General features: G+C 34.9%; 56 protein-coding genes, 2 tRNA genes and 1 pseudogene (2 of these 59 cut by a window edge). 39 read left to right on the plus strand and 20 right to left on the minus strand.

The genetic code is table 11. The features are described from left to right. Together H3T44_RS07745 and H3T44_RS07750 are read left to right on the plus strand one after the other, a co-directional pair. A protein-coding gene (locus H3T44_RS07745) for a GTP-binding protein (RefSeq protein ID WP_198185463.1) crosses the window boundary here: on the plus strand, positions 1–244 show its final stretch. It extends 821 nt beyond the left edge of the window; 244 of the gene's 1,065 nt are visible here — the last part of the coding sequence; its start codon lies beyond the left edge, outside the window; the stop codon is at positions 242–244. A gap of 25 nt (positions 245–269) precedes the next feature. Next, positions 270–1,334, plus strand: a complete 1,065-nt coding sequence (locus H3T44_RS07750; protein WP_198185462.1) for a WD40 repeat domain-containing protein — start codon at positions 270–272, stop codon at positions 1,332–1,334. Between the two features lie 102 nt (positions 1,335–1,436). Here H3T44_RS07750 and H3T44_RS07755 read toward each other — a convergent pair whose 3' ends face one another. The 3 genes from H3T44_RS07755 to H3T44_RS07765 all read right to left on the minus strand — a co-directional run bounded on the left by H3T44_RS07755 (position 1,437) and on the right by H3T44_RS07765 (position 3,690). After that, complete coding sequence (locus H3T44_RS07755) at positions 1,437–2,309, minus strand: cation diffusion facilitator family transporter (RefSeq protein WP_198185461.1); 873 nt, start codon at positions 2,307–2,309, stop codon at positions 1,437–1,439. A gap of 21 nt (positions 2,310–2,330) precedes the next feature. Next, positions 2,331–3,311, minus strand: a complete 981-nt coding sequence (locus H3T44_RS07760) for a cation diffusion facilitator family transporter (RefSeq protein WP_230873390.1) — start codon at positions 3,309–3,311, stop codon at positions 2,331–2,333. Positions 3,312–3,507: 196 nt separating this feature from the next. Then, entirely contained in the window at positions 3,508–3,690 is a 183-nt protein-coding gene (locus H3T44_RS07765) for a hypothetical protein (protein WP_198196814.1), read from the minus strand. A 2,423-nt stretch (positions 3,691–6,113) separates the two neighbouring features. Here H3T44_RS07765 and H3T44_RS07770 point away from each other — a divergent pair. The 17 genes from H3T44_RS07770 to H3T44_RS07860 all read left to right on the plus strand — a co-directional run bounded on the left by H3T44_RS07770 (position 6,114) and on the right by H3T44_RS07860 (position 21,642). Next, positions 6,114–7,739 carry an NAD(P)/FAD-dependent oxidoreductase gene (locus H3T44_RS07770; protein WP_198196815.1) on the plus strand — a complete coding sequence of 542 codons (1,626 nt, stop codon included), beginning with the start codon at positions 6,114–6,116 and terminating at the stop codon, positions 7,737–7,739. Positions 7,740–7,908: 169 nt separating this feature from the next. Continuing rightward, positions 7,909–8,421 (plus strand): GNAT family N-acetyltransferase, encoded by a 513-nt coding sequence (locus tag H3T44_RS07775; RefSeq protein ID WP_198196816.1) that lies wholly within the window; start codon positions 7,909–7,911, stop codon positions 8,419–8,421. Between the two features lie 9 nt (positions 8,422–8,430). Further along, positions 8,431–8,754, plus strand: coding sequence for a YnfA family protein (locus tag H3T44_RS07780; RefSeq protein ID WP_198196817.1), 324 nt, complete (start codon positions 8,431–8,433; stop codon positions 8,752–8,754). 1,393 nt (positions 8,755–10,147) lie between these two features. Then, positions 10,148–10,459 (plus strand): DUF3892 domain-containing protein, encoded by a 312-nt coding sequence (locus tag H3T44_RS07785; RefSeq protein WP_158523895.1) that lies wholly within the window; start codon positions 10,148–10,150, stop codon positions 10,457–10,459. 746 nt (positions 10,460–11,205) lie between these two features. Further along, positions 11,206–11,481 carry an Asp-tRNA(Asn)/Glu-tRNA(Gln) amidotransferase subunit GatC gene (gene gatC / locus H3T44_RS07790; protein WP_155567744.1) on the plus strand — a complete coding sequence of 92 codons (276 nt, stop codon included), beginning with the start codon at positions 11,206–11,208 and terminating at the stop codon, positions 11,479–11,481. Then, entirely contained in the window at positions 11,481–12,962 is a 1,482-nt protein-coding gene (gene gatA, locus H3T44_RS07795; RefSeq protein WP_198196818.1) for an Asp-tRNA(Asn)/Glu-tRNA(Gln) amidotransferase subunit GatA, read from the plus strand. The genes gatC and gatA overlap by 1 nt, the downstream gene beginning before the upstream one ends. Then, positions 12,959–14,410 (plus strand): Asp-tRNA(Asn)/Glu-tRNA(Gln) amidotransferase subunit GatB, encoded by a 1,452-nt coding sequence (gatB, locus tag H3T44_RS07800; RefSeq protein WP_198196819.1) that lies wholly within the window; start codon positions 12,959–12,961, stop codon positions 14,408–14,410. The genes gatA and gatB overlap by 4 nt, the downstream gene beginning before the upstream one ends. Positions 14,411–14,503: 93 nt before the next feature. Further along, positions 14,504–14,595: transfer RNA gene (locus H3T44_RS07805), tRNA-Ser, on the plus strand. 1,050 nt (positions 14,596–15,645) lie between these two features. Beyond that, positions 15,646–16,662: a tail fiber domain-containing protein gene (locus tag H3T44_RS07815; protein ID WP_198196821.1), complete on the plus strand. Its 1,017-nt coding sequence runs from the start codon at positions 15,646–15,648 to the stop codon at positions 16,660–16,662. Between the two features lie 101 nt (positions 16,663–16,763). Continuing rightward, positions 16,764–16,979: a hypothetical protein gene (locus H3T44_RS07820; RefSeq protein WP_122123107.1), complete on the plus strand. Its 216-nt coding sequence runs from the start codon at positions 16,764–16,766 to the stop codon at positions 16,977–16,979. Next, complete coding sequence (locus H3T44_RS07825; RefSeq protein WP_198196822.1) at positions 16,972–18,342, plus strand: CotH kinase family protein; 1,371 nt, start codon at positions 16,972–16,974, stop codon at positions 18,340–18,342. The genes H3T44_RS07820 and H3T44_RS07825 overlap by 8 nt, the downstream gene beginning before the upstream one ends. A gap of 151 nt (positions 18,343–18,493) precedes the next feature. Then, positions 18,494–19,144, plus strand: a complete 651-nt coding sequence (locus tag H3T44_RS07830; protein WP_198196823.1) for a hypothetical protein — start codon at positions 18,494–18,496, stop codon at positions 19,142–19,144. Beyond that, positions 19,116–20,222, plus strand: coding sequence for an ImmA/IrrE family metallo-endopeptidase (locus tag H3T44_RS07835; protein WP_198196824.1), 1,107 nt, complete (start codon positions 19,116–19,118; stop codon positions 20,220–20,222). Before H3T44_RS07830 ends, H3T44_RS07835 begins: the two co-directional genes overlap by 29 nt. A gap of 95 nt (positions 20,223–20,317) precedes the next feature. Continuing rightward, the gene (locus H3T44_RS07840; RefSeq protein ID WP_198196825.1) at positions 20,318–20,572 is read left to right on the plus strand and encodes a hypothetical protein; all 255 of its coding nucleotides are present in this window, start codon (positions 20,318–20,320) and stop codon (positions 20,570–20,572) included. Positions 20,573–20,851: 279 nt separating this feature from the next. After that, positions 20,852–21,124 carry a hypothetical protein gene (locus H3T44_RS07850; RefSeq protein ID WP_198196826.1) on the plus strand — a complete coding sequence of 91 codons (273 nt, stop codon included), beginning with the start codon at positions 20,852–20,854 and terminating at the stop codon, positions 21,122–21,124. Positions 21,125–21,259: 135 nt separating this feature from the next. Further along, positions 21,260–21,496, plus strand: a complete 237-nt coding sequence (locus tag H3T44_RS07855) for a hypothetical protein (RefSeq protein WP_198196827.1) — start codon at positions 21,260–21,262, stop codon at positions 21,494–21,496. Further along, entirely contained in the window at positions 21,493–21,642 is a 150-nt protein-coding gene (locus tag H3T44_RS07860; RefSeq protein WP_198196828.1) for a hypothetical protein, read from the plus strand. Before H3T44_RS07855 ends, H3T44_RS07860 begins: the two co-directional genes overlap by 4 nt. A 15-nt stretch (positions 21,643–21,657) precedes the next feature. Here H3T44_RS07860 and H3T44_RS07865 read toward each other — a convergent pair whose 3' ends face one another. From H3T44_RS07865 to H3T44_RS07880, 4 genes are all read right to left on the minus strand, one after another. Continuing rightward, positions 21,658–22,677 carry a hypothetical protein gene (locus H3T44_RS07865; protein ID WP_198196829.1) on the minus strand — a complete coding sequence of 340 codons (1,020 nt, stop codon included), beginning with the start codon at positions 22,675–22,677 and terminating at the stop codon, positions 21,658–21,660. Positions 22,678–22,871: 194 nt separating this feature from the next. Next, positions 22,872–23,009 carry a hypothetical protein gene (locus tag H3T44_RS07870; protein ID WP_198196830.1) on the minus strand — a complete coding sequence of 46 codons (138 nt, stop codon included), beginning with the start codon at positions 23,007–23,009 and terminating at the stop codon, positions 22,872–22,874. Positions 23,010–23,046: 37 nt separating this feature from the next. Further along, complete coding sequence (locus H3T44_RS07875; RefSeq protein WP_155566442.1) at positions 23,047–23,196, minus strand: hypothetical protein; 150 nt, start codon at positions 23,194–23,196, stop codon at positions 23,047–23,049. A 125-nt stretch (positions 23,197–23,321) separates the two neighbouring features. Further along, on the minus strand, positions 23,322–23,939 hold the full coding sequence (locus tag H3T44_RS07880; protein WP_198196831.1) for a LysE/ArgO family amino acid transporter: 618 nt from the start codon (positions 23,937–23,939) through the stop codon (positions 23,322–23,324). A gap of 447 nt (positions 23,940–24,386) precedes the next feature. Here H3T44_RS07880 and H3T44_RS07885 point away from each other — a divergent pair. The 3 genes and pseudogenes from H3T44_RS07885 to nrdG all read left to right on the plus strand — a co-directional run. Further along, positions 24,387–26,441: pseudogene (locus tag H3T44_RS07885) on the plus strand (anaerobic ribonucleoside triphosphate reductase); the annotation flags it as partial. 12 nt (positions 26,442–26,453) lie between these two features. Beyond that, positions 26,454–26,636, plus strand: coding sequence for an anaerobic ribonucleoside-triphosphate reductase (nrdD, locus tag H3T44_RS07890; protein WP_233335909.1), 183 nt, complete (start codon positions 26,454–26,456; stop codon positions 26,634–26,636). Continuing rightward, complete coding sequence (nrdG, locus tag H3T44_RS07895; protein ID WP_198196833.1) at positions 26,623–27,129, plus strand: anaerobic ribonucleoside-triphosphate reductase activating protein; 507 nt, start codon at positions 26,623–26,625, stop codon at positions 27,127–27,129. Before nrdD ends, nrdG begins: the two co-directional genes overlap by 14 nt. Positions 27,130–27,206: 77 nt before the next feature. Here nrdG and cynS read toward each other — a convergent pair whose 3' ends face one another. Continuing rightward, on the minus strand, positions 27,207–27,650 hold the full coding sequence (gene cynS, locus H3T44_RS07900; protein WP_110439450.1) for a cyanase: 444 nt from the start codon (positions 27,648–27,650) through the stop codon (positions 27,207–27,209). A 328-nt stretch (positions 27,651–27,978) separates the two neighbouring features. Between cynS and H3T44_RS07905 the strand changes: the two genes are divergently transcribed. From H3T44_RS07905 to H3T44_RS07925, 5 genes are read left to right on the plus strand one after another with little or no spacing between them, the layout of a single operon-like run. Then, entirely contained in the window at positions 27,979–28,899 is a 921-nt protein-coding gene (locus tag H3T44_RS07905) for an FAD-dependent oxidoreductase (RefSeq protein ID WP_198196834.1), read from the plus strand. Between the two features lie 5 nt (positions 28,900–28,904). Beyond that, positions 28,905–29,102, plus strand: a complete 198-nt coding sequence (thiS, locus tag H3T44_RS07910) for a sulfur carrier protein ThiS (protein WP_155565035.1) — start codon at positions 28,905–28,907, stop codon at positions 29,100–29,102. 2 nt (positions 29,103–29,104) lie between these two features. Beyond that, the gene (locus H3T44_RS07915; RefSeq protein WP_198195128.1) at positions 29,105–29,869 is read left to right on the plus strand and encodes a thiazole synthase; all 765 of its coding nucleotides are present in this window, start codon (positions 29,105–29,107) and stop codon (positions 29,867–29,869) included. Then, positions 29,869–30,471 carry a thiamine phosphate synthase gene (locus H3T44_RS07920; protein ID WP_231504052.1) on the plus strand — a complete coding sequence of 201 codons (603 nt, stop codon included), beginning with the start codon at positions 29,869–29,871 and terminating at the stop codon, positions 30,469–30,471. Before H3T44_RS07915 ends, H3T44_RS07920 begins: the two co-directional genes overlap by 1 nt. Then, complete coding sequence (locus H3T44_RS07925) at positions 30,471–31,436, plus strand: HesA/MoeB/ThiF family protein (protein ID WP_198196835.1); 966 nt, start codon at positions 30,471–30,473, stop codon at positions 31,434–31,436. The genes H3T44_RS07920 and H3T44_RS07925 overlap by 1 nt, the downstream gene beginning before the upstream one ends. A 349-nt stretch (positions 31,437–31,785) precedes the next feature. Here H3T44_RS07925 and H3T44_RS07930 read toward each other — a convergent pair whose 3' ends face one another. From H3T44_RS07930 to H3T44_RS07940, 3 genes are all read right to left on the minus strand, one after another. Beyond that, positions 31,786–32,097, minus strand: a complete 312-nt coding sequence (locus H3T44_RS07930; protein WP_110439455.1) for a MarR family winged helix-turn-helix transcriptional regulator — start codon at positions 32,095–32,097, stop codon at positions 31,786–31,788. A gap of 174 nt (positions 32,098–32,271) precedes the next feature. Beyond that, positions 32,272–33,012 carry a S24 family peptidase gene (locus H3T44_RS07935; RefSeq protein WP_198196836.1) on the minus strand — a complete coding sequence of 247 codons (741 nt, stop codon included), beginning with the start codon at positions 33,010–33,012 and terminating at the stop codon, positions 32,272–32,274. 254 nt (positions 33,013–33,266) lie between these two features. After that, positions 33,267–33,794 (minus strand): flavin reductase, encoded by a 528-nt coding sequence (locus tag H3T44_RS07940; RefSeq protein WP_198185496.1) that lies wholly within the window; start codon positions 33,792–33,794, stop codon positions 33,267–33,269. A 510-nt stretch (positions 33,795–34,304) separates the two neighbouring features. Between H3T44_RS07940 and ssb the strand changes: the two genes are divergently transcribed. The 3 genes from ssb (at position 34,305) to H3T44_RS07955 (ending at position 37,304) form a co-directional block, all read left to right on the plus strand. Beyond that, entirely contained in the window at positions 34,305–34,700 is a 396-nt protein-coding gene (gene ssb, locus H3T44_RS07945; protein WP_122123133.1) for a single-stranded DNA-binding protein, read from the plus strand. 16 nt (positions 34,701–34,716) lie between these two features. Next, positions 34,717–35,253 (plus strand): hypothetical protein, encoded by a 537-nt coding sequence (locus tag H3T44_RS07950; RefSeq protein ID WP_155567767.1) that lies wholly within the window; start codon positions 34,717–34,719, stop codon positions 35,251–35,253. Between the two features lie 611 nt (positions 35,254–35,864). Then, on the plus strand, positions 35,865–37,304 hold the full coding sequence (locus tag H3T44_RS07955) for a glycoside hydrolase family 32 protein (RefSeq protein WP_198196837.1): 1,440 nt from the start codon (positions 35,865–35,867) through the stop codon (positions 37,302–37,304). Between the two features lie 89 nt (positions 37,305–37,393). On the opposite strand, the gene H3T44_RS07960 is transcribed toward H3T44_RS07955, so the two are convergent. Beyond that, entirely contained in the window at positions 37,394–38,938 is a 1,545-nt protein-coding gene (locus tag H3T44_RS07960; protein WP_198196838.1) for a phosphoenolpyruvate carboxykinase, read from the minus strand. A gap of 483 nt (positions 38,939–39,421) precedes the next feature. On the opposite strand from H3T44_RS07960, the gene H3T44_RS07965 reads away from it, so the two are divergent. Next, positions 39,422–40,702 (plus strand): O-acetylhomoserine aminocarboxypropyltransferase, encoded by a 1,281-nt coding sequence (locus tag H3T44_RS07965; RefSeq protein ID WP_198196839.1) that lies wholly within the window; start codon positions 39,422–39,424, stop codon positions 40,700–40,702. A 52-nt stretch (positions 40,703–40,754) separates the two neighbouring features. Here the strand turns inward: H3T44_RS07965 and H3T44_RS07970 are convergent, their stop codons facing one another. Further along, complete coding sequence (locus H3T44_RS07970) at positions 40,755–41,141, minus strand: VOC family protein (RefSeq protein ID WP_110439462.1); 387 nt, start codon at positions 41,139–41,141, stop codon at positions 40,755–40,757. 216 nt (positions 41,142–41,357) lie between these two features. Further along, positions 41,358–41,443: transfer RNA gene (locus tag H3T44_RS07975), tRNA-Tyr, on the minus strand. Positions 41,444–41,576: 133 nt separating this feature from the next. Here H3T44_RS07975 and rlmB point away from each other — a divergent pair. Together rlmB and H3T44_RS07985 are read left to right on the plus strand one after the other, a co-directional pair. Beyond that, a complete protein-coding gene (gene rlmB / locus H3T44_RS07980) occupies positions 41,577–42,329 on the plus strand; it encodes a 23S rRNA (guanosine(2251)-2'-O)-methyltransferase RlmB (RefSeq protein WP_198196840.1) in 753 nt (250 codons plus the stop codon). A gap of 62 nt (positions 42,330–42,391) precedes the next feature. Further along, a complete protein-coding gene (locus tag H3T44_RS07985; RefSeq protein WP_155566457.1) occupies positions 42,392–43,537 on the plus strand; it encodes a DUF563 domain-containing protein in 1,146 nt (381 codons plus the stop codon). On the opposite strand, the gene cysE is transcribed toward H3T44_RS07985, so the two are convergent. Further along, entirely contained in the window at positions 43,530–44,366 is an 837-nt protein-coding gene (cysE, locus tag H3T44_RS07990; RefSeq protein WP_110439502.1) for a serine O-acetyltransferase, read from the minus strand. The two genes, H3T44_RS07985 and cysE, sit on opposite strands and share 8 nt — an antisense overlap. 387 nt (positions 44,367–44,753) lie before the next feature. Between cysE and H3T44_RS07995 the strand changes: the two genes are divergently transcribed. Next, on the plus strand, positions 44,754–46,076 hold the full coding sequence (locus H3T44_RS07995; protein ID WP_198196860.1) for an ammonium transporter: 1,323 nt from the start codon (positions 44,754–44,756) through the stop codon (positions 46,074–46,076). 99 nt (positions 46,077–46,175) lie between these two features. Further along, positions 46,176–46,697 (plus strand): hypothetical protein, encoded by a 522-nt coding sequence (locus H3T44_RS08000; protein WP_198196841.1) that lies wholly within the window; start codon positions 46,176–46,178, stop codon positions 46,695–46,697. A 241-nt stretch (positions 46,698–46,938) separates the two neighbouring features. On the opposite strand, the gene H3T44_RS08005 is transcribed toward H3T44_RS08000, so the two are convergent. The 4 genes from H3T44_RS08005 to H3T44_RS08020 all read right to left on the minus strand — a co-directional run bounded on the left by H3T44_RS08005 (position 46,939) and on the right by H3T44_RS08020 (position 51,952). Next, positions 46,939–49,134: a peptidase domain-containing ABC transporter gene (locus H3T44_RS08005; protein ID WP_110439465.1), complete on the minus strand. Its 2,196-nt coding sequence runs from the start codon at positions 49,132–49,134 to the stop codon at positions 46,939–46,941. Then, positions 49,131–50,441: an HlyD family efflux transporter periplasmic adaptor subunit gene (locus H3T44_RS08010; protein ID WP_198196842.1), complete on the minus strand. Its 1,311-nt coding sequence runs from the start codon at positions 50,439–50,441 to the stop codon at positions 49,131–49,133. Before H3T44_RS08010 ends, H3T44_RS08005 begins: the two co-directional genes overlap by 4 nt. 210 nt (positions 50,442–50,651) lie before the next feature. Continuing rightward, positions 50,652–51,011 (minus strand): hypothetical protein, encoded by a 360-nt coding sequence (locus H3T44_RS08015; RefSeq protein WP_122123148.1) that lies wholly within the window; start codon positions 51,009–51,011, stop codon positions 50,652–50,654. A gap of 152 nt (positions 51,012–51,163) precedes the next feature. Next, positions 51,164–51,952: a phosphatase PAP2 family protein gene (locus H3T44_RS08020; protein WP_198196843.1), complete on the minus strand. Its 789-nt coding sequence runs from the start codon at positions 51,950–51,952 to the stop codon at positions 51,164–51,166. A gap of 447 nt (positions 51,953–52,399) precedes the next feature. Between H3T44_RS08020 and H3T44_RS08025 the strand changes: the two genes are divergently transcribed. After that, positions 52,400–53,371: a GlxA family transcriptional regulator gene (locus H3T44_RS08025; protein ID WP_198196844.1), complete on the plus strand. Its 972-nt coding sequence runs from the start codon at positions 52,400–52,402 to the stop codon at positions 53,369–53,371. A gap of 498 nt (positions 53,372–53,869) precedes the next feature. Continuing rightward, entirely contained in the window at positions 53,870–54,049 is a 180-nt protein-coding gene (locus H3T44_RS08030; protein ID WP_155567777.1) for a hypothetical protein, read from the plus strand. Between the two features lie 76 nt (positions 54,050–54,125). Here H3T44_RS08030 and H3T44_RS08035 read toward each other — a convergent pair whose 3' ends face one another. Beyond that, on the minus strand, positions 54,126–54,395 hold the full coding sequence (locus tag H3T44_RS08035; RefSeq protein ID WP_155568931.1) for a hypothetical protein: 270 nt from the start codon (positions 54,393–54,395) through the stop codon (positions 54,126–54,128). Positions 54,396–54,541: 146 nt separating this feature from the next. Here H3T44_RS08035 and terL point away from each other — a divergent pair, with 146 nt between their 5' ends. Together terL and H3T44_RS08045 are read left to right on the plus strand one after the other, a co-directional pair. Then, positions 54,542–55,975 (plus strand): phage terminase large subunit, encoded by a 1,434-nt coding sequence (gene terL, locus H3T44_RS08040; protein ID WP_198196846.1) that lies wholly within the window; start codon positions 54,542–54,544, stop codon positions 55,973–55,975. Positions 55,976–56,342: 367 nt separating this feature from the next. Continuing rightward, positions 56,343–57,671 carry the 5' portion of a DUF1073 domain-containing protein gene (locus H3T44_RS08045; protein ID WP_198196847.1) on the plus strand. The gene runs 72 nt beyond the window's last position, so 1,329 of the gene's 1,401 nt are visible here — the first part of the coding sequence; its start codon is at positions 56,343–56,345; its stop codon lies off the right edge, out of view.

Genomic DNA, 57,671 nt, shown 5'->3' on the forward strand with positions numbered 1-57,671 from the left:
TTTTAATTTATGGATGTCCATGGTTCTTCAGAAATTTGGAAAGGATATATTGAGAACCAAAGGAATTATGAATTTTAAGCATGACGATCGATGTTTTGCATTTCAAGCTGTTCATATGATGGCAGAGGGAAATTTCATCCGTTCTTGGAAGACAAATGAGGATCGTTGTTCCAGATTGGTTTTTATTGGCCGGAATTTAGATGAGAAATCTCTACGTGAGGGATTTTTTAAATGTATAGATTAACAAATCTGTGACTGGAAAGTATGGAATGAATCAGCCGTTACAATTAATCGAAAGTCGGGGTTCTTTTAAAAAAGTGGAAGGCACGATTATCGCCTGTGCTACATCTTGGGATGAACAGTATAGTGCTTTTGCAACGGCAGATGGAGATTTGTGGATTATTCCTTTGATTCACAATAATGATCCAGATTATTGGTATAAAGTTCAACCTCATGATGGAGGGATTTTATCTTTATCACAAGATTTGACCTTTTCAGGTTTTGTTACTTCTGGTGATGATAATAAACTAATAAGAATCATTCCCGGGAAGGAACCTCAACAATTATTAAAATCCAGACGTTGGATTGATAAAATCGTTTCTTGGACTGATAAGGAAAGGAAACAAAATAAAATCGCTTTTATTACAGGAAAAGAAATTCATTTATATAAAGATAATTTTACAGAGCCATATAGAATTTTTGAACATTCTTCTGGAGTTAGTGATTTGGTTTTCAGTTTGGATGGTGCAAAAATAGCCAGTTCTTATTATAATGGTGCCACTTTATGGTCTGCTGATTATAAAAATCCTGTAAAAATTAAGGATTTTACATGGAAAGGTAGTCATACAGGGATCACTTTACATCCTAAAGAAGAGGCGTTGGTAACATCAATGCAAGATCATGATTTACATGGTTGGCGTATTTCAGACGGACACAATATGCGAATGAGTGGATACCCAACCAAAGTAAAATCTCTAAATTTTTCATCTGATGGAAAATGGTTGGCAACCAGTGGAGCTGAACCGGTGGTTTTATGGCAGTTTTTTGGAGGCGGTCCAATGGGAAAACCTCCTGTGGAATTGCCTGGTATTCCTGGAAGTTGTTGTATGGTAGTGGCATGTCATCCTACCTATGATATGGTTGCTGCTGGATTTTTGGATGGTAGTATATTATTAATCGGAATCAGCGACGAGAAAGTTGTTCCGGTAAATTTAGGATCTAAAAAACCCATTGGAGAAATTACGGCTTTACAATTTAATAAAGAAGGCAGTTTATTAAATATTGGCACTGATGATGGCTATATTATTCTAATTGATTTATCTGAAAAAAAATAGTTGTAAAAAATAATCATCCATATCCTTTTTTCTGTCCAGGATTTATTTATATGGATGAGATATCATGTTTCAGAACAAGTAGTTGATCAGAATTTAAAAAAATTATTCTGGTTCCACATGAATGTTTATTGAAACATTTCCAATTACTTTTTGTAAAGCGTGTTCAATACGATCACATATCTTATGGGCTTCTTTCACTCTCATGTCTCCAGACACAACCAAATGAAAATCAATAAAAATCAAATTGCCAACCTGACGAAAACGGACCATATGGAATTCTTTTGCTTCAGGGGCATTTGCTTGAATTATTTTATAAATACTGGAAATGGTTTGAGGGTCAGGAGCTTTATCCATCAAGCCATTAATAGAATTTTTTATGATGCCAAAGCCTATACGTAAAATATTAATAGCAATGAAAAAGCCCATGAGGGCATCAAGTGCAGCCCATTGAAACATTGGAATAAGTGTTAAACCTACAATTAATCCGATAGTTGTCCATACATCGGAAAGAACATGCTGTCCACCTGCTATAAGGACTGCAGAAAAATATTTTTTACCTACACGAATAAGTGTTATTGCCCAGAATAGATTAACAAGCCCAGCTGTTCCATTTAGAATAATTCCTTTTAAAGGCGCCATGGGAAATTGGGGATTTTTCCATCCTTGCCAGGCTTCGTAAAAAATTAAAATTGATGTTATTATTACTAATAAACCCTCGGCGGCGGCAGAAATATATTCGGCTTTATAGTGTCCATAAGTATGGTTTTTATCGGCTGGTTGGGTCGAAATGGTGATTGCGAATATTTCAAAAATAGCGGCTAACACATTGATTGTTGTTTCAAGCATGTCAGAATAAAAAGCAACACTGAGTGTTGTTTTCCATGCCAGATATTTAAGAAAAAAAACTACAAGACTAACCAGAAAACTCCCAAGACTAAATAGGATTTTCTTATTCTTTATTATTTTAAAGATCATAAAGTAATTATAAGTTTAAGGTTAAACAGTATTAATGTCCGCCAGATTGCAAAAACTGGCTTCATTTTTTTGTTCGATCTGGAAAGTTGAATGATTAATTCTAAATTTTTCCTTGAGGCGTTGTGCAACCATATTCAGAAACTGGTCAGAATGTTGATTGGTATTACTGACCAAATGAACGGTTAGGGCGGTTTCTGTTGTACTTAAAGCCCAGATGTGTAGATCATGTAAATCAATGATATTGGGAAGGGAGCGTAAATAGGTTTCCACGGCGAAAGCGTCAACATTGCTTGGGACACCGTCCATGGCAAGTGTAACTGAATCTTTCAATAAAGACCAAGTTCCCCAAATAATTATTGCAGCGACAATCAAGCTGGTAATGGGATCAAGCATATTCCAATGGGTGAAAAAAATAATAATCCCTGCCCCGGCAACACTCAACGATAAAAGGGCGTCATAGGCCATGTGCAAAAAGGCGCCCTTAATATTAAGATCCTCTTTTTGTCCGGAATGGAACATTAATGCGGTTATTCCATTTATAACAACACCGAGTAAGGCGACTAAAATTACTGTTTTACCTGTAACAGTTGCAGGTTTGTAAAAGCGTTCAATTGATTCCCAGATAATTCCTCCTGTAACAATAAGCAATAAAATTGCATTACTTAAAGAAGCCAAGATAGAGGTTCGACGATATCCGTAGGTAAAATTGGGAGAGGGTTTTTTTTTGCTTAAATATGAGGCCCCCCAAGCGGTGGCCAAGGCAAAAACATCTGATAGATTATGACCGGCATCAGCAATTAAGGCTAGGGAATTGGCAAAAATGCCCCATATGGTTTCGGCACAAATATAAATTAAGTTAAGGCTAATTCCTAGAGCAAAGGCCTTGCCAAAAGATTGTGGAACATGATGGTGATGACCGTGGATATGTTCATGTGCATGATCATGCAAGTGGGAATGATTGAATTGATGCATGTCATGCGTGGAATGATCCAAATTGCTCAAGATTAAATCCCTATAATTTTTTAGTTATAAAATAAGATTAACCATATTGTTAAACGCTTATTATAAAAAAATTAATTTGATTAGCCTAATTTTATTTTTAAAAATTTATCTAAATTATATCAAATCTGACAATCAAGTTTTAAATTGGTTTTATATGTAAATACTGTGTTTTGTTTATTATAAAAAAATCCAAATATTAATCGGGAATGAATGTTAAGAAAATTTGTGTTTCTTCGTTAACGTAACCACAATGATAGTATTCCTTATCACTATTATTTATAAAAGAATGAACAACGCAATTACCCGCCTCGATGTGAACAGGTAGTTGATTATTATCAGAAATTTGTTGAATGGCAGAATCTTTTCCATGAGCGGTCATCAAGGTCTGGGCTATTACTTGTGAGGTTGGTCATAGGGAACTTTATTAGGAATCTTGTCATTAAAAAATTTGACCATTATGATTAGGAAAAGCTATTGTACGACATTGTTGTTTATAAACTGCGATTATACTTCTCATAGACCAGTTTTTCATCTCAGGGAAAGAAAGATTTACAGTTGCAATATTTCCATAAACAGAAATTATCTTTCTCTTTGGTAGAATTATATAACTGTTACCATCAGGAAATTGGTTTGGTACAAAAAATGATAATAATATTTATAGGCTTAGATGCTCCCTTTGAATTTATTTTTGTGATTTTCAAATGGATGGGAAATATCTGAAAATCAGTGGAAGCATGGGTAGGTAAAGAAATTAGACTATAAGCGCCAAATAAAAAAAGAGTATAAAAATTATAAATAATTATTGAGGGAAGGTATATCTAGAATAATGTTATTAACGTTTTTGAAAGAAAGATATAAGATATGGTTCTAGCTTAAGAAAATGTTACTTGTAATAGGTTGCTTTTGAAATTATATGATGTTTTATCATTTAAGTTTTTGATACCTCTCCTTAAATGTTGTAAACTTCCTGAAAGACTAACTTTATTAAAGACTGAAAATAAATTATTTTCAGTCTTTTTTTAATAGTTTTATATTGAATAAATCATGTATATCAATTTTTTAGTGCCAATATATGGTTTATAGTAGCGAGGATAATTAAATAAAATAAAATATAATATTGAGCCTCACGAAAAGTTTTATAAAAATAACAAAATCACTGATTTTATATGGTTTACCAATTCATTAATTTGATTTAAAAAATACAGTTTGGTTTGTTTTTTCTAAATTAAAGACTTCGACAACGTTAATAATATGCAAGTTTAGAAAAAACAAACCGAAACAATATGAAAATAAATTAAAGAATGTTACTTTTCAGGCTTCCTTATTTCTAAAAATGCAGAAGCAAATTATAATTGATTAATATAAAATATTTTTTCTATTCTCCTTTTAAACTAAAATGTAAAACTGGACAGTCAAAATAAAATATTTAAAATGAAGTTAATAAAATATTTTACTATATAGAAGATTTATGTTGAATCAATTAAAAGATAAATGTTTTATATTACATTTTATTATCATGGTTAAATCACTACATTTACGAATTAACTGCCAAATAGCATTCAACAGATAAATGTTTCCACCCTTTGTACAAGTAATCATTACCAAAACAAAGCTGACTTTTTTCCACATGGTAATAAAAACCATAGTCTTATCATATAAAATATGATAAATATCACAGACAGTCATTGCAGAAATTCCTCTTCTGTTATGATTAGGTCGGGTCAGTATGTTGCAGCATCTGATCCGGCCGCTTCGACACTATCTGTCGAATGCTGATTACAAATATACAAAGAAAATTGGATTTATGAAACTTATTTTTTTTGTCCATGTAAAAATAAGATTATTAAATTTATTCAATGTTATTAACAATTTCATATATAAAATATTATATTTGAACAATATTCATTAAAATCAAGGTTTTTTAAAGTTGGTTTTTCCCAAGTTTATTATTCCTTTATTGAAATGTAATTTTTGCATAAAGAATTGGTAAAATAATATTCGATTCGAGATTTTGGTTTTATCTTATTTTTTTCTAACCTATATGCATAATTATTTATTATTTACATATATGTTACTTGATGATAGTGAATTTATTCTAGGGTATATTAAAAAAATGTACAAGAAATTTTAAATAACTGGAATGATAACGTGATTTTTATAAAAACTTCATGATTAATTTTCATAAAACAATAACTACATATTATGTATACTCAATTAAAGTCAAGAAATATTGCGAATTTTATTCCATAAATAAAATGGAAGTCTTTTTTATAAATAGATAAGAATTTTATTTTTTCATTTATCTATTTTATAGAAAAATTATAATTAAACTATAGTGATAATAAGATTTATTATTTGTAAAAATAAAGCATTACTATAATTTTTATTTTGTGTATTTGGTATGGAGAATTAACGGGGATTATAAAATTTCATTTTAAAAACTTTTTTATTATTATGTTTATATAGCTATTGACTTAATTACAATTTAATTAAGTCAATTAATCATTATTTATATGACAAGATTGTTGATATGTATAATGAATTATTATTATGGACAGCATAAATATTTCGATACATTATGACATAATGTTTGATGTAAAGTGTGGATGGAGGACTTTGTGTCTTTGATTGGTCATTTCCCTGTTTTGTCAATCTATGGAAATTGTATTGAATATGGGTATTTGAATCCTATTTTAATGATTGTCTTTTAGGGATTATTCAGGATATAAACAGCGACATCCTGCAATCGGGGATTTAAGAGGATAAGAACAATTAGGATGAAAAGAAAATCTGGTTTTAAAGATGATTAGAGTTACAGAAGTGAAACTGCCCTTGGATCATGATGAAGCAGATTTGAAACAGGCCTTGTATAATCGTCTAAAACAGTTTCCCAGCGAGTATCAGGTAATAAGGCGGGGATATGATGCACGCCGACGGGGGGACATTCAACTGGTGTATACCATTGACTGTTCCATTGATAATGAAGAGGAATTTTTACGCAATCATTCCTTGGATCGCAATTTATCAAAAACACCAGAGGTTCGGTATCAGTTCGTGATGTCCCGGCAGACTGGTGAAAAAATTGCTAGTCAGGCCAGCTATGTTCGTCCTATCGTTATTGGTGCGGGGCCTTGCGGGTTTATGGCGGGATTGTTACTGGCACAGATGGGTTTGCGTCCTTTGATTCTTGAACGTGGGAAAGCGGTCAGGGAAAGAACGGTCGATACTTTTGCATTTTGGCGTCAGTCAAAATTCAATCCTGACAGCAATGTCCAATATGGAGAGGGAGGTGCGGGAACCTTTTCCGATGGCAAACTTCATACGCAGATCAGTGATCCGTATCATTATGGTTACAAGGTCTTGACAGAATTTGTCAGGGCAGGTGCGCCAGAGGAAATTCTTTACGTATCCAAACCTCATATTGGTACGTTTCGGTTGGTCAGTATGGTTGAGAAAATTCGTCAGGAAATAGAATCTTTTGGTGGTCAGTACCGGTTTAATACTTATGTGCAAAAGATTTTGATGAATAAAAATCGCCAGATTGTCGGGGTTCGATTGGTGGATGGGCAGGAAATACAGACAAATCACATTATTCTTGCGACTGGACACAGTGCGCGGGAGATGATGTATACCCTTTATGAGGATGGCGTGGAGATTCAGGCAAAACCTTTTTCTGTTGGTGTCAGAATTGAGCATCCGCAAACCCTGATTGATAAGGCCCGTTTTGGTTCACAGGCGGGACATCAGCTGTTGGGGGCGGCCGATTATAAATTGGTGTATCATGATGCAGACAAACGGGGGGTTTATTCCTTTTGTATGTGTCCGGGGGGAACGGTGATTGCGGCGGCCTCGGAAGAGGGGGGAATAGTGACAAACGGAATGAGCCAGTATTCTAGGACGGAAAGAAATGCCAATGCTGCAATCGTGGTGGGTGTTAAGCCGGAACGGGATTATGCAGGCCATCCTCTGGCGGGTATTGCCTTCCAGAGAGATCTGGAGCGGAAAGCCTTTCAGCTGGGGGGTGCGAATTATAAAGCGCCGGTTCAGCGGGTGGAGGATTTTTTGCTTGGAAGGGCAACCCGGACATTAGGTTCGGTTGTTCCCTCTTATAAACCGGGGGTGGAACCCGATGATCTTGCGGAGATATTGCCTTCATTTGTTATCAATGGAATACGGGAGGCATTACCTGTATTTAATCGTAAATTGTCCGGATTCAATTTTGCTGATGCTGTAATGACTGGTGTGGAAACGCGAACATCCTCGCCAGTTCGTATTCCAAGAATGGATGATGGGCAAAGTGTCAATACTTCCGGACTTTATCCTGCGGGAGAGGGGGCTGGATATGCGGGCGGTATCATGTCTGCGGCCATTGACGGGATAAAGATTGCTGAAAAAGTTGCCCAGAATATCCACGACAATCATCAGTAGATCCGGGGATTACATCCCTACAGACAAACTGTTGGTTTGGGATGTGATCCGGATTCATCTTTGCAACCTTCATAATTAATGTTTCAATGTTCACTTTGATGATTTTTGAATATTGGGTTAAAGTCGGACGATGGAAATGATAAGACAATAAAGGAAAGAAATCTGCATAATGAAAATTCATGCCGCTCAATTGGCTGATCTTGATCAGATAATGGCCATTCAAATGTTATGTTATTATGCGATTGAGCCTGAATCACGGCTTTCTATGGCTTCAAAAATCATTGCCAGTCCTGATACCTGTTTTGTGGTGAAAGAGCGAGATATGGTCAGGGGGTATTTGCTGGCCATTCCCGTCATGTCGGGTGAAGCTCCCGCCCTGGATAGCGAAGCTTGCGATTTGGCAGGAGGGGCAGATTGCCTTTATCTGCATGATTTGGCCGTTCATCCAGAATCAAGAGGGCTGAAAGTTGGATGTATTTTGGTGCGGCAATTCATGAATATTGCTCATAAGAAAAAATTCCGTCATGTATCCCTTGTTTCCATTCAGGATTCCTTCCGTTTTTGGCAGAAACAGGGATTTGAGGCAATTGTTCCCCCCGAAAAGTTGCAGAGTAAATTGATGACCTATGGTCAGGATGCAATTTATATGGAAAAACTTCTGATTGGCATTCCTCAGGAGTAGGATAATTTTATGAAATCCCTGTTTTTTTATTGTATTGCGGCCTTTGCCGAGATTGCCGGTTGCTTTTCTTTTTGGGTATGGGCACGGTTGGGGAAGTCGCCCTTGTGGCTCGTACCCGGAATGGCCAGTTTGGCATTTTTTGCCCTGATGCTGACGTTGGTGGAGGTTGATCTGGCGGGGCGTGCCTATGCTGTATATGGTGGAATTTATATTTTATGTTCCCTGTTCTGGTTATGGATTGTTGAAAATACACGACCGGATCGGTGGGATATTCTGGGAATGCTGATTTGTTTGGCTGGAGTATTCATTATCTTGTTCATGCCCAGGGGATGATCAATCGCAGGGATCAATGGAATGTGGTTTTGGGACAAAGTGGGTTGAATATCGAAATTTAAAAAAATCCCAGGCAAATAATAATAAAATGCCTGGGTAAAAAAGTGCTTAAAATAAATATCAACGTAATAAAAGATATTTCACAAAAGGTTATTAATGAATTCAGTTATAAGAAATTTCTCGATGAAAAAATCAGCCTATAAATTTGAACTCAAACAATGAAATACCAACTACTATGAGCTAATATATGAAATCACATGACTTTTATACAATTTATGACCGGTTGCGTCAATATTGATACCCATGATTTTCCTATAAAATTTAGTAAAATAAAAGAGATAACGCTTGGAAAACAAAGGTTTTTTTTTATAAAATGGCAAAATTTCAAAAAAAATTGATCGTTTTTGAAACAATAATAAATATTTCGGAATCGAAAAATAACAGGGTCTTTTATACTACAAGATTTTATTGAAAAATGATGGGAACTGATATCCAGATTTTCAATTTTATCCAGTGACAGGATCATGTCGGATTTATCAAAAAAAATCTTGGAAAAAAAGATTTTATGAAATGAAAAGGGAAAAATCCGGAGACAAAATTCTGGTCAATACAACATTTGCATGAATGAAAATAACACTGTTTATAAAAATACGGAAATAACCTGAAAATTATTGAAATATCTCATATATTCCCCCGGTAGAAATTGGCTTTTTCAGGGTCATGAAACCGGGGGAAATAAAATTTTTGTATTTTAAAAACAATTAAGCAAGGGAACGGCCATTTACGTGAATCCTGATGGAAATGGTAAATATACGGGTAAATTCATTCGTTGGTTCTCCTTAACAATTTAATGGAAATTAAATAAATGCGGCATCCAGCGAACAAACGGACCTGTTCCCCAAATGTGCAGTAAACCGCAGAATGAGAGGGTTGGTTTCTGAATAAAATTTATTTTTGGTGATAGCGAAAGGGCTAACAGTGTGATATAAATTCAAATCAGTCATTGCAGATTCCGTTCAAAACTTGGTCTGTGATGATTAGGTTGGGTAAGATGTTGTAGCATCTTATTCAACCGCATCAAGGCGTTATTCGCCGGATGCTCCTGTTACTATACGTGTAAAATTCCCTTTTGCAAATAATTTTTTAAACGAATTAAAATTTGTCCCGTTCCCTTTATTGCGGATAAAAAGGTTATTCCTGTCGGAATAGATTCTATATCTGAAATTCGATTTAATGAGTTATTTCAAATATATATTAAAATCCGTTTATTATTGTCCATTCAGTTTAATGGCGCAAATGTTATTTCTCCTAACAAAAATTTGATAATTTCGTGATTTGATCGTTTCATGTAGTTAATATATTGTTAAAGATCGTTATATTTATGGAGTATTTTATGATGAATAAATGGGTGGATTACGTAATTACCGAAGTAAGATACAATAATGAACGTTCACATATCGTTGCATTCAAGTGCTGGCGACATATCGGGGCCGAACTGATCGGCCCGGATATACGGTCAAGGGCTGATATCATTAATGCCATTGACAATGAGAACCTGGTTTTTATCACCGAATACAAAGGTGAGGATGGGAAATGGGAAAAGGGTGGTGATGTCGGTATTGTAATGGTTGGAAATGAAAAATTCCTGCGAACCGATGCCAATCCGGAAACCCGTGACAATCTGGGAAATTTGCCCGAATTGTAATGTTCACGTAAATATGTCCAATACATCCAGTTTATCCATTATCGGTTATTTTCATTTAAGCAAATTTTATTAATTTTACCTAGTTATAATGTTAAACAGTTGTGATTAGATCGTTGCGGTGAAATAATGTATTATTTAATATCATTAATTTAAGGAGTATTTATCATGAGTAAATGCACAAACTAAATTTTTACAGCATTAAGTTACAATATTGATCATTCTCATATTGTCAAATTACAAATCTGGGAATGTGATAAAAACTTTGTAACTAAAAGATAATTTAGGTAATTTACCTGAATTTTGATTTGATTTTAATGTAATTGTAATTTATTACTTTAATTTCTTAGGTTATTTAACGTTAATTTTATATTTATAGATTCAATATTATCATTGATACAAGGGATTTGTACCTAGCATTAATGGAAATATTTTTATCAATAAATTTCAGGCTGGATGATTTTGCTTATTAGGTATTCCTGAATCAGATTCTGGAATATCGAGTGAAAAAATCATTCAGTTTTTTTTATCCTTTTTGCACGGTCTGGTTTCTGCAAACCGTTATTCTTTTCCCCCTTTAATATTGTAATCCCATCCGGCCAATTTAAATAGCTAATATGAATATTTGGGAAAAAGGTTTGTTTTGATCTTTTGATATAGATGGATTAAAATTGATTTTTTCATTTTGAAATTTTATTACTATTGTGAGGGAAGAATTGACTGATAAGCAAAAGGATGATTCCTTGGACATGAAGATTGTCCAACGGGTCGCTAAATTATCTGCACTTGCCGTCAAGGAAAAAGAACTGGCAACCTATGCCCGGGATTTGGGGGGTATAATACACTGGGTTGAGCAGTTGAACGAGCTGGATGTTTCCGCGGTTGAACCAATGGTTGGGGCAGAAAATGCACAATTGAGAATGCGTGAGGATGAGGTTACCGATGGCAATTGCCGTGAGGCTGTTTTATCCAATGCTCCAGAACGTATCGCCGATTTTTATGCTGTTCCGAAAGTGGTTGAATAATGCTGACAGAAATGACGATTACAGACGCGGTGGAGGGCCTGCGTCAAAAGAAATTCAGCGCGGAGGAATTGACACGGGATCATCTGAAAGCGGTTGGTCAGTTAAACAGCCGGATCAATGCCTATATCACGGTAACGGAAGAGGTCGCCCTTGGTCAGGCCAAGGTGGCAGATGAAAAACTGGCTTCGGGGGATGCGCCGGTACTGACCGGTATTCCTTTGGCGATCAAGGATCTTTTTTGTACAAGGGACATTCCAACAACCGCCGCCAGCCGTATCTTGGAAAATTTTGTTCCACCCTATGAAAGTACGGTGACCTCGAATTTATTGAGGGATGGAGCCGTTTTTTTGGGCAAGACCAATCTTGATGAATTCGCGATGGGATCCGGCAACCTGAATTCGGCATTCGGTGCCGTTGAAAATCCATGGAAACGCAAAAATGATGATGCGTTTCTGGTTCCTGGCGGCTCTTCTGGTGGTTCCGCGGCTGCCGTGGCGGCGCGGATGGCTCTGGGGGCAACCGGAACGGATACGGGTGGCTCCATTCGTCAGCCGGCAGCATATTGCGGTATCACCGGAATCAAGCCAACCTATGGGCGGTGCAGTCGTTGGGGTATTATTGCCTTTGCCAGCTCGCTTGATCAGGCTGGACCCATGGCAAAAACCGTTGAGGATTGTGCAATCTTGTTGCAATCAATGGCCGGTTTTGATCCAAAAGACAGCACAAGCGTGGACAAAGCGGTTCCGGATTATCGTGCGGCCTGTAACCGTTCATTGAAAGGGTTGCGTGTGGGTATTCCAGAAGAATATCGCGCTCCTGGCATGTCATCTGAAATAGAGGCAATCTGGCAGCAGGGAATTGACTGGTTGAAAGAGGCCGGTTGCGAGATCGTGGATGTTTCCCTGCCTCATACTAAATACGGATTGGCCACCTATTATATCATTGCCCCTGCTGAAGCCTCATCCAATCTGGCCCGTTATGACGGGGTGCGCTATGGTCGCCGTGTCAGTGGAAAAAGTCTTGAGGAACTCTATGCGAATACACGCGGAGAGGGTTTTGGTACAGAGGTGAAACGCCGTATTTTGATGGGTACTTATGTGTTGTCGGCCGGTTATTACGATGCCTATTATCTCCGGGCGCAGAAGGTTCGCAAACTTATCTATCAGGATTTCATGAATGCCTATGAAAAGGTGGATGTTCTCTTGACACCAACGGCACCATCAGCCGCTTTTGCCAAAGGTGAACATCAGGATGATCCCGTACAAATGTATCTGAATGATATTTTCACCGTTCCCGCCAGTATGGCCGGAGTGCCTGGTCTGGCCTTGCCGGCCGGGTTAAATGACCAGGGTCTTCCCCTGGGTTTGCAGTTGCTGGGTCGTCCATTTGATGAGGAGACCCTGATTGCTGTTGGGTCAGCAATGGAAAAAGCTGCCAATTTCACATATAAACCCGCCATTCGTTCTGGAGTTTCCCTATGAGTTATGTGATTGAAGGGTCAACAGGATCCTGGGAAGTTGTTATTGGTCTTGAAGTCCATGCCCAGGTTATCAGTAAGGCCAAATTGTTTTCAGGTGCCTCCACGCATTTTGGTGGTGAACCCAATACGCAGGTCAGTCTTGTTGATGCCGCTTTTCCCGGTATGTTGCCCGTCATCAATCGTGAATGTGTTGATCAGGCCATTCGTACAGGATTTGGGTTAAATGCCCAGATTAATCTGGTAAGCCGTTTTGACCGCAAGAATTATTTTTATGCCGATTTGCCACAGGGATACCAGATTTCTCAATTTACGCATCCTATTGTTGGCAAGGGTGAAATCGAGATCGAACTGGATGACGGTACGGTCAAGAAGATTGGTATTACCCGTTTGCATCTTGAACAGGATGCGGGAAAATCCATTCATGACCTTGCCCCAAAAGAGACCTGTATTGATTTAAATCGCTCTGGTGTGGCTTTGATGGAGATTGTCAGTGAGCCGGATATGCGCTCACCGGAAGAGGCAGGTGCCTACTTACGCAAAATCCGTGCGATTGTGCGCTATTTGGGTACTTGTGATGGAAATATGGAGGAGGGATCAATGCGTGCGGATGTGAATGTGTCTGTCCGTAAGCCCGGTGAGGAATATCGTACGCGTTGCGAATTGAAAAATATCAACTCCATTCGGTATGTCATGCAGGCAATTGAAATTGAAGCCAAAAGACATGTGGAAATTTATGAAAATGGGGGAGAGGTGGATCAGGAAACCCGTTTATTCGATGTTGCCAGAGGGGAAACCCGTACGATGCGCAGCAAGGAAGACGCCCATGATTACCGTTATTTCCCAGATCCGGACTTGCTGCCTCTGGTCGTTGAGCAATCCCACGTTGACCATCTCAAGGCAACCCTGACTGAATTGCCGGATGCAAAACGAGACCGTTTCCAGAATGAGTATGGATTGCCCCGTTATGATGCCAATGTTCTGGTAGCTGAAAAAGACATTGCCGATTTTTTTGAAATTGTTGCAAAGGGTCGGGATGGGCGTTTGGCCGCCAATTGGGTCACAGGCGAACTGTTTGCCGTACTGAATAAAAAGGGTCTGTCAATCCAAGAAAGTCCTGTAAAGGCTGAGGCAATTGGTGCTTTGCTGGACTTGATCGCTGATAAAACCATCAATGGTAAGATTGCCAAGGAGGTTTTTGAGGATATGGTTGAAACAGGTGATATGCCTGCGGATATCGTGGAACGCAAAGGTTTGAGACAGGTAACGGATACTACGGCAATTGACAAAGTGATTGCCGATATTCTGTCAGTCAATGCAGATAAGGTTGAACAATATAAATCAGGTAAAGACAAGCTTTTTGGTTTCTTTGTCGGACAGGTTATGAAGGAAATGAAGGGGAAAGCCAATCCCGCAATAGTCAATGAGCTTTTAAAAAAGCATTTATCTTGATAAAAATTGAAAAAGGAAATTGACAGTCCTCGAATAAATGATTAGAAACGGTAAAAGCAAACGTCGTGTTATAGATAGGCAGGCTCTTCTTGCGGAGGGGTGGCCGAGTGGCTGAAGGCGACGGTTTGCTAAACCGTTGTACGGTGTAAGCCGTACCGTGGGTTCGAATCCCATCCCCTCCGCCAGTTACATATGTTGAATATTGCCAATTCCTGACAAATACCTTGTTTTTCCTAAAAAAATCCATATTTACCTATCATATTCTTGCCAGTTCATGACAGATTATGCGATAAAAAGTGGGTACAAATTCAAGGAAAGTGGGTACAAATCGTGTTGACAGATTCAAAGGTTAATTCTGACAGTTAAAAAACATTATCCAATAGTACCTCATATTTTCCGCAGAAAACTAGCATTTTTAAGTAAATTTCCAAACATTATCCCACATTATAAAACATTTGAACGCATTTAATATTGGGGTATATTCTGGGGTATATCGATGTTAACGGATAAAGCCATAAAAACAGCCAAATATCGGGAAAAAGGTAGAAACAAGCTTTATGAACGTGGTTTATATCTGGTTATCATAAAAACCAATTCTTAAATATGGTGTTTAAAATATAATTTAATAAAAAAGATAAACTCTTTTGTTTAAAGATGTGGAAATCTTTTATTCATCGGAGTAATGAGAAATAAAATAGGATTCATTCATTACCTATAATAATTAAACATTTAAATGCATTTAATATTAAGGTATATTTTTTCTATCTTGGGGTATATCCATTTTAATGGATAAAGTTAAAAATATAGCTAGATATTGAGAAAAGCTTATATTTGAGATAAATCATTAAAAACACTTATGTGTTTTGGCGTTAAGAAGAAAGTAGCAAAAATTTCTTTAGAGGTTTTTCTATGAGATTATTTTAGAAATCTTGACCGTTAAATAAAAAATAGTGTCAAATACAATAACAACACCTTATTAAGTTGCTCAATCACTCGTGTTTTTATCTAAAGAAAAAGTTTAAATAAAGAACCTGATCTCATTTTATATAGTTGTATTTTAAGATACTTGATATGAACTGTAGTCATCCTGTGGGTAATGATGGTGGATATGACGTCAAGATTCCGACAGAAGACAGTTATTTGAGAAGCGCTGACGGTAAGAATTAATTTAAAAACAGCAGCTTGTTGTGAATCTGTAATTTATTGATCAAAATTTAATTTAATAGGATATTTGAATGGTTAATCATTCTCCAAAGGATCTGGATCTCTCCGCATGTACTGTTTGTACTGATGGAAAGAACACATCACAAAAGTTATCAACTTTGGCTAAATCTCTTGATGAAATAACTAGCCAGATTGTTGGAATTTCCAAAACATCTGTTGATACCAAGCATTCAGTTGAAGAGGTTGCCGAAAAAATAAAAGATATTGACACAGAAGTTTATTTTAATAAAAAAGATGCGTTTACGGCGGGTAATCCTACAATATTGGATAAAAATAAATCAAATATATTCGGTATTCAGGATGATGGTATCGTTAATCTGTTTTTTAGTCATAAAATTGACGAGAATGGCAATACATTTGTTGCACCAGTCAATTCAATTTATTTTAATTATGTTCTGAATAATACGATTATTGGGAGAGAAGCCATATGGACCACTGAAGATAAATTTTATAAAGCCTTTATGGGGCATGCATTTCATGCGGATAGTGATGGAAGTAGTGATCTTGGCATGAATGACCATGCCTGGAACAACATTTATTCAAAAACCGCGGTAAGTGTCACATCTGATGCGAGTGAAAAGAAGGTTCTTGCCAACCTTGGCGATGACAGGTATGCAGACAATCAAAAATTGCTGGATGCAATCTATAATCTGAATATCCATACCTACAAACTGAATGATTCCATCAATGAGAAAGGTGAGGACAAGGCGCGTCTGCATAACGGTTTTATTGCCCAGGATGTCGAAAGGGTTCTGACAGATGCGGGGCTGAACCCATCTGATTACGGTATGTGGATTCAGGACAGGGTTTTCAGGAACATTGAGGTCGATACCGGAAAAAAGGATGCCAGCGGGAAAGCTGTAACCAGAAGCGAGTACCAACCTGTTCTGGATGAGAATGGGAAACAGGCATATCGTCAATCCCTGCGATATGAAGAAGTACTTTGCGTATTGATACAATCCATGAAACAGAAGATCGACAGACTGGAAAAACAGGTCGCATCATTACAGGTAAAGAACGGTAAATAATAACAACCATCTACAATATTTTCGGTAGGGAACCAGACATCAGTCTGGATTATCCCGATTAGGATGATATTGCCTATCATGTCCAGGTGTAGAACATATACGTGATTTCTTTTGCAAGTCAGCAAACAAGCCAGATGCAGCGTATGACTATCGTGTTGCTACAATTCGGTGACGGAAATTGTGTTGTTGAATTTGATACACCCATTTACTGGCAGGACAGGCAACCTTTTATCGACACAAGGGCATCAATAATGACCATCATGGAAATTATGTTCGATGCTACATCTCAATTTTATGGAAGACTGATTTATGGCTGATCTAGCTAAACAACCCACAACAGGATTTGTCAATAACGGCAGCCTTGTCCAGTATGGAAATGACAATACGGCGGGTGACTGGGATTATATCGTGATATCGAAACCGAACAAAACATGGAGGGTTTCTATCAGGGGAGATATTCCAACAAGCAAAGACGGTGTGGACATGAGTGTTTCCATTTTCGAGGGAACAATACCTCTGTTTTCCTCGACAGGAACATGGAAACTGCAGGGACAGACAAGCCTGAACGCCACCAAGAAAAACTTCAAGATAAAGTTCAGGAATGCGGAGACAGGTAAAAAACTAAAGGTGAAAATAGGGGACTGGACACCCTTGAATGGTCTGGTTCTGAAGGGTTATGCGGCAGACAGAACCCTGTTGAGAGACACAATCACCACGGAAATATGGAGAAATCTTCATAGGGATGAAAAAGGCTGCCTTGCCCCTGAATCCGCCTATTCCTATTATGACAGGGACAATCTTGGAATGAGAACATCAGTGCTGTTTTCAACGGCCGGTTTTCCCTGTGAACTGTATCATGACGGGGAATTCCTTGGGATGTATATAATAAGGTCTGACAATGACAATGACCAGTACCTGATTGATTCATCAAACCCAGGGCATTTTCTTGCCCAGCCCGATCATGCCAACACGTTCTGGACAGACGGGAACTACAATCCTCAAGAATGGGAAATAAACTCGCCCGATCCGAATACGGATGACAGTGTCAGTTTCCTGAAAAGATTCCTGCGATGGTCTTCGGACTGTATCGCGGGCAGGGTGAACATGAAAGAGACATATCGGGAATATATCGATCTTGAATGTTTCATTGACTATATCCTGCTCTGCGAGGTCTGTTTTTCCCCTGACAGTCTGGTGAACAATTTCATGCTATGCAGCTGGAATGCCACGTCGGTATCGGGTGTCATGTATATATATCCCTACGATGAGGATCAGACATTCGGTATTGTCGATCGATATCTGAGTGCCAGGGATACTGATCCTTTCAAGATGGGCTGGGTGACGAAACGGGACAGGATGTTTGACCGGCAGGATCCGATATTTTTTGAAACCATCCATAACAGTTTCACACCGGAAATACGGGCGAGATGGCGTTATCTGAGAGACACGGGAAAGATATCGGCTGAAACCTTCAACAGGATCATAAAGGATACAACCGATCTCATCAATCCTGATATGATTAGGAAAGATCTTGAATTATGGGCAATGGATGCAGATGTTGGAATAGGAAATGGCAAGGTCATTTCAGATGATGGCAAGAAATGGTCGGTAAATTTCATCATGAATTTTGCCAAACGTCGTATCCAATGGCTGGATCAGCAATTCAAGTATTATTGTTAAATAAATATAAATAAAGTAGTAAAATAATTTTAGTATCAATTGTACCACATAATTAAATAATAATCTAATTTTATCAAATGTTTAGTGATTCATGTTAATTTCTTAAATAAAATATGAGGTGTATATTTTATATTTTTTATTAGGAAATTACATGAACAAAAAATTAATTTATAAAGATGATATTGATGTAGTTCAACGTTTAAAAGAATTTGATATCACTCAAGAAGAATTATCAGAGGTAGTTTTTAAATCAGCAGTTGCTAAATTAAATTATGTTCCTACTGATGCAAAAACAGCGGCAGGTGGTAGAATGTATTTTGATGGCACAAGAGCATTAAGAGAAATATATATAGGGAAAACAGGTTGGACACAATCTGATGAGGCTAATATAGCATTAATAGAGAATAAAGATAAAAAATTAAAAATTATATTTCAAATAGTTGAAAATGCATGTGATTCATATAGACAACCTCGTTTATTGCATGCGAAAAAATCCATAAGTAATAAACTAGTATTTGATGGACAGTTTGAACTATTTGATTCTGAAAAAAAAGAATTTATTCCCAAGAATTATGAAATGTGGTACTTTTGTGTAAGTGTGCAAGATCAATCTGAATTTATAGAAATAAGTGCTGAATTATCTCGTCCAATGCCTTTATTAAATGGTCATTTTAATGATTTTTATGAACGTATTTTTATTGTGCAGAAAGATCGAACTACAATTTCAAAATATTTAGAAATAGAAAAAGATTTTTCTAGGGATATTAATATTCATGTTACAAGGAAACGAAAAACAATTTAATTCGTATCGTTTGCGTTTGGCAAGAAGTTGCAGGAATATTACGAAAAAAGATCTCTCTAAACTAGTCAATGTATCATCTTTAACGTTAACACGTCTCGAAAAAGGTAATAACGAGCCGAAAAAGGAAACTGTTCAACTTTTGGTAAAAGCATTGAATTTTCCAGAAGCATTTTTTTTTGAGGGGATTGAAGAAGACCAAGATAAAGAAGACCTGAATATAAAAGATTTAAGTTTTAGAAGTAAGGCAACAATTCCTCGAAAAGACAGGAATGCAGCTTATTCAGTAAGAGGATTGGCTTATATTGTAGATGAATGGTTGCAAAATAATTTCAATTTGCCAGATGTCAGGGTTCCAGACCTGTCTTGTGATTATGACCCTGTGTCAGCATCCGAGCGTTTACGTTATGATTGGGGATTGGGAAATTATCCTTTACCAAATTTAATGAAGTTATTGGAATCCCAGGGAGTAAGAATATTTGCTTTTTCTCAGGATACAGATGCAATTGATGCTTTTTCCTGTTGGAATAATGGATTACCTTATATTTTTGTTAATATAAATAAAAATGCAGAACGAATTCGATTCAATTTATGTCATGAATTAGGGCATCTTGTTTTGCATCGCCACATACATGTAGATGGACAGGATAGGATTACTGTTGATATCGAGAAAGAGGCTCATTTATTTGCAAGTAATTTTTTAATGCCAGAAGAAGATATACGTTCCTGTATTCCTAATGGCGTGGTCATTAATTACCTAATTAAAGCCAAACAAAGATGGAAAGTTTCAGTTGCGGCTTTGGCTTATCGTATTCGACAGCTTGGATTGTTATCAGAATGGCATTACCGTAATATAGTTATTGAAATGCAGGTAAGGAATTATAGAAAGCGGGAACCCAATCCTGTAAAGCGTGAATATTCTTTATTGTGGGAAAGAATCTTTACCATGCTTTGGAAAGATAAAATAACAAAGGAAGAATTATCCAAGAAACTTAATATTCCCTATCATGATTTTAATAATCTTACGTTTGGCTTATTGGATATTCAGAGTGCTATGATTAAAGAAAATGGTTCAACATAATTTCTCATGTAAATTTTAGATAATTTTTAAAACATTTAGTTTTTTACCAAACCACCTTAACGGGTGGTTTTTTATGTCCGGAAAAGGAAAGACAGATGGAAAATATCATAATCATTATCAAGTCCGTATGCTCTTTTTTATGGAAAGGGAAAGGGTTGATCATGGCGGGACTGCTTTACCTGACAGGCCGAAGGGCCGCAAATAGAAACAACCTGATCAGGACACAGGATGAAGTCATCAAAAATGACCGGCAGACCCTTCGGACTGTTCAGGCAATGCGGCAGGCAGCCAATCATTCACCTGGGAATAAGGAAGAGCTGGAAGATGTGCTGGAGAAAGGGAAATTCTGATGAAACCTATTATTTTACTCGCGGCGGTTTTTCTTGCGGCATGCTCGTCATCGCCACGCGTTGTCTACCGGATTGAATGCCCTCCGTTGAGGGATTACACGTCCCAGTCACAGGAAAAGCTTTCCAGCGAGATCAAGGCGTTAAAACCTGACAGCGAGATCATACGTTACCTGCTGGATTACAAAAGCCTGCGTGACATGATCATGGCCTGTCAGAACACCAGAGATACCAGCCACCGCTAGGGTGGTTTTTTTATGTCTATATTCAAGGAAAGAACAAATGGATTTTTTTGCCGAGCTTCTACAATATATCATCAATGTCCTGCCCAGCAATACGGCGGGTGACGTTGTCGCGGTTGTCACTTTCATCGTGACCCTGTGCACCCTTGTCATACGGTTCTGGAAAGAGCCAGATCCAAAAAGCGGATTGCACAAGCTGTGGTCTCTCATTCATCTTCTTGCCTCTTTCAGGCTGCCAGACAGGCAGGCGGGAAAAGATGGAAAGAACGGGGATGGCACCAATGGAAAACAGGCGACACCAAAAACATCGTAACCATTGCCTGGGCGAGTGGTGGAGCTCGATACTTCTGGTCATGACTGGAATGTATGCCCTTGCATATTTCATGGCCGGCAACATCTTTCACTATTCATTCATTAATGGATTCAGGGCTATCCTTCCGGCCTATATATGGGAAGGATCATTCATACTTACAGGGACACTGCAGCTTGTTTCATTGATGTGCGGAAGTTTCAGGTGGAGGGGTGTGGCCTCTTTTCTGGCGGCATCCCTTTTCATATGGGGGGTGCTGAACATGCTTGTCTACGAGAGGCACTGGCATTTTGGCATTTTGGCCTGGGGAACATTCGCGCTGGTGAACCTTTACACCCTGGCAAGGATACTGGCGGGGGTCATAAGGGATTATGAATACAGTCTATGAGTTTTGCAAATGGTGGTGGCTGAACAATTGTGAGTGGATCAAGATTCATGACCCCTGGGTCATTCCGATCATAGCGATCTGCATACCGTCAAGCATGGTCATTCACGCCATCTGTGCTATTGTCAGGATTTAGTGAGAGACAGTAGATTTAATAAATTATAAAGTGTTGATTTAAATTAGTTGTAAAAAGAAGAAATTCTTTTCTTGAAGTAAGATTTAAAAGATTTCTAATTGGTATATTAAGGTAATTTTTTTGAAAATTGAAAAGTGAATTAATCAATTTAATCAAATCATTGTATTGATCCTCTGATAAAGATGGGAAAAATTTTTTATCAAGATATAGTTTTATACCACTTAAAGTTAGCCTTGTATACACAATTTCATATAGATCTTTAATTACGTTACAGAATTTTTGTAAACTTTTATCTTGGGTTAAACATTCATATTCATAAGTGTTTACTTTATCCCACAGTTGAATATAATTACAAAAAATCATAGGAAAAAATGCAAAATAAATATCATTTATAGCGTTGTAAGCATCACTATTATTATAATTTTTTTTAGGTTTAATAATATTTCTAATTTTAGCATCATGCTTGGTTAGATTTTTATCATATTTACATAATATTAAGATACAAATAATTACAATAGGGTGAGCAGGACGAATATTAAATTGTAAGGCTTTCTTTACAATATTTTTACTTTTTTCATAAGTTAGCTCATCTTTTACCTCATTAACTAGTTGAGGTACAACATTTTTTAAGAATTCTTGATATAATTCTATTTTATCTAAGGCTTCAAGTAAATTTACATACGCATTTTCGTTGTAATTTTTAGAACTTTTTTTAAAAGCATTTTCAAGTTTACGAATATCTGTTTCAGCATACTTTAGTAATTTTTTAGAAGCCAAATGAATTTTTTTAAAGTTATCTAAAATATACAGATTCCTATCTTTAATGGTAGGAAAAGTTTTTTTATTACATTCTATTAAAGTAAATACAAAATTAAAAATGACATTTTTCTTGTCTCTTTTTTTTATTTCATTTAATACATCATTATTTGAATTAGTTGTTGTCTCTTCTAGCTTTGAATAATTTGTAAAAAAACTTAATATATTTTGGTCGCAAAATACAATTTTTTTGTGCATTATTGAGTTAGATGTAATCATGAGGTTGAAAGCTAATTTATATTATTTGTAACAAATGGATTCAAATAAAATTTTTGTTATTAAAAAATAATGAAAAACAGATAAAATTAATTAATATTAATATAATAGGTATTAATAAACATATTGATCATGATCAATTTTAAATACAAATAAAGGAAATAAAACAAGAGAACTTTATTTGTATTTAATCAAATCTATTTATTTGTTTTGTTGATTTTGTCAACCAAAGGTTTGTCAGGAATCAGCTTATCATTTTTATTATTATTGGGCATGTTGTCGGTTTTTTTTGAGGGGGCAAATTTATCTACTTTAGAAGTTTTATTTTTGGTCATGATTTGAACTTTCCCAACGAATTAATAGATCAAGAGTTTATTTCTGAACTAATGGATGTGTTTTAAAATCAATATCAAAGGACCAGCCATTCTCCTTTTGTGACAATGTAATTGTGGCCTTGCCCAGTCGGTAAACCAATAGAACAAATAAAGTAAATAAAATAAGTTTTTCCAGTTTTCTTAGCATAATTGAATTCCTTATATTATGATACAGTTACATTATAATGCTATTTCGTTAAATTAATAAGTGTTTTATCATTTATATCAAATGAATTACGATTTTTATTGTGATCAATCAGATTTCTGGATTTATCAGTTTGTTGAATGAAAAATTAACATATAGCTCAAGAAAAACATAAGCAATGCAATAAATCCCTCAAGCAATTTCCAGGTCAGGGGATTTTGAAAAAAGGGTTGTAAAAACTTTGCGCCATATCCAAGCAATGTAAACCAGGTGACACTTGCCATACAGGCTCCCATGCCAAAGAACCATTTGCCAATATATGCAAAACGTGTTGAAATGCTGCCGATCAGAATCATTGTATCTAAATAAACATGCGGATTTAAAAAGGTAAACGCCAAGCAGGTCAATATTATTTTATTTCGGCTTGCCGTTTTTTCTTTTGTCGGATTTAGAGTTTCAACGGTTGACAGAGCTCTTTTGGCCGCCATTAAACCATAGGCAGCCAAAAACAATGCCCCTCCATAACGGAAGAATTGAAGCAGTTGAGGGCAGGTTTGAACAATCTTGCCAATTCCTGCAATGCCTGATGAAATCAGTAAAATATCGGACAGGGAACAGATAATGATGATTAAGCCAACAAAATTCTGTTGCAATCCCTGTCGCAGTATAAAGGCATTTTGCGCACCAATTGCCATAATCAGACTGGCGGTTGTAAGGAAACCAGATATGACAGCTGATAAATTCATGAACGGTCTCTTAAGGATAATAATCAATAGATATAATGATGTATAAAATGAGGTTGGATCTAGCCAGGATTATATATATCTGGAAAATTTTATCCATGTATCTAGGTCAAATGAATGAATAAATTTTCAATATTTAGTCGCTCTGGCAGAGGTTTCAAATAGATCAGATGGATAGGATAAAATGAAATTCAACAGTCAAGTAAAAATAGATAATTTAATAAAAAATATCTATAAATAGTTCTTTAAAAATTTTTACATACAATATATAGTATTAAAGAAAGGTTTCGAAAATATTTATATAAAAGGGTTCAATTGTTTTTTGAGTTATTTTTCAAGTGAATTCGATAGACTTGAATATGCAAAATAAGCCTGTTTGAATTTTTAGTTTCGATCCCACAAAATAGGAATTGATTAACTGTAGAGTAAAATAAATACCAGGGAGTTGTTTGGAATATGTTAACACGTGATGAAGATGTCAAAATTGCGATGAAACCTGTTCTAAGCACTCGGAAACCTGATCCGGTGTTCTCAAATGAAACTGGATTGATGGATATTTACAAGAAATTGACTTTTACAGCGGCCCAGGATGAAGATATTAAGCGGGAAAATGCGAATATTGATGGGGATACCGCCATGGGCACAATGTTGAAATACGGTTCCGAAGGATCAAAATTCTTTATAGATCAATACATATTGCCTGAAGAAATTGCACATGCCCATCAGAATGGTGACATTCATATTCATGACAAGGATTTTTACATGTTGACCGAAACATGTTGTCAGATTGATTTGATTAAATTGTTCAAAAAAGGCTTTTCAACGGGGCATGGTTATTTAAGAGAACCTAATTCAATCGAGAGTTATTCAGCGCTTGCCTGTATTGCCATTCAGGCCAATCAAAATGAAATGCATGGAGGGCAAAGTGTTCCCAACTTTGATTATGCAATGGCGGATGGAGTTAAAAAAACATTCAGACAAGAATTTTGGAAGGTTTTTTCAATTTTTTTGCAAATCGAAACACAATTGGTAAATGTGGAAATTGATGTTTCTCAAGATCAGGTTGAGCATCGGATAGGTGTTATTGACCTTCAATTTTTAGAATCTTATGGAGAAAAATTATATCAACTTGGGAATTTGGGTGTTGATTTAGAAATAATAAGGAAAGCTTATAACTTTTCATGTAAAAAAGCGCTCGGTACAACAGAGAGACGCACTTATCAGGCGATGGAAGCGTTTATACATAATCTGAACACAATGAATTCACGTGCTGGGGCACAGGTTCCCTTTAGTTCAATTAATTATGGAACGGATACTTCTGAAGAAGGTCGCATGGCTATTCGAAATCTTCTGCTGGCAACGAAAGCGGGGCTCGGTAATGGTGAGACACCTATTTTCCCTGTCCAGATTTTTAAAGTAAAGGAAGGAATCAATTTTAATCCGATAGATAAAAACTATGATCTATTCAAATTGGCGATGGAAACGTCCGCTTTACGTCTTTTTCCAAATTTCAGTTTTATCGATGCTCCCTTTAATAAAGTGTTTTATAAACAGGGTGATTATAAAACGGAAGTTGCATATATGGGATGTCGTACACGTGTTTTGGGAAATGTTTATGATCTGGACAGACAAACAATATGTGGCCGCGGAAATTTAAGCTTTACGTCAATCAATTTGCCACGGTTAGCCCTGAAGGCAAAAGGTAATACAGATTTATTTTTTCAGTTGCTTGATGAAATGATTCATCTATCTTTTCGTCAACTTATACATCGGTTTCAAATTCAATGTCGTAAGAAAGTGAAAAATTACCCTTTTTTAATGGGACAAGGGATATGGATAGATTCAGAAAATTTATCAGAAAATGATGAAGTTGCTGAAGTTCTAAAGCATGGCACTTTAACGATTGGTTTTATTGGTTTGGCTGAAACCCTGAAAGCTTTGGTGGGTTTTCATCACGGGGAAAGCGAGGTTGCGCAGGAGTTAGGGCTAAAAATTGTCAGTCATATGCGTAAAAAAACAGATGAGGTGGCAAAAAGAACAAAACTTAATTTTTCATTGATTGCCACGCCTGCCGAGGGTCTAAGTGGCCGTTTTGTCCTTATGGATCGTGAAAAATATGGTGTCATATCTGGGGTTACAGATCGGGATTATTATACGAATTCTTTTCATGTTCCTGTTTATTATCCAGTAAAAGCGCATGAAAAAATTCAACTTGAAGCACCCTATCATGAATTAACCAATGGTGGTCACATAACCTATATCGAACTTGATGGTGATATATGTAAAAATTTGGATGCGTTTGAAATAATTATCCGTTACATGAAACAATCTGGAATTGGTTATGGGGCGATTAATCATCCTTTAGATAGAGATCCTGTCTGTGGGTATGTTGGTGTTATTGATAATGAATGTCCACGTTGCGGGCGTAAAGATGGTGAGGCGGTCAGTATCGCTAAATTGAACGAATTAAGACAGATTTATTCGAATGTTCCAGATTATAATTAGAAAGGGTTAATAATGGGCAAATGCAATATGGTTAAACCTATAGAACATGTTCAAAAAAAATTCAAAATGGTGGGAAAAGATATAAGTTTTGCTAGGACACGCCGTATAACGGGATATTTGGTTGGTACATTGGACCGTTTTAATAATGCCAAACGTGCAGAAGAAAAAGATCGTGTCAAGCATGGCTGTAGCTAAACTGCGTATCAGTGGTATAGAAGCTGAATCTATCGTGGATGGGCCTGGGTTGAGGTATGTTGTTTTCACCCAGGGTTGCCCTCATCAATGTTTCGGATGCCATAATCCTGAAACACATGCACTAAACAGTGGTTATGAAATTTCTATTCAAGAAATTATCAATGACTTTTTGAATAATCCACTTTTATCAGGCATGACGTTTTCGGGTGGGGAACCGTTTTTGCAGGCGGAAAGTCTTGTTTTACTTGCCAATATTGTAAAGAAAACAGGAAAAACGCTGGTTACCTATACGGGTTATACGTATGAACGATTATTGGAACTGGGAAAATGTAATCCTTCAATTATCCATTTATTGGAATTGATTGATATTTTGATTGACGGTCCATTTCAGATCAGTCAACGGGATTTGCAATTGTCTTTTCGAGGCAGTGCCAATCAAAGAATTCTATATAGAATGGATCGGCAACGAATAAAAGATCAATTAAAATATTGATTTAAATTAATGAAAAATGATCCTCGATAGATGGATAAAGGATCATTTATAGTACAATACTGATATTTTTGAAAAATCTAGTATTTTTTATAAGGTAAGAATTTACCGCTAAGTTGAATATTAACACGATCTCCATTGGGATTAGGTTCTCTGGTTATATTCATTGAAAAATCAATGGCGCTCATTATACCATCTCCAAATTCTTCGTGAATAAGTTCCTTGATGGCTGATCCATATACATTAATTAGTTCATAAAAACGATATATTGTTGGATCAGAAGGAATGGCAGTTGGAAGACTTCCTCTATTAGGTGGAACGGTTAACCAATTTGTTTCCTCCTCTGTCAAATCAAAAATAGAAGCGATCAGAACGGCCTGTTCTTTATTTAAAGGCATTTGGCCGAGACAGGCGGCTGTAACATATTCCTTACTTAATCCTAAGGTTTCGGCAACAAAAGACCATTTGATGTCTTTACTAATTTTGGTTTGAATTATTTTTTCTGTGATTTGTAGACGGTTCATGATAATTTCCAAATAAAAAATGTTACATTGAGTTGAATATTCTTAAATTTGATAATCTAATGACATGTGATATTTGGATATTTTATTTTTACTATCAATAGTTTTAAAGTATATATTTTGTTTTTTGTTATAATTATGTGTTATAATTTTCAATCTATAATTATATAATTAATATTATTATTTTATAAAAATTTAATAATATTTAATAATAATAAAATTTTTTTAATTATTGTTCATATTCACTTTCTTGTTCCTTTTCTATTTATCCATTTCATATGATAATCAGTTGAATATTGATTATGAGATCAATTTATATAAGGTAGGATAAATGGCTTATTGGTCTATTCTTGGTAGTGGTGTTACAGGATTGTGTATTGCAACAGCTTTATATGAAAAGGGTGAAAAAATAGAGGTTGTTGAAAATCCAAATATTCAAGCCGCATCATATTTTGCCGGCGGTATGTTGGCACCATTTTGTGAAGGGGAAAGTGCACCAGATATTGTCGTAAAAAATGGACAATTATCTGTTGAGTGGTGGGATAATCATGTCAGTAATGTAAAAAAAACCGGAACCATTGTCATTGCGCCGCCTCGAGATATGTCTGAATTAAGACGGTTTGCCAATATGACCATTTGTCATGAATGGGTTGATCCAGGTAAGATAGAAAAAGATTTGAAGGGTCGTTTTTCTGAGGGACTGTTTTTTTCTTCTGAGGCCTTTATCGATCCTCGCTTGGCCTTGCAGGAACTAAAAGAAAATTTAAAAAATAAGGGTGTTAGTTTTCATACGGGTTCGCCCAAAGGAAAGATCATTGACTGCACTGGTATGGCGGCAACCAGTTCATTAAAAAATTTACGGGCTGTTCGTGGTGAAATGCTGATTTTTGAATGCCACGAAGTTAATTTTTTACGTCCAATTCGTTTATTGCATCCGCGGTTTCCCTGTTATCTTGTACCTCGGGCAAATGGCCGATTTATGGTAGGGGCAACAATGGTGGAAAGCAATGATGATAGTCCCATAAGTGCTAGGGCCCTGATAGAAATGCTGAGTTCAGTATATGCAATTCATCCAGCCTTTGCTGAAGCAAGGATTATAGAAACAGGAACAGGATGCAGACCCTCCTTTCCTGATAATATTCCACAGATTATTGAACAGGATGGTAAATTTTATATTAATGGCATGTATCGACATGGCTTTTTACTTGCTCCGGTTCTGGCATTAGATTTTGTGAAGAAAATTTTGGGATAATGAAAATGAAGTTATATTTAAATGGCGAATTCATTACAACACAGGTAAAGACTTTGGCAGATTTGCTGAAGGAAAAAAATATGGATGTATCTTGTGTTGCCAGTGCGATCGACGGAAATTTTATTCCTCGGGCACGTTATGAGGAGACCCAGCTGCAGGAAAATATGAAAATCGAAGTTGTATCACCAATGCAGGGAGGTTAGTTGTGCAATTTTATAATCAAAATCTTCATTCAAGATTGTTATTGGGTACTGCCGGTTACCCTTCGCCAGATATCTTGATACAAGCCATTCATGCTTCAGAGGCAGAAATTATAACTGTCAGTTTACGTAGGGAAGGGGTGGGAGGTTCTGAATTTCGTCAGTTAATAGCAAAAACAAAAAAAAGGTTTCTGCCAAACACGGCAGGATGCCATACCGTGAAAGAGGCCGTGACAACAGCGCAGATGGCACGTGAAGTTTTTGAAACAAACTGGATTAAGCTGGAAATTATCGGTCATGCGGATACTTTACAACCAGATCCTTTTGCAACAGTTGAAGCTGCCAGGATTTTGTCAAAAGAAGGGTTTGAGGTTTTTCCTTATACGACCGAGGATTTAATTGTTGGTGAAAAGTTATTAGAGGCAGGTTGTCAACTTTTGATGCCATGGGGGGCACCGATTGGATCTGGACAAGGTTTGCGTAATATTGAAGGATTAAAAACAATGCGTCAATATTTTAAAAATATTCCCCTTATTATTGATGCGGGGATTGGAGCGCCAAGTCAAGCAATCCAAGCGATGGAAATAGGTTTTGATGCAATTTTACTAAATACGGCAATTGCGAAATCAAAAGATCCTATTCTAATGGCGGATGCTTTTAACAAAGCTATTTTAGCGGGACGGATAGCATATAAAGCGGGATTAATGGAAAAGCGTAATATGGCCTATGCCTCAACACCAGCATATGGTTTGGCGGATCTATCATTATAATGGAAAAATTTTATTTAGTTACAGAGTCTGTTTCATTGATTAAAAAATTATTGCCTGTTGGGGTTAAATTGATTCAATTACGAATTAAAAATATGTCTCAACCGGATTTGAGGCAAAATATTATGGAAGCAAAAATCTGTTGTGAACGTTATGGTGCGCGATTGATTTTGAACGATTACTGGGAATTGGCTTTAGAATTGGGTATAAATTTTGTTCATTTAGGACAAGAAGATTTATTAAAAGCAGATTTTAACAGGATACGAAATGCAGGAATTCAATATGGGATTTCCACACATGATAGATCTGAGTTGGAAATTGCGTTGAAGCTTTACCCTGACTATATTGCATTGGGACCAATTTATCCGACTGTATTGAAGAAAATGAAATGGCATCCGCAAGGGTTATCAAAACTGAACAGATGGAAACAGAGAATAAGAAATATTCCTTTGGTTGCTATCGGGGGATTAACAGTTGAACGGATTCCTTATGTTCTGAAAGCGGGTGCAGATAGTTTGGCAGTAGTAACAGATATTAAGACTGCGTCAGATCCAATCAATCGTTATAATGCTTGGCAAAGACAGATTAAAAAGGTCATCAATTAATGGAAAAACGGTTTAAAAAACAGATAATGTTATCTGAGGTTGGTATCGAAGGTCAGGAGAGATTAAGAAAAGCCCGTCTATTAGTTGTAGGATGTGGTGGATTGGGTAATACGGTTTTACCATTACTTAGTGCAGCGGGGATAGGTTTTATAAGGGTTTATGACCATGATATTGTAGAGGAATCTAATTTACATCGACAATATATGTACTCTAAATCTGATCTTTGCAAACATAAAGCTTTGGTAATGCAGAATATTTTATATCGTCAAAATCCAGAGTGTCATATCGAGGCTTATGCTCAAAAATTAAGTTTTTCATATATTTCTGATGCAATGCGTGAAATTGATCTGGTTATAGATGCGGCTGATAATTTTATGGTGACGTATCTTCTTTCTGACAAATGTTATGAAATGAATATTCCCTTTATAAGTGCTTCTGTTCTGGAATTTCAGGGATATGTAGGGGCTTTTTGTGGTGGTGGGCCAAGCTATCGCTCGGTTTTTCCAAAACCTTCGTTTTCGAACAATAATTGTAATAATATTGGAGTAATGGGACCTGTTGTTGCGATTATGGGATCAATTCAGGCAGAAATGGCTATAAATATAATATTAAAGCTTTCCAAACCGACATTAGGAAACTTGTTCCATATAGATTGCATTAACTGGAGAGTTGGTCAGATTTGTTTTGATGATGCGGAAGAACCTGAACAAAAAACAATTATTTCATTATTGGATAGGGAAAGTCTCAAAGTTGATGATTATTTGGTTGAATTACGGGATGAAATTGAAGCTCCAATCAGTGTTAATTCTCATGTTGTTCGGGTGAAATCTGAAAATATAGAAAATAGTAATTTTCCGACCGATCGACGAATAATATTTATTTGTAAAACCGGGATACGAGCTATTAAAGCAGCATATCAGTTACAATTTAAGGGTTATACAAATTTGGGCATCATAGCGGATTAACTTTTTTAAAATATTATTTATATTAAATTCTAATAAATTGTAATTTAATAATACAAAAAACGTTATATTTTAATTCAATTAACAAAAATTTTCAGCAAATTTAACGATTATTGTTTGTAAATATAATTGTAATGGTATTCTTGAATATATCGAATGTTTTTAATAATAATAAATAATAATATATCATTTTCAGTTAAATATAAGATTTGATTAATTAAATATTAAGATTTAAATATGCGTTTTTAAAATATTTTATTTAAGTATAAAGAGGAAATATTTTACGGTAATGTATTTTTTTATAAAAGATAAAGAAGATGCGTTTAAAATTATATAGTTAAATGTTTAAGGATTAACAGGCATGATACATAGAATAGGGTATAGTTTGAATTTGTTGAATATAATTCTGACCAATTAATGTTGATGAAACGATTACTTTACGTCCATCTTGTGTATCTGGTTTACGTTTAACGAGTTTTAATTCTTCTAAACGATTAATTGCCTTGGTTACAGCAGGTTTAGAAAGATTTAATGTTTTAGAATAATAATCGACACTCGCTTCAATCGCTTCGTTATAAACCAAGGATAAGATTGCAAGTTGACGAACGGTAAGTGCAAAATGACTACTGGCAGAATTTTTAATAATTTGAAAAGAAAGATTCATTTTAATTAATATCCTTTTTGAAAACAAATAAATAAGGTTTTTCAATTAAGTATTGATATAACAATGATTTTTTGTGTTATGCTTATATTTTATAGGGAAAAAAACCGTCGTCAACAATTTTTGGTAAAAATCCCGCAAATGCAATGAAACGAATCGTTAACAAAAATAAATCTTTTAATTCTGTAATTTTATTCTTTGAATAGTGTTATGATAACAACCAATGACAAGACTTTGAATTGTTACAGATGGTGTAACATTATTTTTGGAGTGAAAAGGATTTGAACGTGGTAAAATTATAGGGTGTGTAAAATTAGGATTGTTACTATAAGGCCATAGGAAAATTTTTCCATTTTCTTTTATTTCAACTATTTTAAGGGTTTGCTCATAACAATTTGTTAATTTATCATAACGAATGGTAACAACACATTCACCATCTTTAGGAGCTCTTTCTAAATCAGAAAAGTTGACAGCAATGATTATAGACCCTTTAGGGTATAACAAATTCATTGATTCATCCATGATATTCAAGGCAAAGCTTTTTGTATTTTTAAATTCAGGATTCTCAGGAACGGGAAAAATAATCCATTCGGATCGTGGCCATTCTATTTTCTGAATCCATTGACAGGCTTCTATGTTTCCTTTGATATAGATTATTTTTAGAGAAATAAAAGGGTTTTTTAAAGTTAAAGATGGAGGGAAAGATTGTGGATTCAGGGCGTTCAGAAAATAGTCAATACTGACATTTAATGAATTTGCTAACTTGATTAACTTGTCAACTTTGGGAAAATTACCATTTCTCCGCATATCTCTAATGAAATCTGGACTTATACCAGCATTAATACATGCCTTGCGTTCACTAATATTTTTTTCTTTTATGATGTTTTCAATGTTAAATAACAGCTTTTTTATGTTCATTTTTAAAGAATAATACCATACTAATTAATTAATTATATGTGGTATTTTAACCGGAATATAAATTATAAAGGTTAAAATACCGTACGTTTATTCATTATTGCAATTTAAATTGATGAAGGATAGCAATTTTTTATAGAGAGATTTTAATTATTCAAATTATAGGATATGATCTACATAACTCATTGATATTAAATATTTTTAATGAATGAATCAAATAAAAGCTAAATTATGATCTTTCATGATATTAATATAATTTATTTTATATCTAATATTTTTGAAGTTGAGCAAAAATTTCTATCATAATAAACGAGATTATCGTTTTTATCGTTTTTATTGTTGATATTAATTATATTAATATTCGTGAAAAAAAGTGAATGTGTACCGTATTCTTTAATTTCATTTATTTGACCTTTCAAATAAACCAATGCACTTTTAAGATATGGTGGGTTTTTGTTAGTTTTTTGCCATTCATCTTGTAAAAATCTTTCTTCCATATTAATTTTTGTAATTCCGGCGAAATGTTTTGCTGCATCCAGATGTTTGGAAGAAAGAATATTGATACAAATATTTTGATTATTTTTAAATATTTGATTTACTTTACTTTTTTTATTGATACAGACTAATATTGTTGGAGGGGTGTCGGTTATGGAACAAACTGATGTTGCGGTAATCCCGTGTGGACCAGTATTTCCATTAGTAGTTATAATGCAAACACCTGCAGCTAACTGCGACATAGCATCACGGAAATTTTTCTGTTCTTGATTTAAAATAGATAAGTTCATTTAATATCCTTTATATAAAATAATAATTAATTATTTCATTTATAAAAAATTAATAAAATATCTATTTAAAGGCAAATTAAATTATATATGCATTTAAAATTTTAGTTAGTGTAATGAATATAATTGCATAAAAAATTTTAAAAAATAGATTGTTAATAGATTAAAAAATTAATAATTTATCAAAATATTATTTTTGCTTGATTTTTTTTTAAACAGTGTTAATTGATTGAAAAGATAAGGAAGGTGCTGTTTTAAATAATGAATATTAATAAAAATTTATGAATATGGAAAAGCAGTTATTTCTTAAAAGATGGTTTAGTATTATATATCTAAAATAATTTTAATATATAATAACAATTAACATTTTATTTGAATTAGTTATTATTAGAATAAAGGAACAGTAGTAGAATTAATAAAAGGTTTAATTACAATATATAGCCATTCATTAATTTAAATAAAATTTATGAGAATATGTCATTAATTGCAGAATTAATATGAATAGGAACTGAAATGAGTGGCTTTATAAATAAAGTTGTTTTGATTGGTATTTTAGCCAAAGATCCAGAAATAAAAATGATCCAATCTGGTGATAATATAGCGACTTTAGTCCTAATGGTAAATGATAGCTGGGAAAATCGACGTACAGCTCAACAAATCAACAAAGTTGAGTATTTTAAAGTTGTCGTTTTTAGTAAAAATTTGATTAAACAAATTGAAACTGTCATCAAAAAAGGGGATCAGTTATACATTGAAGGACAATTAAGAGTTCGGAAATGGTACGATGAACAGAAAAATAATCATTATAGCGCAGAAATTGTTCTTTTCTCTCACAACGGAATATTAGTATTGTTGAATGATAATAATATAAAAGAGGAATTATTAATTAATCAAGAGGCTTCATTATAATTAAAGAAGGCCTTTTATGAAAAAAAGTATAAAAAAACGGATTAATAAAAAAAAATTACCCTTTATTGTACGTAAACATCATCTGGAAGCACAATATAATTCAGGAAAACTAATAATTGATGTTGGTATTGATCCTCAAAATATAAATGAAAAAGTTACACGATTACGACGTAAATGTGTTTATGATGAGATGATGAATCGTGGTAGTATAAGTGTTACCCAACGTAATTGTGCTGAACGATATGCCATTTTGTGTGAAAAGGCTTTCGGACAGAGCAGTTCAATTTACGCACGTATAAGTCATTGGTTGAAAGAAGGAAAAATAAGTGGTGGAAATTGGGAACCAATACCTTCACAACATGATGCATACAGTAAATTATTATCTATATGGCAAGAAATTGGGCGTTATCATCTTGATATTTTGAATATGATTATTTTGGGAAATATGAAATGTAAAGAAATATCCCAATTACTTAAATTGAATTTGAACTATACTATGGGTCAGGTTCTATCAGCTTTTATTTTATTAGAAGAAGCTTTGGAAAAAAAATAATATTACGATAAAATTATAACGTATATAATTAGTAGTTTAATCAGATGGAAAAGTTTTAATAATTTTTTATTGGGCAGCCTTTAGGCTGCTTTTTTATGCCCAGGTATAATGATATGTGTCACAAGTTATATAATTATCATACGTGGAATAAGCTCTAATTCAATTTCTTGTCAAGGTGTATTTTTATATATTTTCGAAATGATATTGAGCTCATCTTGATTGTGTAGGAAAAACATCTGGTGTTTATAAATTGTCCAGGATGAATGTAACCTTCATGGAAAGGATGGGCTGAAATAAAATGTTCTTTTCAAATTGATGGCTGGACATCAACTGGATCTGATAGTTAGTAATGATAGTTTGTATCCGGATGGAAGAAATTCTTGTTTAAGTCAGGATATTAATACGGAAGATGCCTTTAATTAAAATTTAAAAAAAACTATTCGTAAAAATTTCATTTTATTTATTTTGTAAAGAAATTTTGAATGAAATTATGATATCATACAAGTAATCTTAAAATTTCTGTTACGGAATTATCGATTTATGGATGGATCTTGTTAGATCGTCTATTTAACTAAATAATATTGGCATTCATATTTTGAATGGAAATCATTATGAGATCTTTAAGTTCAGCTGATAATTTTGTTAAAGAAGCGATGAAGAAAAGGGGTGATAATTATTACCCAAAATTTCATATTGCCGCTCAATATGGTTGGATTAATGATCCAAATGGTTTAATTTATATTAACGGGAAATATCATTTTTTCTTTCAACATTATCCTTATAAACCTATATGGGGGCCTATGCATTGGGGGCACGTTGTCAGTGATGATATGGTTCATTGGGAGCATATGCCAATTGCTCTATATCCTGATCAGGAATATGATCGGGATGGTTGTTATTCAGGTTCAGCTGTAAATAATAATGGTATACTAACCTTATTTTATACAGGTCATAGATTTTTTGAGAAAACCGGTGAAGATTCACGAATTTGTCAAGTTCAATGCATGGCGACCAGTATAGATGGAATTCATTTTACCAAACATGGACCTGTTTTATATCCTCCAGAAGGAATAGTTGATTTTCGGGATCCCAAAGTATGGCGAGCTCGGGAAAAATGGTGGATGGTTGTGGGGGCAAAAGTAAATGATTTGGGTCAAGTGAGGTTATATCAATCGGATAATTTAAAAGAATGGCAATTTAGATGTATCCTACATCAGGCAAAAGATAGCGTAGATGGTTATATGTGGGAATGTCCTGATTTTTTTAGTGTTAATAATAAAGATGTGTTAATTACTTCACCTCAAGGTATGCCTGCTCAGGAATATGATTACCGTAATTTACATCAAAGTGGTTATTGTATAGGTCAATGGGAAAAGAATGGAACTTTTTCTATTGAAACTTCATTTAGAGAAATTGATCATGGTCATGATTTTTATGCCCCCCAGACATTTGAAGCTGCTGATGGGCGTAGAATTATGGTCGGATGGATGGAGATGTGGGATGCGCCTCTTCCTAATCAATCCGAGGGTTGGAGCGGCGCGTTAACCTTGCCTAGAGAAGTTTCATGTAATGAGATTGGTAAATTATATTGTAAACCAATTGTAGAATTGGAATTACTTAGAACAGATTACAAAAAATTCGAATTGATTGCTTTAAATAATGAGGTTTATTCATTAGATGAAACATATCAAGAGCTGAAGCTATCGATTGATTTGACTGCTAGTTCAGGTAGGTGTTATGGTTTAAATATTGAAAGTGCTGGAAGAATTAGTGTTGATTCAGCTTTGAAGCGGTTAATATTTGAGCGACATAGTTCTGATTATGAATTACAATCCTGTCGAAGTATTTCTTTAAAGGGAATGTTACGAATAGACTTACATATTTTTATTGATGCCTCTTCTATAGAAATTTTTGTTAATGAAGGTGAATATAGTTTAACTAGCAAGATTTATCCGGTTTCTGACCAAAAAAAGTTAACGTTATTTGCTGAGAAAGGGACCGCAATTTTTAAAAATATAGAAGAATGGAAATTGGATTCAATTTTTAAATAATCTGAAAGTTATGATTTTGATGATGAGAATAATTTTTCAAACTATCTTCTCATCATCATGTTAAATAAAATTTATCAAAAAACTATTATCTAATATTTTAATTTGGGTCCTGCTTGATAGATAGTTTCAGAGACGTTAAATTTCTTGAAATTATCAATAAATTGTTGCGCTAAATTTTGTGCGGCTTGATCATAAGCTTGTGGATCTTTCCAACAGTTGCGTGGATTTAGAATTTTATTTTCAACATTAGGTATTGCAGTGGGAATATCCAGATTCATAATTTCAAGATGCTCTGTTTTTGTTTCGTTAATAAGGTCATTTTGTATCGCATGGATAATTGCTCTCGTTGTTGGAATTTTGAACCTTTTACCTACACCATAACCACCTCCTGTCCATCCTGTATTAACCAAATAAACATGCGAATGAAAATTTTTAATGCGTTTGATTAAAAGTTCTGCATAGACTTGTGGTGGACGTGGAAAAAAAGGTGCACCAAAACATGTTGAGAATGTGGATTTGATTCCTGAACCGGATCCTATTTCCGTTGATCCAACCAATGCGGTGTATCCAGAAAGAAAATGGTATGCAGCTTGTTCATGATTTAGAATGGCAACAGGTGGCAAGACGCCGGTTAAATCACAAGTCAAAAAGATAATTGCATTAGGTTCACCCCCTTTGTTATTTTTTGCTCGTTTCACAATGAAATCACGAGGGTAGCAAGCTCTTGTATTCTGAGTGAATTGTTCATCATTGTAATCAGGCTCACGTGTCGCTTTATCTAATACGACATTTTCAAGAACACTTCCAAAACGGATGGCTCGCCAGATAACGGGCTCATTTTTTTCACTAAGATGAATACATTTTGCATAGCATCCTCCTTCAATATTAAAAACTGTTCCTGCACCCCAACCATGTTCATCATCTCCAATCAGGTAACGGTGTTCATCGGCTGAAAGTGTTGTTTTACCTGTTCCTGACAATCCAAAAAACAAGGTTACATCACCTTTTTCGCCAATATTTGCTGCACAATGCATGGGTAAAACGTCTTGCTCAGGCAAAAGAAAATTTTGCACAGAGAACATGGCTTTTTTCATTTCCCCGGCATAAGGCATTCCTGCAAGTAAAACTTTTTTTTGAGAAATGTTAATGATGACAGTTCCCTCAGAATTGGTTCCGTCTCGTTCAGGATTGCACTTGAAACCGGGAGCGTTGATAATTTGCCATTCAGATAGTCGTTTTGGATTATAAATATCAGGATTGATGAAAAGACATCTTCCAAACAGGTTATGCCAGGCGGTTTCGGTAATCATTTTGACGGGTAGATAATAATTTTGATCAGACCCGACATGAACATGAGAAATGAAACATGCTTGTCGATTGATATAATCCTCGACATGTTTCCATAAGGTGTCAAATTTATTTTCGGAATAAGGTTGGTTAATTTTACCCCAATTAATCGCATTTTCTGTTATGGCTTCTTTAACGATAAAACGATCAGCCGGGGACCGTCCGGTTCGTTTGCCCGTTTTTACTGTTAACGCACCATTAGCGGCCAATTTTCCCTCATTGCGTTGAATGGCTAACTCAACAAGTTCTGCGATGCTAATATCTGTATAATGTTTAACGTGATTCATTCAATATTTCCAACGGCATTATCAGGTTTAAAGATAAAATTATGAATTATATGCAGTCGGTTGTTTAATCACATATATGCTATTATTTATCTATTTAAATTATCAAAAAGGGTTTGTCATGATTATAATTGTTAAAATTCTTGTTCAAGATCGTTATTTTTGGAAAAATCATATGAATGTATTCAAGGGTTATTGAAGAATGATACAAATAGATCCTTTTATCTGTTTAAATCAATATTTATTTAAAAAAATATTATTCTGATTTTATTATCACTTAAATTTGAATATAATTACGAAATTATATCGATTTTTTTTAAAAAAATTTTCGATTATTCGATTCGATTTTTAATAATGATTGTTGATATTTTTGAATTGTATTACATTTATTTCGTAATTTTCGATAAACAGATAATTTAACGAAAAACAAATCATCATAAATGATGATTTGACATCATTTTTCATTTTTATATCGGATCATAAATAATGAGTAAAAACACCAATTTTGAAACCTTGGCTATTCATGCGGGGGCAACACCTGATCCAGTAACAGGGGCAAGAATAACACCGATTTATCAGACTACAGCTTATGTTTTTAAAGATGTTGATCAGGCAGCCAATCGCTTTGCCTTGACAGATTCGGGAAATATTTATGGTCGGATTACGAACCCAACCCAGTCTGTATTGGAAGAACGGGTGACAGCACTGGAGGGAGGAAGTGCAGCATTGGCAACTGCTTCTGGACATGCTGCAGAGTTTTTAACCTTTCATACCCTGATGGAGGCAGGGGATAATTTCATCGCCGCCCGTCAATTATATGGTGGTTCAATTAACCAGTTTGCCCAATCTTTCAAATCATTTGACTGGCATGTTCGTTTTGCTAATATTAACGATTTATCCACTTTTGAAAAAGCAATTGATGGTCGGACAAAGGCGATTTTTATTGAAAGCTTTGCAAACCCTGGTGGTATAATTGTTGATATAGAGGCCATTGCAAAAATTGCTTATGCCAATCATATCCCTTTGATTGTGGATAACACCATGGCGACGCCTTATCTGGTTCGCCCTTTTGCACATGGTGCCGATATCGTGATTCATTCCCTGACTAAATTTATGGGGGGACATGGAAATTCGATGGGCGGCATTATTGTTGATGGTGGTAAGTTTGATTGGAAAAAAGATAACAAATATAAAAAAATTACAGAGCCACGACATGATTATGCAGAGTTGGTTATTGCGGATGCGGCAGGTTCATCGGCTTTTGCAATTGCTGCGCGTGTATTGGGTATGCGTGATTTTGGTCCAACAATTTCTCCTTTTAATGCATTTTTGATCTTAACGGGAATTGAAACCTTACCTTTGCGTATGCAGCGTCATTGTGACAATGCAAATGTGGTAGCTCATTATCTGGCTAATCATGAAAAGATTGCGTGGGTTTCGTATGCTGGATTGCCTGATAATAAATATCATGATTTGCAGAAGAAATATGCGCCTAAAGGGGCTGGATCAGTATTTACCTTTGGAATAAAAGGAGGATATGATTCAGCTGTCCGGTTTGTCTCTTCGTTAAAAATGTTTTCTTTATTGGCTAATATTGGAGACACGCGTTCCTTAGTCATTCATCCTGCATCGACTACACATCGTCAATTAAGTTATGAACAAAAAATTGCTGCAGGAGCGGGACCCGATGTGATTCGTCTATCGATTGGTATCGAAAATGTAAATGATATTATTCAGGATCTTGAACAGGCCTTGGCACTAAGTTAAGATAAAATATAGAATAAGAGTTATTGATTTTTAAAAATACCCCTTGTTTGTTTCAGGGGTTTTCAATATATCGTGCAATCTCGATTAAATTCAGATCAGGGTCACGTAGATAAATGGATTCAATGGATCCCTGCGCCCCTGTTCGGTTGACAGGACCCTCAAGCGGTTTAATTCCATATTTTTGTAAATGAGCTAGAATTGTTGCTGGTTTTTCTTGAGTAACAAAACAGATATCTAAAGAGCCTGGTACGGGTAAATGTGCTTTTGGTTCAATTTCCTTACCATATTCATGAACATTGATTTTTTGATTGCCGAATTTAAAAGCTATTCGATCTTGTCCAAAATGTTGCAGGGAAAATTGTAAAACCTGAGTGTAAAAATGGATACACGCATCAAGCCTGTATGTTGTCAGCACAATATGATCAATGGAATTAATCATAATTTATATTCCTTTCGAAATATAACGAAAATGAAACCGAGATTATTTGAATATGGATTGTTTTGCAAGTAAAAATTGTTTTTCGTTACGGTTTTGCAGACGCTTATTATTATTTTTTGTTTTTTGGTGGATTAATTTTATAAAACTACAAAAAAGATTTAACGATGAATTGATTTTTTTGAAATAAATAAAAGATGAGAATTCAATTATTTAATGTGGTGGAGGGGGTTGGATTCGAACCAACGTAGACGCACGTCAGCGGATTTACAGTCCGCCCCCTTTAGCCACTCGGGCACCCCTCCATCGGAAGATGGAAAACAAATAACAGGTTCTTTTGATAGATGTCAACAGAGTTTTTAACTTTTCTTTGTAGATTTTTTTGATTTTCTCTATAATCATTTGATTTTTAAATATATAGAAAAGATTGAATTATATATGAGTAAAAAACCTGTTTCTAATTCTCATCAAAAAGAGGGTGGATATTGGTTGTATGGTTTGCATGCTGTGCAAGCGGCTTTGAAAAATCCATTACGTCAAAAAAATCGTTTGTTGGCTACACAAGAGATATTTGACACTTTAATGACCAAATTGGAACGGCCTTTAAATATATCTTATGAAATTGTTGATCGTATGATGTTGGATAGGTTTTGTGGTCGGGATGCTGTACATCAGGGCGTTGCATTACAGGTTATGCCACTTCCCGACCCAGACCTAGAAGATATAGTGAAACGGCATGGACCCGTGCTTATCCTTGATCAAGTTACAGATCCTCGCAATGTTGGTGCTATTTTACGTTCGGCAATGGCATTTGGGGCATCTGGAATTATTATGCAGGATCGTCATTCCCCAGAAGAAAGCGGGGTTTTGGCCAAGGCGGCATCGGGTGCTCTTGATTCTGTATTGGTAATGAAAGTGGTTAATCTTTCACGTATCATGAAGCAGTTAAAGGAAAAAGGTTTTTGGGTTCTTGGAATGGATGCGCAGGGTGAGGTTCTAAATGGTCAAAATTATAAGCAAAGAAAAGTGGCATTGGTGTTGGGTGCCGAAGGTAAGGGACTGCGACAGCTTGTCCGTCAAAATTGTGATGAAATTGTTTCATTATATATGGCCGGAGATATTGACAGTTTAAACGTATCAGTTGCGGGTGCCATTGCCTTGTACGAAATAATCCATTCTAATTTAATCTAGAAATTTTATGTTAGTTTATTTAAAATTGTTCTTTTTATGCAATATTAAAGGTAAAGATCAGCTTGTTTAGATTGTCTGTATCAACGCGTGAAAAAATAAAAGATTTAGTTTTTCATCAGCAAAATCGTATAAATCACCATTCTATTGAAACTGTTAAGATTGAAAAAACGATTGGATGTTATGGCAGCCCGCGATGGAAGAATATTCAGGAATTTGCAAACAATCAATCATATCCTTTTTTGCACTGGAAACATCCAGCCGAGACAATTTACCGTTATCATCTGAAAGATATAACCCTCGATGTTTATCATATGGTATATTTCAAACAAAACCGGGTTATCACCAACAGTAATTATTACTTATCGGAAAATTTGCTCAATTCCATCCACATTCAATTGGATAAACTGATTGATGCGCGAGATCAGGGAGCTGTATTCTGTTGTTCTGATCATTGGGAAAACAATTATTTTCATTGGATGATGCATGCCATTCCAGCTTATTATGCGGCAATGCAATCAGGAATAAAAGCCAAATTTCTTTTGCCTTACCCATTGATGTTATGGCGTAAACGCAGTTTGGAATTGCTGGGACTTGACTTATCCATGTGTTATCCCATTGAAAAGGAAAAACAATATAGATTTTCAGAATTTTATTATTTTGATTATCTCTCACAAAAATTTGGCTATTCCTGTTCAAAGCTTTCTGAGCAGGCATATGTCAAAATGAAACAGAATGCTGTTGTATCTATTCAGTCAATAGCGAAATATGACAAGATATATATTAGTCGCGTAAATAAGAATAATCGGCATTTACCTAATGAGGAAAAGCTTGTTGAAGCATTGGAGAAAAGAGGATATTTTATTTTAAATCCTGAATTATACAGTCTAGATGAACAAATCATGCTTTTTCATTATGCAAAAATTGTGGTTGGTTTGTTGGGTGCAGGTTTATCAAATATCGTTTTCTGTCAAAAAGACACATTGATTTATGAATTGATTCCAAGTCATCATATCAATCCATGTTTTCTGGTCTTGTCTTTACAAAGCGGATTGCGTTATTGGGCCGATCAATTTGACAGTGGTGTTGATCATGGGGCGCCAGATCATCTTAGTGCCTGGGAAAAACCAATTGATGTAGCATTTGTCATGAAGAGGCTTGATGAACTTGAACCTTATATGCGTTCTGTTGATAATGCAGTTGTTAAATAACGTAATCAATAGGGGGAAGACTTAAATCCATTGATACTCCAGGTAAATCTTTATGACGTACCCCGATTTGTCGGGCAGGATTGCCAACTACGGTTGTGTAAGGTTTGACTGCTTCTAAAACAATTGACCCTGCACCAATCTTGGCTCCCTCTCCAATTTCCACATTTCCCAATACTTTTGCACCTGCACCGATTAAGACTCCCCGACGGATTTTGGGATGACGGTCTTTTTCATCTTTGCCCGTTCCCCCAAGGGTAACTTCTTGTAAAATTGAAACGTCATCTTCTACAACAGCGGTTTCACCAATAATAACAGAAGTGGCGTGATCTATCATGATTCGCTGTCCCAGACGGGCGGCAGGATGTATATCAACCCCAAACACTTCTGAAATACGGCTTTGTAAATGAAGTGCCAGATAGCGTCTTTGATTATGCCATAGCCAATGGGAAATGCGATGGGCCTGAATGGAGTGGAATCCCTTGAAAAATAGAAATGGTGTAATTAAATCGGAGCATGCTGCGTCTCTCATCATAACCGCGATCAAATCGGCTGCAGCTATGGAAATGAGAGGCGGATTGGTTCTGTACACCTGTTTGATTAAATCAGTTAATGCCTGATAGGGGATGGAGGCATCCTCTAATTTGCGTCCTATCATACAAGTCAGGGCGGTTTTGAAATCATGATGGCTGTGAATGCATGTATCAAAAAAACTGGATAACAAAGGATCACAACATCCATTGCTTTCTTGAACCATTTTTTCCCACAAGGCTTGAAGGTTTATTTCGTGGCTGTCGGGGCCGCTCGCTAATAGGTTATTCGGATCATTCATTGCGTTTTGAGTAGGTGCAATTGGATGAAGAGATTGACCAAATTTTTTTTTCATCATGCCCTCATGCAAATTTATCAGTATCCTTAGGGAGAAATGTGACTTTGGTTAACAAGACATATAAGGAAACTATATTTTTATTCAAATGACCAGATTTTTTTACATGTAAAAAAAATCATATAATTTTTTTTGCAAAGGATTGTGCTTTGTCTAACAATGTTTAATAGTTGAATAAGGACTAAAACAATAAGATTTCATTCTATGTATCATAAGCATAAACTATTGATTTGATAGAATAAAGTGGGTTTTATTTGGATTGTACGGGAACAGTTTCCAATGAAATGTAAAAATAAAAATTTTCTGAATATTCAAAAAATTTTTCTGTATCTGATGTGTATAGTTGGATTAATTCCGGGCTCCGCATTAGGGGCTTTGCCAGTGATGCCTGTTTTGGATAGTGGTGATACGGCATGGATGTTAATCAGCAGTGCGTTGGTTTTATTAATGACAATCCCAGGATTGGCCTTATTTTATGCAGGGATGGTTCGCAAGAAAAATGTTCTTGCAACAATGATGCAATCTTTTGCTATATGTTGTCTTGTTACTTTAATATGGATAACAGTGGGATACAGTCTTGTATTTACGACAGGGAATTCTTTCATTGGTAATTTATCACAATTTATGTTGAATGGAATTCTTGGTAACTATCACATGGGTGTTGATAAGGGGTTCATATTAGGAGCCAATGGAAACAATCCTGTCATTATGACTATCCCACAAAGTGTTTATGTTATGTTTCAAATGACATTTATCATTATTTCTGTGGCAATTTTGGTTGGATCGGTTGCAGAACGTATAAAATTTTCTGCCCTATGTATATTTTGTATATTATGGGCGTTATTTTCCTATGTTCCTGTTGCATATTGGGTTTGGAATCCGACGGGCTGGTTGGCCAATCTAGGAGCAATTGATTTTGCAGGTGGAGCAGTTGTTCATATTAATGCCGGTATTGCTGGTTTAATATGTGCTCTGGTTGCAGGAAAACGGTTAGGGTATGGTCGAAGTGATTTGGCACCGCATAATGTAGGTTATGCTGTTATGGGCGCTTCCTTATTATGGATTGGGTGGTTTGGTTTTAATGGAGGATCTGCCTTGGGTGCAAATGGTCGAGCAGCCATGGCGGTACTTGTAACACAGATTGCTGCCGCTTCTGGTGGTATTGGCTGGATGTTGATTGAATGGACTATTCGAAAAAAACCAACAGTACTTGGTATTGTATCTGGAGCAGTGGCTGGCTTGGTAGTCATTACCCCAGCAGCTGGTTTTGTAATGCCTGGCCCGGCCTTATTGATGGGATTTCTAGGCGGGTTGATTTGTTTTTGGAGCTGTTCTTATTTAAAACGAAAATTGGGATATGATGATTCTCTTGATGCTTTTGGTATTCATGGAATGGGGGGAATTATCGGGGCAATTTTAACCGGTGTTTTTGCCTTTGGTCCATTGTCCGCTACAGAGACAGATCCAGTGGGTATTAGTGCATCTTTGCATCTTGTTATTGCCCAGATTGAGGCAGTTGCTGTCACAATAATCTGGAGCAGTCTTGTTTCATTTATTTTATTGAAAATAATTGATTTTTTGATTGGATTGCGTGTGGATACAGATTCAGAAAGGCAAGGGTTGGATATGGTTTTACATAATGAACAGATAAATTGAATATTAGCAATTATTTTTGTTTACAATTTTTAACAAAAAGCGCTTTAATACTATTGGTTTAAGAATATTAAACCTTTTATTTATGTAAGGGTATTATAAATGATAAAATCCATAGTTGCGCGCTTTCCTGTTATAGGTGCCGGTTTAGCTATTACTTCTTTTGTCGGAACCTCTTTGCTGGTAAATAATGCTGTCCATGCTGTTACATCCAAAGAATGTCATCAGCAGTTTACGGCAGCTAAAAAAGCTGGAACCGTCAAAGAAAAAACGTTTAGAGAATTCAAGGCAGCTAATTGTAAAGATGAAAGATCTGTCAAAGATGAAATGCATCAGCAAAATGCGAAAAAATCTGATACATCCCAGAATAATGCTTCTTCTAAATCTCCAGCTAAACAAGATGCTACAGCATCAAGTATAGCAGCAGGTGATGCAGTTTTTCCAAACGCGGTTGATAGTAAATATTCAAATGAGAAAGAAGGTACTGCTCGGATGCATACCTGTTTGGATCAATATAAAGCGAACAAAGCCGATAATAAGAATGGCAATTTGAAATGGATTCAAAAAGGCGGCGGTTATTATAGTGATTGTATGAAACATTTTAAATCTGGTTCAGCACAATAATTTTTCCACAGTTTATAAAAGCCTGTTTTTTTAATTAGAACAGGCTTTTTATATTTAAATAAATAATATTCCTACTGATAAATTGAAACTTTGGGTTATCTGGTAATATTTAAATTATTGAAATAAATTGTAACAGGGTTAATTTCCTGGTTTTCTGATTGTATTATAACCAAACTGATTAATATATAAAATTATGTTCTTTTAAAAAACCGTATCTGGAATTATCTTTTGAATTGAAGGTTTATGATGTTTTATGCTGTTGGTGTCTGTGGATAAGCTCTTGTCTTTCAACAATTTCAATTTTTCCAGATTGTGCATTTTCAACATCCATTACAATAACATAATCACAATGCGCAACTGTTGCAGGCCGGTGTGCCACAATAATGCGTGTTATATTCATTTCATCTAGTATTGTCGCAATATGGGCTTCTGTTGGTTCATCCAGACTGCTGGTTGCTTCATCTAAAAATAGGATTGCTGGTTGGCGATATAAAGCTCTGGCTAAAATAACCCTTTGTTTTTGTCCTCCTGACAAGGAACTTCCCATATCACCAACAAATGTTTCAAATTTCATGGGCATTGCCATTATATCTTGTAAAATTGCAGCTTTCTGTGCACATTCAATAATCTTTTCCTGATCAGGTTTATCATCAAACCCGCAAATATTATCTGCAATTGAACCAGAAAACAGTCCATCATCCTGTAAAACACCAGCAATTTCTTGTCGGTAATTGTCTAGAGATTCTTTTAATATATTTCGACCGTTAAAGTAGATATCACCTTCCTCTGGATGGGTTAAACCCATCATTGTTTTTAAAATTGTTGACTTTCCACATCCTGATGCGCCTACAATAGCAATACTTTTACCCTTTGGAATTTTCAGGTTTATATTACGAAATACCCAAGGTTCAGCAGGAGAGTATCTAAAACCCAAATTTTTACACACAAGATGGTTTTGATCATTAATATGAAGTTGTTCCGTCAATCTGTTATTATTCGATATAGATATTATAGCATTTTCTTCACTTTCTGTAGGTGTTAAGACTATATCTGAAATACGATCACTCTGGATAGAAAGCATTTTTAGTTTGAAGGCGGCACCGATAAGATTGCCTATGCGTCCGGTGAATTGGTCTTTGTAAGATAGAAAGGCAACCAGCATTCCAACTGTCATTTTATTATCCATGACGTAATGTGCCCCGATTACCAACATTATTAACCTGTCAATAGCGAAGATGGAATCATTTATACGTCCAAAAATAAGGTCATAACGTTGTGTTTTTAATCCGACATTGATTGCATCAACCAATAAATTTAACCAGCGTGCACGTCTTCGCTCCCGCAATCCAAGTAACTTGATACTTGCCATACCTCTCAAAGTTTCAATAAGATGTGAATCCTTTTTAGCATTATAGACAATACCCTCTTCAGAGGCTTGCTTGTAAGGGCGATAAGCCATAAGACGGCTTATACCGTCAAGGATTACAGCAATTAATGTTACAAGTGCCAGCCATTTACCATAGATGATTAGCATTACAAACATACCAATTGCCATTAAACCATCCATGATTGCTTGTACCATATCAGTTGTAATGGTTTGTTGAATAATACCTAATGAACCGAAACGGGATAATATATCTCCAACATGTCTTTTCAAGAAATAATCCAGCGGTAATTTGGATAAATGTTCAAAAAGGCTGGCATTCCATTGAACAGATACACGGGTGCTGAAAAGCATGACCATCCATGTTCGGGCTGTGGATATAAGCATTTGCAGCAAAATAAGGATGGCAATTCCAACTGTGATTGTTGTTAGCAAGCCGTTATCCAAAGTCACAATGACTTCATCAATAATGACTTGCGAGGCCATAGGCATGACAATTGAAATAGCTTCCAACCCAAGGGATGTTAATAAAAGATAAAACAGGGTTGTTTTAAGACCGTCTGTTTTTCTGAAAAGATCACGTAAATGAAGATTGTTGCGCTCATCTTTTCGGGTAAAATTTTGGTCGGGAGCAATCTCAAGCGCCACTCCTGTAAATTCATTATTGATTTCACCCCAGAGTACCTTACGTTTTCCACGGGCGGGATCATTAATCATAATTCCATTGGTTTTTACATCTGTTAGCACGACAAAATGGTTTAAACTCCAATGAAGAATGCAAGGTAAGCGTAATTTGTTTAGTTCTTCCATTTCCAAACGCAAAGGACGTGTTGTCAAGTTATTCCGTTGCGCAATATCAATAATATTCTGTAGGGTAATTCCTTTGATAGAAATAGATTCTCTTTGTCTAAATGTTGTTAGATCAATATAATTTCCATAATAACTCATAATCATGGCAAGGCATGCCAAGCCACATTCGGAAGCTTCCACTTGCAAAATTACGGGAACAGTTTGGCGAAAAGCAAAATTTAGTCTTTTCAAGGTATTAATCATGAGTTCGGTTTCGTTAATCTTGTTTTAATAGTATCGTTAACCTCAATAATGGGTTGGAACATCCATTGATAAAGGCGACGATAATCAACGGCAATGTCAGCTTCAACTTGCATTCCGGGCTGCAAAAAATATTTTTTATTGGGATAAGCTGCAATGAAGTTTTTTTCAGGTTTTACCCGAATTCTATAAAAGTTACGATCAATCTTACTGTTGGGACCAATTATTTCATTTTTTAAATTTGGATTGCTGTCTTTACCCATTATATCCGATGTAACTGGTGTATAAGTAATTTCGGTAACAGTCCCGTTGTATAGACCAAATTTTTGATATGGAAATGCTGCATAACGTAAGATAACATTGCTATTTTTCTTTAAAAGTCCCACGGCTGAACTAGGAACATAAAGTTCGGCTTCGATTGTTTGACCTTCTGGAACTATACTTGTTAAGGCGGAATCTTGTGAAACTTGCTGACCGATATATCCCCGAAGCGCTGTTATTGTTCCATTTATGGGGGCTGTAACGAAAATAGTTTGATTACGTTCTCCCAGTATGATTTTCTGATCAATATCATTTATGCTTTTTTTAATTTCATTGAGATCATGTTGGTAATTGGTATCGTACAGTTGATATTTTGATGCATTTTCTAATATTTGGCCTTCAATCGAAGTTTGATTTTGTAAGAACTGTGCATGAGTACCTAAAATTTGGGCATATGTGTATAATTGATTCTGATATTCCTGATTTGTTGCCAAAGACATTTTCTTGGCTTTTTCAATCATCAGTAACGATTGTTGGACCAAGGGGATTATTTGATTGTCATTTTCGATTTGCTGGGTAACTTTGTCATGCTGTTTGTAAAGATTAGAGAGTGTTTCCTTAATATTGTTTTTTTCAATGGGAGCGGCCTTTTCTTTGAGTGCAAGCTGTTTTTCAAGAATATTTTTTTGTTTTTTCAACAAGTTATTAGTTAATTGTTGTGTGGGTCCATTGATAGAGGTGTTTTCGAGACTTATCGTGAATAATTTATCGCCTTTATGAACAAATTGGCCCTCTATAACGTTTTTTTCAATAACAATGCCATTTGTTCTTGATCCTATAGTGATTAACCCTTCTGTAGGCATAATGCTGCCGGAAGCATGTATACGACGCGTATAACCACCGAAAATAGTATATAATATGATAATAATGACACAAATGAATGAGGTAACCGCGATGATTTTTATAGGAATAGGTTGTACATCCTGTACGCGACCTAACCATGTATCTCGTTTTGCTTCTAAAACTTCATGCCTGAAAAGAGAATTCATGGATAATAATCTTGATAGATTAAATAAATTTTGTAAGAAAATTGAGAAACATTACTTCAATCATAAATGTTTATGATTGAAGTATCATATATTCTCTAAAGATTTTTTATATTTATATTAATTTAGGAGAATCAATTTACACGATAAAAACAACTTATTTTAAATAATATAATGATTAGTTGCAGGAAAATATCATTATGTATGTTGAAACTAATGGAAGAGATTAGCAATTCCCTGCGATATTCCATTAATAATTCCAACTGTACCCAATCCTATCCCAGAAATTGCATTGTTAACATTGCTACTTATATCGGCGGCATTTTTTGATTTGGCTGCGTCAACAATAGATCCAATACCACTGCCAAGTTTACTTCCGGCATTTGCTTCATTGTTGGTTTTAATTCCTGTTAAGCTACCATAAAGATTATCGACAATTCCTCCAATTGAAGCGCCTATGAAAGAGCCTATTAAAGCGGAAGAAACGGGAAGTGTAATATTGCCCCCAATAATATCACCCAAAAAAGATCCACCTGATACGCTATTGATTTCATGTGATGTAATTTCTCGCATTTTAATATTCCTGAATAGAAGGGGTTACAATTTATTTCAATAACCTATCATCAAATTATTAACACATCAAATCAAAAATACAATTGTGATTTATTAATAGTAATTAATCATTGAAAATGTTAAACGATAATTGCATTTTTATTAGAAGTTTGTTAATTTTTATTAAAATGGATTTCCCGTGACTTTTTGAGGAGTTCCTGTTTAACTTTTTTAAGTTTTTTTCCGAATTCTTGATTTGCATGTAAACGAGCGACGACTTCAGCTCCGATCAATCGGCCTGCGTCTACATCGCTTTGCCAGTGCGCACCACAAATAACGCGACTTTGTCCGAATTCATAACCTTCTTTCAATATCTGGTCTTGTTTATCTGGAAAAATTTCAGATAGAAATAAGGCGGCGGACCATCCAAAAGCTGCGTGACCTGAGGGGTAAGAACCATCCTTACGCAGTAGGCTTTCATCCTCTGGAGTACAGCTGTGTGTGTGATAATACATAAAAGGACGAATTCTTTGATAGTGTTTTTTCGCTTTATCAGTTCCAAAATTACCGCTCATGATTAACAGATCCTCTAAAAAATCTTGAGTAATAGGGGTATTTTTCTTGGATATTTCAATACCGATGGTTTTAGAAAAGTTTTTTCCGATTGTTCCGTTAAAAATAGCTGCTTCTTCAATGGCTTGGATCCATCGAGATGTGTTTATAAGTTTGCGTGTATTGAGATATATTTCTTTATCAATTGTGAATAGTTGACTATTTCTATCTGGTGGGGGTGGTAAAAGTTTCAAACTATTTGCGAATTGATCAGTATGCAAGGGTAATTTTTTTGATTTAATAAATAATCTTTTAATTTCATTTTTTTGTAAATTGCTGGATTGTCCAGTTAAGGGGAATATTAGGATATTTATTAATAATGTAAAAATAATTGTTTTTTTATAATTCATTGGTCTCTATTTATTTGTCATAAAAAAATTAAAGGTAATAGATTAAGTAAATTTATCACATGTTTTATGTTTTTATTATATTTATTATTCATGATAGTTTTGATGAATATGTATGGTATTTAAAATTATGAATTGCTTTGTTATAAAAATTAAATATTATTAATATTTTTGTTTTGAAATGATTATAAGGGAAACGTTTTTTTAAAATAAATATTCGCAGAGTTGAATGTCGTTACTTATTTTTATAAATAATATATTTTTATTTTAGTCAGTATATTTTTTAAGGAATAGTTAATATAAAAAATTTTCAAAGCTCACCATAATCAATTAGTTTATGATGTTTAATTTAAATTAATAAATTTAAGACTTTAAATACATTTTACGTAAAAAATTTTAAACAGTTTTTATCGCTTGCTTATGTAATAAAAACAGTATGGATAATGATATATGAAAAAAATAGATCTTATTAATATTGGTCTTTTAATGTACCCTAATGTTCAACAAGGAGCCATTTTCGGTTTAATTGATTTTTTTTCTGTAGCAAATCAGTTGGTCAAGGAGAAATGGAATACTAATCTTCCCATACCTCAAATTAAAATTGTAAAAATTGATAAGCCAACAGTGAATTTTGACCTGCCTTCATTTATTGTTAAAAAAAATGATTTGAATTTTTCTGTTATTATTGTCCCTCCTTGTACAGATGAATTTCCATCTGGAAGTAAATATAATACGCATATTAATTTTTTAAAACATTCCTTGAAACAACCTTGTACAATTGCCTCTATTGGCAATGGCATTTTTTTATTGGCAGAGACTGGACTATTGGATGGTTATACAGTAACGACTCATTGGCAGTTAAAACATCGATTTAAAAACCAGTTTCCAAATATCTATACTGATTTTGATTCTATGGTCATTGAGGAAAGAAATATTATTACGACGGCAGGTTCATTATCTTGGATAGATCTTGGGTTGGAATTGGTTAAAAAATTTTTCGGTTCCATAGTGATGGCTGAGGTTGCACGGTTTTTTTTGGTCCAACCGGCAAGACGTGCACAAAGTTATTTTAATATTTTTTCACCTAATTTAACGCATGGAGATATTCCAATAATTAAGGGACAAAAATGGATATCTAATCAAAAGAATATGAATATTTCATTGAAACAGTTATCGAAAGTAACAGGATTGGAAATACGGACATTGCAGAGGCGTTTTATTAAAGCCACGGGAATGACTGTTACAGAATATATTCAACATCATCGAATTTGCCGCGCTCAATTTTTATTACAATTTTCAAAAAAATTGATTGATGAGATAGGAATTGAATGTGGCTATAAAGATTTAAATGCGTTTCGGAAGATATTTACAAAAATAGTGGGATTATCTCCCAGTCTTTATCGTCGGAATTTTACCGTTTAAAAATTTTTAATATTATGTTGAAAGTAAAATTGTTTTAAGTACAACAACAATTAATTTTATTAAATATAAATAAAAGTCAAGTAGATGTATAACAATAGGTAACATTTTAATGAGGTGATGAAATAATCATTGAAATAACCTAAAAAAAATTATAAATATATTTTATTAGAAAATTAATAAGCACATTCTTTTTTTAGTTAATATATTTTTACAATAATTTTTAATAATACTTTTAATTACTGGTTTTCCCTTAATTATGTAAATTCATAATTAAGGGAATATAAAAAACAATTAATAATATTAAACTAATATTTTACTTTTATTACATGGTCTAATATTACTAATCATTATTTTAAAATAATGATTTTTTTATTCTATAAAAATTTAATTGATATTATTAGATAATATTTTAAGCAAATAATTATGGAAAATCCTCGAGCTAGAAAAATTAAATTTTTAAAAAAACATAAGTTGCCATTAGAAATAATGGTTTTAATAATGAACAAAGCTTTGGAGGAAAAAAAATATGAAACAGCTTTGGAAATTGCCTATAAGACAGCACCGTATTGTCATCCAAAATTGAATGATGCAAAAGTAGAAATGACACAAATCAAAACATTAGAAGATATGTCTGAAGAAGAACTAAAAAACTTTATTGGCAAGGTCGCGTTAAAATAGTTTTATTATAAAATTATTAAAATTGATAATGATGCAACCTTGATGAAGCAATTCTATCAAGGTTGCATAAAGGCTCTTATCTGCCAAAATGATCAACAAAACTATATTTCTCAGCAAAATAGTTGTGAATATTTTTTCCGATTGTGGCCCAATTATCACCGTTTTCTAGTCCGGTTTTAATGATATTAAGTTTTGCCAAGCCATCAGCTTTACCATTATGAGGAGGATTAATAACTCTATCATGATGATTATTATGCTGTTGATTATTGTTATGATGTTGATGGTTATTATTGTGACCATGACCACCAGCAACTTTTGACAATTCGTTTGTTTGTAAAATTTTCATTTGTCTATACCTTTATAAAAAATTAATAACTTCAAAACCTTAAGGTATTTTTTAATATAATACTTTTTTCATGATGAATCAAATTTCGGTTTGATAATAATTACGATTATATGATAAAATTTTTGTTAGGTGTAAAAATATAATTTATGATTTTGCTACAAAAAGCAAAAAAATTAGCCATTGAAGAACTAAAAAAACGTCATGATGCGCGTCATTATCTTTCGGCATTTACAATTTATACAAAACCGGATTATCGTGCCGGTCTTCATCTGAATTTATTATGTAAAAAACTTGAAGCAGTTGAACGTGGTGAAGTTAAAAGACTGATGGTTTTTATGCCACCGCGCCATGGAAAAAGTGAATTAATTTCAAAACGTTTTCCTGCCTGGTTTTTAGGGCGCAATCCTACAAAACAAGTCATTACAGCCAGCTATTCAGCTAAACTTGCAGATAAATTTGGTCGTGATGTTCGTAACTTAGTGACATCAAAATATTATCGAAATATTTTTTCTGATGTTGCTCTTTCAATTGATAGCAAAGCAAAGGATTTATGGGAAACCAATCATGGGGGTGTGTTTTTAACAGCCGGTATTGGTGGAAGCATGACAGGTTATGGAGGACATCTTGCTATCATTGATGATCCTGTAAAAGATAGACATGAAGCTGAAAGTCAAATAATGCGTGATAATGTCTGGGATTGGTATAAGTCTGTATTGAGAACACGAATTATGCCCGGTGGGGCCATTATTATTGTTCAGACTCGTTGGCATGTTGATGATTTGGCGGGAAGGTTATTATCACAGATGAAAAATGATGCAGGCGAAAAATGGGAGGTTATTAATTTACCAGCTATTGCAAATGAAAATGATGTTTTAGGACGGAAAAAAGGTGAGCCTTTATGGCCTGAAGCGTATGATAGAAATGAGCTTGAACAGATTCGAAAGGCTGTGGGTGAACGAGACTGGTTTGCTTTGTATCAAGGTGAACCAACGCTATCAACTGGATCAATTTTCAAAGTCAATATGCTAAATATTATTGATGCAGCACCAAAACCAGTCCAGGTTGTCAGACGTTGGGATTTTGCTGCTTCCAGAGATATTGGTAAATATGATCCTGATTGGACCGTGGGGGTAAAGATGCAACGGAATGTAGATAGTGGATATACAGTGCTTGATGTTGTGCGACTTCGTGGTTTGCCAGATGAAGTTATTAAGACTGTCAAGGCTGTCGCCAGTCAGGATGGTTTTGATGTTAAAATTGTAATTCCACAGGATCCTGGACAGGCGGGTGTGGCTCAGGTGCAATATTACCTCAAAATGCTTGCCGGGTATAAAATAAAAACGATACGGGAAACGGGGAATAAAATTGCCAGAGCTGACCCATTTGCATCACAGGTTAACATAGGAAATGTATCTTTATTGAGAGCTAATTGGAACAGATCATATTTAGATGAACTTTCTGACTTTCCTAATGGTTCACATGATGATCAGATTGATGCTTCTTCTGGCGCTTTTGAAGCTATTTCATTACAAAGAAAATTACCGAAAATGCCAAATTGGCAAGGAATTATGAATATTTAATTAAATTTCGTATTGATAATTAAATAAAACAGCGGAACAGCCTATAAAGCTATTCCGCTTTGATGAACTAAAATATTTAAATGATTTAAATAACTATGATTAATAAATTATAAAATAATCTTAATTGAAATAGTCAATGATTTTAATAACATACAATTAAACATTACGTATTGCAAATTATTTTAATATCTTAAGAAATCACAATTTTGTTATAAGCGGTAATATAATGTTAAATTTTTAAAACCAATTTAGCGTGGTTACATTTTAAATAAATTAGATTTAAATTTTTAAAAACAACAAAACCGATAGTTGAACAGCGTATTAAACTTTCAATCGAGATATTTAATAATGAAAGATAAATTCGGTTATGGTGAAAAAAACCAAATTAAGGAATATTAATATTCCTAGACAAAATCCAGAATTTTTTGGAAACAAACAGGATATATACATACCATATCAAGCTCCAGAGGGAGTGGTTGGCGATTCTTATAATTCTGTAACTGTTAGCGACAGCTTGTTTTTTAATCAATTTCATAATTTCAATGTTGGAAATTGTCCGACGACGACATTATTTGAAGAGGGAATTGGATTTCCCGGATATCCATATCTGGCACAATTATCCTTACGTGGTGAATATAGAATAATTATTGAAACGAGAGCAGAAGAGGCTACAAGAGAATGGATAAGGTTTAAACATATCAAAAAGGAAGGGTATGATTCGTCCATTATAAATAAAATAAAAGCGGAATTTAAGCGTTTAAATATTCAAGATTTAATTAAAAAATCATTATGTACGGAAGGTTATTTTGGGCTGGTACACCTTTATATTGATTTAGAAACGGCTAATCATGATGATGAGGAAAAACAGGCTCCTTTATACCTAACTTCAAAAAAAATTAGAAAAGGTGAGCTGCGTGGATTCAAGCTTATTGACCCGACCTGGGCAACCCCTGTTTCATATGATACAATAGATCCTTTTACAGAAGATTTCTATAAGCCTTCGATGTGGTGGGTATTGGGAAAAAAAATTCATGCCAGCAGGTTGATTACAATCATTTCTCAACCAGTTCCTGATATTTTGAAACCAGCTTATAATTTTGGTGGGGTTCCATTTGCTTTTATGGCCAAACCTTATGTTGATAACTGGTTAAGGACGCGACAATCAGTATCGGATTTAATCAAGTCTTTTTCAACTATGGTTTTGAAAACGGATTTATCTCAGTTATTAAGTCCTGGTTGCGAAGAATTGACGCAAAGAGCTGCCTTAATGGCGGCTTACCGTGACAATCGTGGTTTGCAGATTGTGGATAAAGAAACAGAAGAACTTACAAATGTTGCTACACCCTTGACTGGATTGGCACAATTACAAGCTCAGGCTCAGGAACACATGGCCGCAATTTCAGGTATTCCTTTGGTAAAATTATTAGGTATAACACCATCAGGTTTGAATGCATCTTCCGATGGAGAAATACGTTGTTTTTACGATAGAATTGCCGCTTTTCAGGAAACGGTTTTACGTCAACCATTGCAGAAAATTCTTGAAATTATTCAACTGCATTTATTTGGAAAAATAGATCCAGATATCACTTTTGATTTTAATTCCTTGTGGCAATTGGACGAATTGCAGCAATCACAAGTTAATATGAACATAGCAAAAACGATGTGTGATTATGTTTCCAATAATATTTTAAGCCTT

It is taken from the genome of Commensalibacter sp. M0355, assembly GCF_016101365.1.
GTDB lineage: Bacteria > Pseudomonadota > Alphaproteobacteria > Acetobacterales > Acetobacteraceae > Commensalibacter > Commensalibacter melissae.

Bases quoted from the DNA above. Each gene is read 5' to 3' on its own strand.
- H3T44_RS07750 (WP_198185462.1), top strand. From the start codon at position 270: ATGAATCAGCCGTTACAATTAATCGAAAGTCGGGGTTCTTTTAAAAAA.
- H3T44_RS07755 (WP_198185461.1), bottom strand. From the start codon at position 2,309: ATGATCTTTAAAATAATAAAGAATAAGAAAATCCTATTTAGTCTTGGG.
- H3T44_RS07765 (WP_198196814.1), bottom strand. From the start codon at position 3,690: ATGACCGCTCATGGAAAAGATTCTGCCATTCAACAAATTTCTGATAAT.
- H3T44_RS07770 (WP_198196815.1), top strand. From the start codon at position 6,114: ATGATTAGAGTTACAGAAGTGAAACTGCCCTTGGATCATGATGAAGCA.
- H3T44_RS07775 (WP_198196816.1), top strand. From the start codon at position 7,909: ATGAAAATTCATGCCGCTCAATTGGCTGATCTTGATCAGATAATGGCC.
- H3T44_RS07780 (WP_198196817.1), top strand. From the start codon at position 8,431: ATGAAATCCCTGTTTTTTTATTGTATTGCGGCCTTTGCCGAGATTGCC.
- H3T44_RS07785 (WP_158523895.1), top strand. From the start codon at position 10,148: ATGATGAATAAATGGGTGGATTACGTAATTACCGAAGTAAGATACAAT.
- gatC (WP_155567744.1), top strand. From the start codon at position 11,206: ATGAAGATTGTCCAACGGGTCGCTAAATTATCTGCACTTGCCGTCAAG.
- gatA (WP_198196818.1), top strand. From the start codon at position 11,481: ATGCTGACAGAAATGACGATTACAGACGCGGTGGAGGGCCTGCGTCAA.
- gatB (WP_198196819.1), top strand. From the start codon at position 12,959: ATGAGTTATGTGATTGAAGGGTCAACAGGATCCTGGGAAGTTGTTATT.
- H3T44_RS07815 (WP_198196821.1), top strand. From the start codon at position 15,646: ATGGTTAATCATTCTCCAAAGGATCTGGATCTCTCCGCATGTACTGTT.
- H3T44_RS07825 (WP_198196822.1), top strand. From the start codon at position 16,972: ATGGCTGATCTAGCTAAACAACCCACAACAGGATTTGTCAATAACGGC.
- H3T44_RS07830 (WP_198196823.1), top strand. From the start codon at position 18,494: ATGAACAAAAAATTAATTTATAAAGATGATATTGATGTAGTTCAACGT.
- H3T44_RS07835 (WP_198196824.1), top strand. From the start codon at position 19,116: ATGTTACAAGGAAACGAAAAACAATTTAATTCGTATCGTTTGCGTTTG.
- H3T44_RS07840 (WP_198196825.1), top strand. From the start codon at position 20,318: ATGGAAAATATCATAATCATTATCAAGTCCGTATGCTCTTTTTTATGG.
- H3T44_RS07850 (WP_198196826.1), top strand. From the start codon at position 20,852: ATGGATTTTTTTGCCGAGCTTCTACAATATATCATCAATGTCCTGCCC.
- H3T44_RS07855 (WP_198196827.1), top strand. From the start codon at position 21,260: ATGGGAAGGATCATTCATACTTACAGGGACACTGCAGCTTGTTTCATT.
- H3T44_RS07860 (WP_198196828.1), top strand. From the start codon at position 21,493: ATGAATACAGTCTATGAGTTTTGCAAATGGTGGTGGCTGAACAATTGT.
- H3T44_RS07865 (WP_198196829.1), bottom strand. From the start codon at position 22,677: ATGATTACATCTAACTCAATAATGCACAAAAAAATTGTATTTTGCGAC.
- H3T44_RS07870 (WP_198196830.1), bottom strand. From the start codon at position 23,009: ATGACCAAAAATAAAACTTCTAAAGTAGATAAATTTGCCCCCTCAAAA.
- H3T44_RS07875 (WP_155566442.1), bottom strand. From the start codon at position 23,196: ATGCTAAGAAAACTGGAAAAACTTATTTTATTTACTTTATTTGTTCTA.
- H3T44_RS07880 (WP_198196831.1), bottom strand. From the start codon at position 23,939: ATGAATTTATCAGCTGTCATATCTGGTTTCCTTACAACCGCCAGTCTG.
- nrdD (WP_233335909.1), top strand. From the start codon at position 26,454: ATGGGCAAATGCAATATGGTTAAACCTATAGAACATGTTCAAAAAAAA.
- nrdG (WP_198196833.1), top strand. From the start codon at position 26,623: ATGGCTGTAGCTAAACTGCGTATCAGTGGTATAGAAGCTGAATCTATC.
- cynS (WP_110439450.1), bottom strand. From the start codon at position 27,650: ATGAACCGTCTACAAATCACAGAAAAAATAATTCAAACCAAAATTAGT.
- H3T44_RS07905 (WP_198196834.1), top strand. From the start codon at position 27,979: ATGGCTTATTGGTCTATTCTTGGTAGTGGTGTTACAGGATTGTGTATT.
- thiS (WP_155565035.1), top strand. From the start codon at position 28,905: ATGAAGTTATATTTAAATGGCGAATTCATTACAACACAGGTAAAGACT.
- H3T44_RS07920 (WP_231504052.1), top strand. From the start codon at position 29,869: ATGGAAAAATTTTATTTAGTTACAGAGTCTGTTTCATTGATTAAAAAA.
- H3T44_RS07925 (WP_198196835.1), top strand. From the start codon at position 30,471: ATGGAAAAACGGTTTAAAAAACAGATAATGTTATCTGAGGTTGGTATC.
- H3T44_RS07930 (WP_110439455.1), bottom strand. From the start codon at position 32,097: ATGAATCTTTCTTTTCAAATTATTAAAAATTCTGCCAGTAGTCATTTT.
- H3T44_RS07935 (WP_198196836.1), bottom strand. From the start codon at position 33,012: ATGAACATAAAAAAGCTGTTATTTAACATTGAAAACATCATAAAAGAA.
- H3T44_RS07940 (WP_198185496.1), bottom strand. From the start codon at position 33,794: ATGAACTTATCTATTTTAAATCAAGAACAGAAAAATTTCCGTGATGCT.
- ssb (WP_122123133.1), top strand. From the start codon at position 34,305: ATGAGTGGCTTTATAAATAAAGTTGTTTTGATTGGTATTTTAGCCAAA.
- H3T44_RS07950 (WP_155567767.1), top strand. From the start codon at position 34,717: ATGAAAAAAAGTATAAAAAAACGGATTAATAAAAAAAAATTACCCTTT.
- H3T44_RS07955 (WP_198196837.1), top strand. From the start codon at position 35,865: ATGAGATCTTTAAGTTCAGCTGATAATTTTGTTAAAGAAGCGATGAAG.
- H3T44_RS07960 (WP_198196838.1), bottom strand. From the start codon at position 38,938: ATGAATCACGTTAAACATTATACAGATATTAGCATCGCAGAACTTGTT.
- H3T44_RS07965 (WP_198196839.1), top strand. From the start codon at position 39,422: ATGAGTAAAAACACCAATTTTGAAACCTTGGCTATTCATGCGGGGGCA.
- H3T44_RS07970 (WP_110439462.1), bottom strand. From the start codon at position 41,141: ATGATTAATTCCATTGATCATATTGTGCTGACAACATACAGGCTTGAT.
- rlmB (WP_198196840.1), top strand. From the start codon at position 41,577: ATGAGTAAAAAACCTGTTTCTAATTCTCATCAAAAAGAGGGTGGATAT.
- cysE (WP_110439502.1), bottom strand. From the start codon at position 44,366: ATGAATGATCCGAATAACCTATTAGCGAGCGGCCCCGACAGCCACGAA.
- H3T44_RS07995 (WP_198196860.1), top strand. From the start codon at position 44,754: ATGTGTATAGTTGGATTAATTCCGGGCTCCGCATTAGGGGCTTTGCCA.
- H3T44_RS08000 (WP_198196841.1), top strand. From the start codon at position 46,176: ATGATAAAATCCATAGTTGCGCGCTTTCCTGTTATAGGTGCCGGTTTA.
- H3T44_RS08005 (WP_110439465.1), bottom strand. From the start codon at position 49,134: ATGATTAATACCTTGAAAAGACTAAATTTTGCTTTTCGCCAAACTGTT.
- H3T44_RS08010 (WP_198196842.1), bottom strand. From the start codon at position 50,441: ATGAATTCTCTTTTCAGGCATGAAGTTTTAGAAGCAAAACGAGATACA.
- H3T44_RS08015 (WP_122123148.1), bottom strand. From the start codon at position 51,011: ATGCGAGAAATTACATCACATGAAATCAATAGCGTATCAGGTGGATCT.
- H3T44_RS08020 (WP_198196843.1), bottom strand. From the start codon at position 51,952: ATGAATTATAAAAAAACAATTATTTTTACATTATTAATAAATATCCTA.
- H3T44_RS08025 (WP_198196844.1), top strand. From the start codon at position 52,400: ATGAAAAAAATAGATCTTATTAATATTGGTCTTTTAATGTACCCTAAT.
- H3T44_RS08030 (WP_155567777.1), top strand. From the start codon at position 53,870: ATGAACAAAGCTTTGGAGGAAAAAAAATATGAAACAGCTTTGGAAATT.
- H3T44_RS08035 (WP_155568931.1), bottom strand. From the start codon at position 54,395: ATGAAAATTTTACAAACAAACGAATTGTCAAAAGTTGCTGGTGGTCAT.
- terL (WP_198196846.1), top strand. From the start codon at position 54,542: ATGATTTTGCTACAAAAAGCAAAAAAATTAGCCATTGAAGAACTAAAA.